This window comes from Streptomyces sp. V2I9 (assembly GCF_030817475.1).
Classification (GTDB): Bacteria; Actinomycetota; Actinomycetes; order Streptomycetales; family Streptomycetaceae; genus Streptomyces.
In genome coordinates this window covers 282,106-338,530 of sequence record NZ_JAUSZJ010000002.1, presented here as the reverse complement: position 1 = coordinate 338,530, position 56,425 = coordinate 282,106, and the positions used below count along the sequence as shown (strand labels likewise).

The 56,425-nt window shown below is 72.9% G+C and carries 50 protein-coding genes and 3 pseudogenes (2 of these 53 running past the window's edge); 26 read left to right on the top strand and 27 right to left on the bottom strand.

Features of this window, described 5'->3' with window-relative positions:
• Positions 1-40 carry the beginning of a TerD family protein gene (locus tag QFZ71_RS01535; RefSeq protein ID WP_307666432.1) on the bottom strand. Its footprint begins 536 nt before the window's first position, so the window shows 40 of its 576 coding nt (coding positions 1-40); the start codon lies at positions 38-40; its stop codon lies off the left edge, out of view.
• A gap of 273 nt (positions 41-313) precedes the next feature.
• Between QFZ71_RS01535 and QFZ71_RS01530 the strand changes: the two genes are divergently transcribed.
• Both QFZ71_RS01530 and QFZ71_RS01525 read left to right on the top strand, forming a co-directional pair.
• Positions 314-745 (top strand): BlaI/MecI/CopY family transcriptional regulator, encoded by a 432-nt coding sequence (locus QFZ71_RS01530; RefSeq protein WP_307666431.1) that lies wholly within the window; start codon positions 314-316, stop codon positions 743-745.
• A gap of 2 nt (positions 746-747) precedes the next feature.
• Positions 748-1,683, top strand: a complete 936-nt coding sequence (locus QFZ71_RS01525) for a M56 family metallopeptidase (protein WP_307666430.1) — start codon at positions 748-750, stop codon at positions 1,681-1,683.
• Positions 1,684-1,788: 105 nt separating this feature from the next.
• Here the strand turns inward: QFZ71_RS01525 and QFZ71_RS01520 are convergent.
• From QFZ71_RS01520 to QFZ71_RS01505, 4 genes and pseudogenes are all read right to left on the bottom strand, one after another.
• Positions 1,789-3,144, bottom strand: a pseudogene (locus tag QFZ71_RS01520) (geranylgeranyl reductase family protein).
• 331 nt (positions 3,145-3,475) lie between these two features.
• Positions 3,476-4,633, bottom strand: coding sequence for a serine/threonine-protein kinase (locus tag QFZ71_RS01515; protein WP_307666429.1), 1,158 nt, complete (start codon positions 4,631-4,633; stop codon positions 3,476-3,478).
• A gap of 320 nt (positions 4,634-4,953) precedes the next feature.
• Positions 4,954-5,652 carry an HAD family phosphatase gene (locus QFZ71_RS01510; protein ID WP_307666428.1) on the bottom strand — a complete coding sequence of 233 codons (699 nt, stop codon included), beginning with the start codon at positions 5,650-5,652 and terminating at the stop codon, positions 4,954-4,956.
• Positions 5,653-5,703: 51 nt separating this feature from the next.
• On the bottom strand, positions 5,704-6,186 hold the full coding sequence (locus tag QFZ71_RS01505; protein ID WP_307666427.1) for an Lrp/AsnC family transcriptional regulator: 483 nt from the start codon (positions 6,184-6,186) through the stop codon (positions 5,704-5,706).
• 263 nt (positions 6,187-6,449) lie between these two features.
• Here QFZ71_RS01505 and QFZ71_RS01500 point away from each other — a divergent pair, with 263 nt between their 5' ends.
• Positions 6,450-7,955 (top strand): FUSC family protein, encoded by a 1,506-nt coding sequence (locus QFZ71_RS01500; RefSeq protein ID WP_307666426.1) that lies wholly within the window; start codon positions 6,450-6,452, stop codon positions 7,953-7,955.
• A 279-nt stretch (positions 7,956-8,234) separates the two neighbouring features.
• Here the strand turns inward: QFZ71_RS01500 and QFZ71_RS01495 are convergent, their stop codons facing one another.
• Positions 8,235-9,080: an SMI1/KNR4 family protein gene (locus QFZ71_RS01495; RefSeq protein WP_373465177.1), complete on the bottom strand. Its 846-nt coding sequence runs from the start codon at positions 9,078-9,080 to the stop codon at positions 8,235-8,237.
• Positions 9,081-9,154: 74 nt separating this feature from the next.
• Here QFZ71_RS01495 and lepB point away from each other — a divergent pair.
• Positions 9,155-9,660: pseudogene (gene lepB, locus QFZ71_RS01490) on the top strand (signal peptidase I).
• A 783-nt stretch (positions 9,661-10,443) separates the two neighbouring features.
• On the opposite strand, the gene QFZ71_RS01485 reads toward lepB, so the two are convergent.
• The gene (locus tag QFZ71_RS01485) at positions 10,444-11,073 is read right to left on the bottom strand and encodes an RNA polymerase sigma factor (protein WP_307671311.1); all 630 of its coding nucleotides are present in this window, start codon (positions 11,071-11,073) and stop codon (positions 10,444-10,446) included.
• Positions 11,074-11,221: 148 nt separating this feature from the next.
• Positions 11,222-11,620, bottom strand: a complete 399-nt coding sequence (locus QFZ71_RS01480; protein ID WP_307666425.1) for a hypothetical protein — start codon at positions 11,618-11,620, stop codon at positions 11,222-11,224.
• Between the two features lie 259 nt (positions 11,621-11,879).
• On the opposite strand from QFZ71_RS01480, the gene QFZ71_RS01475 reads away from it, so the two are divergent.
• Positions 11,880-12,470, top strand: coding sequence for a DUF4303 domain-containing protein (locus tag QFZ71_RS01475; protein ID WP_307666424.1), 591 nt, complete (start codon positions 11,880-11,882; stop codon positions 12,468-12,470).
• A 144-nt stretch (positions 12,471-12,614) separates the two neighbouring features.
• Here QFZ71_RS01475 and QFZ71_RS01470 read toward each other — a convergent pair whose 3' ends face one another.
• Both QFZ71_RS01470 and QFZ71_RS01465 read right to left on the bottom strand, forming a co-directional pair.
• Positions 12,615-16,172: a S8 family serine peptidase gene (locus QFZ71_RS01470; protein ID WP_307666423.1), complete on the bottom strand. Its 3,558-nt coding sequence runs from the start codon at positions 16,170-16,172 to the stop codon at positions 12,615-12,617.
• A gap of 370 nt (positions 16,173-16,542) precedes the next feature.
• Entirely contained in the window at positions 16,543-17,328 is a 786-nt protein-coding gene (locus tag QFZ71_RS01465) for a peptidoglycan DD-metalloendopeptidase family protein (RefSeq protein WP_307666422.1), read from the bottom strand.
• A 478-nt stretch (positions 17,329-17,806) separates the two neighbouring features.
• On the opposite strand from QFZ71_RS01465, the gene QFZ71_RS01460 reads away from it, so the two are divergent.
• The 4 genes from QFZ71_RS01460 (at position 17,807) to QFZ71_RS01445 (ending at position 21,875) form a co-directional block, all read left to right on the top strand.
• Positions 17,807-18,928, top strand: a complete 1,122-nt coding sequence (locus QFZ71_RS01460; RefSeq protein ID WP_307666421.1) for a sensor histidine kinase — start codon at positions 17,807-17,809, stop codon at positions 18,926-18,928.
• A gap of 103 nt (positions 18,929-19,031) precedes the next feature.
• Entirely contained in the window at positions 19,032-20,099 is a 1,068-nt protein-coding gene (locus QFZ71_RS01455) for a hypothetical protein (protein ID WP_307666420.1), read from the top strand.
• Positions 20,078-20,734, top strand: coding sequence for a response regulator transcription factor (locus QFZ71_RS01450; protein ID WP_307666419.1), 657 nt, complete (start codon positions 20,078-20,080; stop codon positions 20,732-20,734). Before QFZ71_RS01455 ends, QFZ71_RS01450 begins: the two co-directional genes overlap by 22 nt.
• Before the next feature lie 361 nt (positions 20,735-21,095).
• Positions 21,096-21,875: a D-Ala-D-Ala carboxypeptidase family metallohydrolase gene (locus QFZ71_RS01445; protein WP_307666418.1), complete on the top strand. Its 780-nt coding sequence runs from the start codon at positions 21,096-21,098 to the stop codon at positions 21,873-21,875.
• A 241-nt stretch (positions 21,876-22,116) separates the two neighbouring features.
• Here the strand turns inward: QFZ71_RS01445 and QFZ71_RS01440 are convergent.
• A pseudogene (locus QFZ71_RS01440) lies at positions 22,117-22,962 on the bottom strand (cytochrome P450); the annotation flags it as partial.
• An 857-nt stretch (positions 22,963-23,819) separates the two neighbouring features.
• Here QFZ71_RS01440 and QFZ71_RS01435 point away from each other — a divergent pair.
• Positions 23,820-24,884: a lactonase family protein gene (locus QFZ71_RS01435; protein WP_307666417.1), complete on the top strand. Its 1,065-nt coding sequence runs from the start codon at positions 23,820-23,822 to the stop codon at positions 24,882-24,884.
• Between the two features lie 105 nt (positions 24,885-24,989).
• On the opposite strand, the gene QFZ71_RS01430 is transcribed toward QFZ71_RS01435, so the two are convergent.
• The 4 genes from QFZ71_RS01430 to QFZ71_RS01415 all read right to left on the bottom strand — a co-directional run bounded on the left by QFZ71_RS01430 (position 24,990) and on the right by QFZ71_RS01415 (position 29,028).
• Positions 24,990-25,913, bottom strand: coding sequence for a sirohydrochlorin chelatase (locus QFZ71_RS01430; protein WP_307666416.1), 924 nt, complete (start codon positions 25,911-25,913; stop codon positions 24,990-24,992).
• A gap of 186 nt (positions 25,914-26,099) precedes the next feature.
• Positions 26,100-27,179, bottom strand: coding sequence for an N-acetylglucosamine kinase (locus tag QFZ71_RS01425; RefSeq protein WP_307666415.1), 1,080 nt, complete (start codon positions 27,177-27,179; stop codon positions 26,100-26,102).
• Positions 27,176-27,853: a uracil-DNA glycosylase gene (locus QFZ71_RS01420; protein WP_307666414.1), complete on the bottom strand. Its 678-nt coding sequence runs from the start codon at positions 27,851-27,853 to the stop codon at positions 27,176-27,178. The genes QFZ71_RS01425 and QFZ71_RS01420 overlap by 4 nt, the downstream gene beginning before the upstream one ends.
• 89 nt (positions 27,854-27,942) lie before the next feature.
• The gene (locus tag QFZ71_RS01415; RefSeq protein ID WP_307666413.1) at positions 27,943-29,028 is read right to left on the bottom strand and encodes an exo-alpha-sialidase; all 1,086 of its coding nucleotides are present in this window, start codon (positions 29,026-29,028) and stop codon (positions 27,943-27,945) included.
• A gap of 240 nt (positions 29,029-29,268) precedes the next feature.
• On the opposite strand from QFZ71_RS01415, the gene QFZ71_RS01410 reads away from it, so the two are divergent.
• Positions 29,269-29,775, top strand: a complete 507-nt coding sequence (locus QFZ71_RS01410; RefSeq protein WP_307666412.1) for a hypothetical protein — start codon at positions 29,269-29,271, stop codon at positions 29,773-29,775.
• An 82-nt stretch (positions 29,776-29,857) separates the two neighbouring features.
• Positions 29,858-30,589, top strand: a complete 732-nt coding sequence (locus QFZ71_RS01405; protein ID WP_307666410.1) for a class I SAM-dependent methyltransferase — start codon at positions 29,858-29,860, stop codon at positions 30,587-30,589.
• 64 nt (positions 30,590-30,653) lie between these two features.
• Here QFZ71_RS01405 and QFZ71_RS01400 read toward each other — a convergent pair whose 3' ends face one another.
• Together QFZ71_RS01400 and QFZ71_RS01395 are read right to left on the bottom strand one after the other, a co-directional pair.
• Positions 30,654-32,045: an FAD-dependent oxidoreductase gene (locus QFZ71_RS01400; protein ID WP_307671310.1), complete on the bottom strand. Its 1,392-nt coding sequence runs from the start codon at positions 32,043-32,045 to the stop codon at positions 30,654-30,656.
• A gap of 149 nt (positions 32,046-32,194) precedes the next feature.
• The gene (locus QFZ71_RS01395; protein WP_307666409.1) at positions 32,195-32,881 is read right to left on the bottom strand and encodes a DUF305 domain-containing protein; all 687 of its coding nucleotides are present in this window, start codon (positions 32,879-32,881) and stop codon (positions 32,195-32,197) included.
• A gap of 160 nt (positions 32,882-33,041) precedes the next feature.
• On the opposite strand from QFZ71_RS01395, the gene QFZ71_RS01390 reads away from it, so the two are divergent.
• Positions 33,042-34,535, top strand: coding sequence for an LVIVD repeat-containing protein (locus QFZ71_RS01390; RefSeq protein ID WP_307666408.1), 1,494 nt, complete (start codon positions 33,042-33,044; stop codon positions 34,533-34,535).
• A 353-nt stretch (positions 34,536-34,888) separates the two neighbouring features.
• Here the strand turns inward: QFZ71_RS01390 and QFZ71_RS01385 are convergent, their stop codons facing one another.
• The 5 genes from QFZ71_RS01385 to QFZ71_RS01365 form a co-directional block, all read right to left on the bottom strand.
• Positions 34,889-35,065: a hypothetical protein gene (locus tag QFZ71_RS01385; protein WP_307666407.1), complete on the bottom strand. Its 177-nt coding sequence runs from the start codon at positions 35,063-35,065 to the stop codon at positions 34,889-34,891.
• Between the two features lie 58 nt (positions 35,066-35,123).
• The gene (locus QFZ71_RS01380) at positions 35,124-35,846 is read right to left on the bottom strand and encodes an HAD family hydrolase (protein WP_307666406.1); all 723 of its coding nucleotides are present in this window, start codon (positions 35,844-35,846) and stop codon (positions 35,124-35,126) included.
• The gene (locus QFZ71_RS01375) at positions 35,840-36,529 is read right to left on the bottom strand and encodes a phosphatase PAP2 family protein (RefSeq protein ID WP_307666405.1); all 690 of its coding nucleotides are present in this window, start codon (positions 36,527-36,529) and stop codon (positions 35,840-35,842) included. The genes QFZ71_RS01380 and QFZ71_RS01375 overlap by 7 nt, the downstream gene beginning before the upstream one ends.
• 205 nt (positions 36,530-36,734) lie before the next feature.
• Positions 36,735-37,670, bottom strand: coding sequence for a M56 family metallopeptidase (locus QFZ71_RS01370; RefSeq protein WP_307666404.1), 936 nt, complete (start codon positions 37,668-37,670; stop codon positions 36,735-36,737).
• 98 nt (positions 37,671-37,768) lie between these two features.
• Positions 37,769-38,398 carry a DUF5134 domain-containing protein gene (locus QFZ71_RS01365; protein WP_307666403.1) on the bottom strand — a complete coding sequence of 210 codons (630 nt, stop codon included), beginning with the start codon at positions 38,396-38,398 and terminating at the stop codon, positions 37,769-37,771.
• A gap of 249 nt (positions 38,399-38,647) precedes the next feature.
• Here QFZ71_RS01365 and QFZ71_RS01360 point away from each other — a divergent pair, with 249 nt between their 5' ends.
• Complete coding sequence (locus tag QFZ71_RS01360; RefSeq protein WP_307666402.1) at positions 38,648-39,196, top strand: GNAT family N-acetyltransferase; 549 nt, start codon at positions 38,648-38,650, stop codon at positions 39,194-39,196.
• Positions 39,197-39,297: 101 nt separating this feature from the next.
• Here the strand turns inward: QFZ71_RS01360 and QFZ71_RS01355 are convergent, their stop codons facing one another.
• Positions 39,298-39,981, bottom strand: coding sequence for a glycerophosphodiester phosphodiesterase family protein (locus tag QFZ71_RS01355; protein WP_307666401.1), 684 nt, complete (start codon positions 39,979-39,981; stop codon positions 39,298-39,300).
• Between the two features lie 293 nt (positions 39,982-40,274).
• Between QFZ71_RS01355 and QFZ71_RS01350 the strand changes: the two genes are divergently transcribed.
• The 5 genes from QFZ71_RS01350 to QFZ71_RS01330 all read left to right on the top strand — a co-directional run bounded on the left by QFZ71_RS01350 (position 40,275) and on the right by QFZ71_RS01330 (position 45,004).
• A complete protein-coding gene (locus QFZ71_RS01350; RefSeq protein ID WP_307666400.1) occupies positions 40,275-41,672 on the top strand; it encodes a DUF6421 family protein in 1,398 nt (465 codons plus the stop codon).
• A 26-nt stretch (positions 41,673-41,698) separates the two neighbouring features.
• Complete coding sequence (locus QFZ71_RS01345; RefSeq protein WP_307666399.1) at positions 41,699-42,466, top strand: SDR family NAD(P)-dependent oxidoreductase; 768 nt, start codon at positions 41,699-41,701, stop codon at positions 42,464-42,466.
• Entirely contained in the window at positions 42,463-43,524 is a 1,062-nt protein-coding gene (locus QFZ71_RS01340; RefSeq protein WP_307666398.1) for a low specificity L-threonine aldolase, read from the top strand. The genes QFZ71_RS01345 and QFZ71_RS01340 overlap by 4 nt, the downstream gene beginning before the upstream one ends.
• Before the next feature lie 76 nt (positions 43,525-43,600).
• On the top strand, positions 43,601-44,200 hold the full coding sequence (locus QFZ71_RS01335) for a transglutaminase family protein (RefSeq protein WP_307666397.1): 600 nt from the start codon (positions 43,601-43,603) through the stop codon (positions 44,198-44,200).
• A 111-nt stretch (positions 44,201-44,311) separates the two neighbouring features.
• Complete coding sequence (locus QFZ71_RS01330) at positions 44,312-45,004, top strand: B3/4 domain-containing protein (protein WP_307666395.1); 693 nt, start codon at positions 44,312-44,314, stop codon at positions 45,002-45,004.
• A 50-nt stretch (positions 45,005-45,054) separates the two neighbouring features.
• On the opposite strand, the gene QFZ71_RS01325 is transcribed toward QFZ71_RS01330, so the two are convergent.
• A complete protein-coding gene (locus QFZ71_RS01325; protein ID WP_307666394.1) occupies positions 45,055-45,777 on the bottom strand; it encodes a 1-acyl-sn-glycerol-3-phosphate acyltransferase in 723 nt (240 codons plus the stop codon).
• A gap of 230 nt (positions 45,778-46,007) precedes the next feature.
• Between QFZ71_RS01325 and QFZ71_RS01320 the strand changes: the two genes are divergently transcribed.
• From QFZ71_RS01320 to QFZ71_RS01300, 5 genes are all read left to right on the top strand, one after another.
• Positions 46,008-46,334 carry a thioredoxin family protein gene (locus QFZ71_RS01320; protein WP_307666393.1) on the top strand — a complete coding sequence of 109 codons (327 nt, stop codon included), beginning with the start codon at positions 46,008-46,010 and terminating at the stop codon, positions 46,332-46,334.
• Between the two features lie 196 nt (positions 46,335-46,530).
• Complete coding sequence (locus QFZ71_RS01315; RefSeq protein WP_307666392.1) at positions 46,531-47,040, top strand: flavin reductase family protein; 510 nt, start codon at positions 46,531-46,533, stop codon at positions 47,038-47,040.
• A gap of 196 nt (positions 47,041-47,236) precedes the next feature.
• Positions 47,237-48,022, top strand: coding sequence for an electron transfer flavoprotein subunit beta/FixA family protein (locus tag QFZ71_RS01310; RefSeq protein WP_307666391.1), 786 nt, complete (start codon positions 47,237-47,239; stop codon positions 48,020-48,022).
• An 85-nt stretch (positions 48,023-48,107) separates the two neighbouring features.
• Complete coding sequence (locus QFZ71_RS01305; RefSeq protein ID WP_307666390.1) at positions 48,108-49,070, top strand: electron transfer flavoprotein subunit alpha/FixB family protein; 963 nt, start codon at positions 48,108-48,110, stop codon at positions 49,068-49,070.
• Positions 49,071-49,234: 164 nt separating this feature from the next.
• Positions 49,235-50,533 (top strand): aldolase, encoded by a 1,299-nt coding sequence (locus QFZ71_RS01300; RefSeq protein WP_307666389.1) that lies wholly within the window; start codon positions 49,235-49,237, stop codon positions 50,531-50,533.
• A 252-nt stretch (positions 50,534-50,785) separates the two neighbouring features.
• Here QFZ71_RS01300 and QFZ71_RS01295 read toward each other — a convergent pair whose 3' ends face one another.
• The gene (locus QFZ71_RS01295) at positions 50,786-51,814 is read right to left on the bottom strand and encodes a LacI family DNA-binding transcriptional regulator (RefSeq protein WP_307666388.1); all 1,029 of its coding nucleotides are present in this window, start codon (positions 51,812-51,814) and stop codon (positions 50,786-50,788) included.
• 207 nt (positions 51,815-52,021) lie between these two features.
• Between QFZ71_RS01295 and QFZ71_RS01290 the strand changes: the two genes are divergently transcribed.
• Both QFZ71_RS01290 and QFZ71_RS01285 read left to right on the top strand, forming a co-directional pair.
• Complete coding sequence (locus QFZ71_RS01290) at positions 52,022-52,951, top strand: ROK family protein (protein ID WP_307666387.1); 930 nt, start codon at positions 52,022-52,024, stop codon at positions 52,949-52,951.
• A 101-nt stretch (positions 52,952-53,052) separates the two neighbouring features.
• The gene (locus QFZ71_RS01285) at positions 53,053-54,108 is read left to right on the top strand and encodes an NUDIX hydrolase (protein WP_307666386.1); all 1,056 of its coding nucleotides are present in this window, start codon (positions 53,053-53,055) and stop codon (positions 54,106-54,108) included.
• 194 nt (positions 54,109-54,302) lie between these two features.
• On the opposite strand, the gene QFZ71_RS01280 is transcribed toward QFZ71_RS01285, so the two are convergent.
• Both QFZ71_RS01280 and QFZ71_RS01275 read right to left on the bottom strand, forming a co-directional pair.
• On the bottom strand, positions 54,303-54,989 hold the full coding sequence (locus tag QFZ71_RS01280; RefSeq protein WP_307666385.1) for an MBL fold metallo-hydrolase: 687 nt from the start codon (positions 54,987-54,989) through the stop codon (positions 54,303-54,305).
• Between the two features lie 129 nt (positions 54,990-55,118).
• Positions 55,119-56,425 carry the 3' portion of a dipeptidase gene (locus tag QFZ71_RS01275; RefSeq protein ID WP_307666384.1) on the bottom strand. Its footprint extends 58 nt past the window's final position, so only the last 1,307 of its 1,365 coding nucleotides appear in the window; its start codon lies off the right edge, out of view — the gene reads right to left on this strand; the stop codon is at positions 55,119-55,121.

The following is a 56,425-nucleotide window of genomic DNA, read 5'->3' as shown; positions in this document are numbered from 1 at the left end:
TCAGCGAGACGTTCCCGCCCTTGGCGAGGCTCACGCCCATGATCTTCTCCCTTGTCCGGTGGCGGGTGTTCACACGACGGCGGCCATGCCGCGGGTGAGGCGCGGACGCGTCGCGGCGCCGGGGAACATCTACAGCACTGTAGATGTGCCGGAGGTGAGAGGCGGGGGAGCCATGCGACCGAGAAGAAGTTCCGGCGGCAGGGGTCTCCGCGTCGGCCGGTGGCTCCTGGCTCCCGCCGCTGGATACGATTCCCCGATACCCGGTCGGCGCGATGCCGTGGCCGGGCGGCCGAACGGAGAAAGGGGCCGAGCCGTGGACGCCGATGGAGTCGGTGGCGAGAGCGGGACGCCTGCCCGCAGGCGCGGCCAGGGCGAGCTGGAGGCCCGCGTGCTGTCGGTGCTGGGCGGGGCGAGCGAACCGGTGACCGCCGCCTGGGTGCTGGAACGGCTCGACGCCGACCTGTCGTACAGCACCGTGATCACCATCCTGACGCGCCTGCACGCCAAACAGGCGGTCTCCCGCACCGGCCGGGGCCGCCCCGTCCTCTGGGAGCCGGTGGCGAACGAGGCGGGGCTCGCCGCCCTGCGGATGCGCCGCCTCCTCGACAAGCAGAGCGACCGCGACGCGGTGCTCTCCAGTTTCGTCTCCGTCCTCTCCTCCCACGACGAGGAACTGCTGCGGTCCTTGCTCGCCGAGAGCGGACCCGGCACCCCCGGTACGCCCCCGGACCGGCCGGAGCGCTGACGATGGGCGTCTTCGTCTACCTGCCGCTCGTGCTGCCCCTGACCGCGCTGCCGATCGCACGCCTGGCGGAGCAGCATCTGCTCCCCCGCAGGGCCGCCCGGCTGCTGACCACCGTCGCCGCGATCCTCGCCGCCTGCAGCCTGGTCTGCCTCGGGCTGCTGGTGGTCGTGGGCACGGCCCAGCTGCCCGGCAACCCGCTGCCCGACGGCTGGTCCGACAAGGAGGTACGCGATGCCGTACCGCACGACGCGTTCGCGGGGAAGGCGTCCATCCTCGCGCTCGTCGCCGTCGCCGTCGCCTGCGCGTTCACGGTCCACCGCCACTACCGCTTCCGGGCGCGGGCCCACCGGGCGCTCGCGGGTCTGCGGTGCGACGACGACGTCGCCGTCCTGCCCGACGACGTCCCCTACGCCTACGCCCTCCCCGGTTCTCCGGGGCGGGTGGTGGTCTCCACGGCCATGCTCGCCTCCCTCGAACCGGCGGAGCGCCGGGCGTTGTTCGCCCACGAGCGGACCCACCTGGCGGGACGCCACCACCGGCTGCTGCTGGCCGCCCGGCTGGCCGGCTGTGTCAACCCCCTGCTGCGGCCGCTGCTCGCCGCCCTCGTGTACAGCACGGAACGGTGGGCGGACGAAGAGGCGGCCCGGATCACCGGTGACCGCCGGCTGACCGCCCGCGCGGTCGGCAAGGCGGCACTCGTCGCCCGTCCGGCGCCCGGCGGCCCGGCCTTCGCCTCCTTCGCCGCCGCCGGGCCGGTACCGCGCCGGGTGGCGGCCCTCCTGGGGCCGGTGCCGCCGGACCGGGGCTGGCCCCCGGCCCTCACCCGTGCCGGCGTGGCCGCGTTCGTCGCCGCCGCCGGGACGACCGTCTCCGCGCTGTCCGGGCTGAACGCGGCCGTCGCGCTGTTCCTCGTCCTGGAGGCGGCGACACCGTTGTAGCCCGAAGCGGAGAGGCCGCGGAGCCGCCGTTCGTGAGGCCCGGGACACCGCCGGCCGCGGTCCACGTACGCCGACAGGACGCCGTCCCACCTGCCTCTGGAGCCGTCAGCGCTTCCCCGGCCGGCTTCGGCGCAGGCCCGTCCGGGGCGACGGGACGAGGCGGAACGCCGTGTTGAGCACGTGGTCGGCCACATCGCGCGAGGGCTTGTCCGTGAGGTCGGTGAGCAGCCGGGCCAGCAGGTCGAGGAGGAACGGCGAGCCCATGACGTACCGGTTGAGCACCGGCTGGAAGCCCGCGCGGCTGACGATCAGGTCCGCGGCGGTGTTGCCCAGCCGGTAATAGCGGCCCCAGCGGCGGTTCATCTCCACCGGATAGCCGCCCAGCACCTGTTCGCGGCGCGGACCCCGCGGGTGGGCCAGCGCGAGGGCCGCGCTCTCCGCGGCGGCCTCCCCCGCCTCCATCGCCTGGGCGATGCCCTCGCCGTTCCAGGGGCTGACCATTCCGCCGGAATCACCGACCAGGAGGAGCCCGCGGGAGTACAGCGGATGCCGGTTGAAGCCGAGCGGCAGGGCCGCGCTGCGCACCGGGCCTTCCGCGTTCTCCTCGCGCAGCCCCCACTCCTCCGGGGTCCGTGCCAGCCACTGGTCCAGGGTCGCGCGCAGATCCGCCTTGCCGTGCCGCCGGTGGGGCAGCGCCCCGAGCCCGACGTTGACCCGGCCGTCGCCCATCGGGAAGATCCAGCCGTATCCGGGGAGGTACGGGCCGCCGTCAGGGAAGCGGAGGTCGGCCCACAGCTCCAGGTACTCCTCCCGCGAGCGTTCGGGGCTGCGGTAGTAGCGCCGGGCGGCGGTCGCGATCTGCCGCGCGGGGTCCCGCTCCAGACCCAGCGCCAGGGCGAGGCGGGCGGACGCCCCGTCCGCCGCGATCACGATCGGCGCGCGGAAGTCGACCGCTCCGGGGACGGCGGGGGAGTCGAAGGTCGCGGCGACCCCCGTGACCCGCCCCGCCCGGTCGGTCAGCGGCCGTTCCGCCTTCCAGCCGCTGTACAGCCGGGCCCCCGCCGCCACCGCGTGCCGGGCCAGGATGTCGTCGAAGTCGTGCCGGCTGCGGGAGAGCCCGAAGTCGGGCTAGCGGCCCAGCGCGGGCCACTCGATGTGCACCCGGTGCTTCCCGGCCACCCAGCGCATCCCGCGCGAACGCGTCCACCCCGGCGCGGAGACGTCGACCCCCATCCGGATCAACTGGTGCACCGCGCGCGGGGTGAGTCCGTCGCCGCACACCTTCTCCCGAGGGAAGCGGGCCTTCTCCAGGAGGGCGACGTCCACTCCGGCACGTGCCAGGTGGTACGCGGCCGAGGAGCCGGCCGGTCCGGCTCCCACCACGATCACGCGGGCGTCCACTCCCGTACGGGGAACCTCCCGCGCGTCCGCCGCCGTCGGGTCCGTTGGCAGTTCCCGCATGACAAGCCTTTCGTCCGACGGCTGTTGCTCCTGCGGGGCGGAGAGCCCCCGCCGACATCATCGATCAGTACGTGCCGGGGTGGTACAGGGCCTCCGGAAACCTCGAGCGAACGAGTGAACCGGCCCCACGCGGACGTCTTCGTCGCCCTCACAAGGGGCCGCCGCGAGGTCCGGGCGCCGGAGAACCGCGCTCCGGACAACTTCCTTACCTGGAACGGGCGGACCGCTTCGGGCACGGTCCGGAAGCTGTACGCCCGGTCGATCCGCCCGGAGCTCCACGGCCGCCGGTGACGACCGGCGGTGACCGCGGACGGGGAGGGGCGGGCGGTGCTCAGTCGCCTTGCGCGTCCTCGCTGTCGCCGCCGTCCCCGCCGCTCCCGCTCCCGCCGACGCCCTGCGAGGGGCCCGAGGACGGAACCTGGTCCGGCGTACCGGCGGAACTGGAGTCCGGGGAGAACAGGATCATCCCCAGATACACGGCGGCCAGGAACGTCGCCGTCCCCGCGATCGCGCTGGCCACCCGCGGCCGCCGCCGTATCGCCTCGCGGGTGCTGCGACGGCGGGCCGGGGCCGATCGGGCCGGGGCCTGCCGCCTGCGGCCCGTGGGTCCCGGAAGCCGGTACGTCGTCGGGCCGGCCGGCGCGGACGGACCGGCGGGGGCGGGCTTCGGCGCCACGGGGGCGGTGGCCCGGTGGGACGTGCGCGTCGGCATCGGCAGGGGTTCCGGACGGCCGCGCCAGGCGTCGGTGCGGAACCAGTCGGAGACCTCCTGCGCGGTGGGCCGCTCCTCGGGCCGTTTCGCCAGCAGCCCGAGGAGATACGCGTCGAAGGCGGCGGAGATGTCGACACCGCGCTGCCGCAGCGGGACCGGTGGGGTGTCGACATGCTGATACAGCGTCGCGGTCGCCGTGTCGGAGCGGAACGGCGGTTCCCCGAGCAGCAGTTGATAGATGACGCAGCCCAGCGAGTACATGTCGGACGCGGAGTCGGCGGTACGCCCCAGCGCGCGCTCCGGAGCCAGGTAGAGGCTCGTGCCGACGATGTGCCCCGCCGTCGTCAGCGCGGTGGAGGGGTCGTCGACGAACTGGGCGATCCCGAAGTCGCCGATCTTCACCGAACCGTCCGCGTCCAGCATCAGGTTGCCCGGTTTGATGTCGCGGTGGACGATGCCCTGGCGGTGCGCGGCGGCCAGCCCGGCGGCGGCCTGCCCGGCGATCAGGGCGACCTGCTCGGGGTGGACCCGCTCCTGGCCGGCCAGCAGGTCTCCGAGGCTCTGCCCCTCGACCAACTCCATCACCAGGAAGAACCGGTCCTCCCACGCCCCGAAGTCGAACACGGCCACCAGATGCGGGTGGCTCAACCGGGCGGCGGTCTGCGCCTCCAGCCGGAAGCGGGCGGTCGACGAGGCGTCCGCCTGGTCGCCCAGCAGCAGCTTCACGGCCACGGCGCGCCCCAGGACCTCGTCCGTGGCGCGCCACACCTCACCCATGCCGCCTCGACCGATGGGGGATACCAATCGGTACCGACCAGCTACCAGCACCTGTACACCTATCTCGAATGGCGGCCCGCTCCGGCTGTCGGCCTCCGGGGTCTCCTGTCTCCGGTCACGTCCTGAACCGGTGAGACGAACGACATGATCAGGATATCTGTCCGGCGGGACCCGCACGCCCCGACGGCCCTTTCCACGCGCCGGGTTGACGGGCCGGCACACCGGCCGGCCGCCCGGACCTCCGTACTCCCGCCCGGCGCGGCTGACGGGCCTTTCGGACCGTCCCGATCGCCGCGGACCCCGCCGGGTCCGGTCCGGGTTCAGCCGAACAGCCCGCGGCAGGCGGCCTCGGCCGTGAACGCCGACTGTCCGCCCGCGAACAGCAGCTCGGCGCTCCGGAACGCGGGGTCGGACGCGGTCCCCGGCACATAGGGCACGGCGAAGCACCGCATCCCCGCGGCGTGCGCGGCCTCCGCTCCCGGCGGCGCGTCCTCCAGCACCACGCACTCCGCCGGCTCCGCCCCCATCCGCCGGGCCGTCTCCAGGAACACGTCCGGCTCCGGTTTGCCGCGGGCCACCTCCTCGGCGGAGACGTACAGCGGGATGTACGCGTCGAGGCCGGTGACCGCGAGCACCGCCCCGATCGCCGTCCGGGACGAACCGGAGGCCACGGCCATCGGCACTCCGGCGGCGTGCAGGCGCTCGACGCACTCCCGCATCTGCGGGAAGACCTCCGTCGAGGCCCCGGCGAGCTCCAGGTACAGGGCGTTCTTCCCGGCGAGCAGCTCCTCGACCGGGGCGTCGATGCCGTACTCCGCGCGCAGGGCGGTCAGCGTCTCCCGCGTGCCGATGCCGATGAACCGGGTGTGCTCCTCCCAGCCGAAGTCCCGCACCCCGTACCGGGCGAGCAGCCTGCGCCCCGCCTCGTAGTAGTTGGGCTCGCTGTCCACCAGGGTTCCGTCGAGATCGAAGATCACGTGGGGGAGGGGCGCGGCCGGGGGTCCGGGGAGGGGCGTCATGGCCCCAGCATGCCGCAGCCGGTCCGGCGGGCCCGGTCAAGGCGGGCCAGGTCAGGCGGAGGGCGAGGCCGACCGCCCCACGGCCTCCACCAGCGGCAGCATCCGGTGCGCCACCCGCTCGCGCAGGGCCACGTCGGTCCGCGTCCTGACGACCCCCGGCAGCTGGATCAGCCGCTGGATCACGTCTTCCAGGTGCCCGTTGTCCCGCGCGACGACGCGGGTCAGCAGATCCCCGCCGCCCGTCGTCGAGAACGCCTCGATGATCTCGGGCACGGCGGCCAGCGCGTCGCCCACCTCGACCAGATGCCCCTGGGTGACCTCCAGGTGGACGAAGGCGAGCACAGGGTGGCCGAGGGCGGCGGGGGAGAGCGTAGGTCCGGTGCCCGTGATCACGCCGTCGCGCTCCAGCCGGTCCAGCCGGGCCTGGAGGGTGCCGCGGGCCACACCGAGGATGCGCGCGTACTCCCGGACGCTGGTGCGCGGCTGCTCGATCAGCAGGCGCAGGATGCGGGTGTCGAGAGCGTCCACCGCCATGATCCGCAGATCTCCTTCCGAACCGTCCTGTACGGCCCCGACTGTATCCGGGTGGAAGGATCGCCTCCGTATCACCGGAGCTGGTCCGTTGGCCTGCTGATGGCCGAGCCTTTCCCTTACCGGCTGGGCCATTGGGCCACCATATTCCGGTCCGTTTGATCCAAGGGTCCGGAAGATGCTGCAATGGGACGGTCGATGGCGCTGCGGACTTCCGCGGCGCCTTTTTCATGCGAGTTCTGCGGCGACGCGGAAGGGGTGGAAGCGTGCTGAAGAGGGTGTTCGTGGCGCCGGATCCGGGGCGGATACGGCTGCGCTTCGCCTCCCGCGCCGTGATCGGCATCGGTCTCGCGGTCGCAGTGTGCGGGCTCGCCGGGCATTCGCTGGAGGCGGCCATCACCGGCGGACTCGCGGCTCTGCTCGCCCTCTTCACCGTGACCGATCCGACGGTGCGCGGACAGGCGGTCACCACGGCCCTGCTCCCCGTCGCCGGGCTGCCCGTCCTCGCCCTCGCCGCCGCGCTGCACGACGCGCCGGTCGCCCGCGACCTCAGCTTCCTCGCCGTGATGGGGGCGGGCGTGTACGCCCGCCGCTGGGGGCCGCGCGGGCACGCGCTGGGCGTCTTCGCCTTCATGATGTTCTTCGCCGCCCAGTTCCTCCACACCGTGCCCGCTCAGCTGCCCGAGCTGTACGCGGCCGTGGCGCTGTCGCTGGGCGCCGCCTCCACCGTGCGCTTCGGCCTGTGGTGCTACGAGCGGCGGCTGCCCGTCCCGGCGTCGCCCGCTCCGCCGGAGACCGGCGGCCGGTTGCGCGTCACCACCCGGCAGGCGGTCCAGGCCACCCTGGGCGGGGCCTTCGCGCTGGGCCTGGGGCAGGCGCTGTCCGACCAGCGGTGGTACTGGGCGGTCGGCGCGACCTGGTGGGTCTTCGTCAACACGACCTCGCGCGGCGAGACGCTCGTGCGGGGATTCCGCCGGGTCCTGGGGACCGTGATCGGCATCGTCTCCGGTTTCGCCGTGGCCATCCCGCTCGACGGCGCGGCCGTCCCGACCGCTGTCGTCGTCACGGTCGGCGTCTTCGGCATCTTCTACACGGCGGCGGTCTCGTACAGCTGGATGATGTTCTTCGTGACGGTCATGGCCGGCATGCTCTACGGGGCGCTGGGGGTCCTCGACGAGGCGCTGCTCTGGCTGCGCGTCGCGGAGACCGCCGTCGGGGCGCTCGGCGCGGCGCTCGCCGTGCTGCTGGTCCTCCCCGTCACGACGCACGCGACGACCCATTCCTGGATCCAGCGCGCACTGAGCTGCGTCCACGCGTGCACGGCCCAGGCCGCCGCGCGGCTCGCCGGCGCTCCGGGCGCCGACCCCGAGCCCCACATCGCCGAGCTCGAACTCCTGCTGGGGCGGGTACGGCTCTCCCTCGCGCCCCTGGTCCACCCCCTCAACCCGCTCCGCGCCCGCAAGGCCCGCGCCCGCAAGGTCCTGGCTCTCCTCGACGACTGCGCCCGCGAGGTCCGCGGCCTGGCTCTCGTCGCGGCCGACCCGGACGCCTCGCACGACGACCGCCTCACGGCCGCCTGCTGGCGGGTCCGGTTCGCGGTCGAGGTCCTCACCTCCCCCCGGCCCGGCACGATCCCGGCCGCACCCGCCCACGCGCACCGCTCCACCGCGGCAGATCCGGCCCTCGCCCACCTCCACGACCTGGAACGCGCCCTCGCCGAACTCGTGAGCCCGCTCAGCCACGCCCCGTACACGGCGTCGATGAACACCTGAGGTCGGAGTCAGGGGACGAGGAGCGCCCGGTTCGATCCGGCCCGACGCCAGGCGGAGACGCACTGACATACGAGCAGGGGCAGACCGGCCGGCTGCCAGGAGGAAAATCGACGGAGAAGAGGCGAGCAGCCGTTGCCTCCGGTGCGATTGCCGGGCCTGCACATGCGACACCGCACTCCGGGCGAATGCGGCCGTCGCACGGGCGCGCACGACGTCCGGTGAGCCGGCCCCGACCGGATTACGGTCCGACGTAACGCGGACGCGGAGGCGGTGCGCCACTCAGTCCATCGGATAGAAGTCGGGCTCCGGAAACAGCCTCGCGATCGAGAACGGCTCGAAAACGGGATCGGTCAGTACTCGGCAGACGAACTCGGAGGTGGACATGTTCACTTCGTGCCAGGGGTAGGGATCTCCCTGTGTGACGATGGGCCAGCTCGCCGGATCCTCATCCTCGGACGCCAGCCAGAAGTAGCTGCACTTCATCTCACCGAACGCCCAGGGAATGAGGCCGCGCTGACCTGGCCGATACATCCGGTAGGGCTTGAAGGCGGGATCGGGGCCGCTCTCCGGGTCGCCGTCGAGAAACTTCTTCCAGATCCTGACCAGGTCGAACTGCCTCGTGGCATCGACGGTGAAAACACGCAAGAATTCCGAGAATTCGCCCTTGCCGAATGTCTCGGCAAGCTTCTTGTAATCCTCGGGCAGTGGTGTACCGAGATCTTCCTCGACGCTGTTCCAGGGAATATCGAGCCGAAGTGGCTCCCAGTGCGTGGCCTCAGCGATTCGCTCGATCCACATTCTCTTCACATTCCGATCGAAGGCTTGGCCCCAGGGGGTGTGCCAGATGTACGACACGCCCCCCGGCATCACTCTATGGGGTGTTGTAGACCGGCACCGAACCGCTGGCGCCGCTCGAACTGTTCCAGGTTGTGTCGAACCGGTCCGGCATCGATCGGTGGCACCGGGGTTGTGCACCATGACCTGGTAGAAGACGGTGCTGCCGCTGTTGATCTGCTCGGCCACCGCGTTTTCCACCCTCGCCATCGCACCCCGGCTCACGTCACCGTGGATCGGCACCAGGTTCCTGATGTCCGTACCGGAGCCGCCGAAGCGGCCGGCGATCAGGTGACTCGCTCCAGGCCCTTCCGATAGGGCGGACCACCCTTCTGCATCGCCTCGGGGATGTACAGAGGGGCGGGATGGAACCCACCTACCGCGAAGGCACGCGGATCGCGATCGAGAAGGCCGGCGGCACGGCCGTCCGGCATGGCGACGTCGTGCTCTTCGCCGTACCGGGCAGGTACGGCGGGCTGCCGGTGCTGCAGCGTGTCACCGGGCTCGGCGGGATCACATCGTTCTCGCGGACGGATCCCTGACCGTCAACGGCCGGGCGGTGAGCGAACCGCATGTGAAGTGGGCCGGTGACGGTCCGAGCGCCCCCGACATCGACGTCACGGTGCCCCCGGACCGTATGTTCCCGCTGGGGGACAACCGCGCGAACTCCAACGACTCCAGGTTCTTCCTCGACGAGGACGCGGGCACCGTCCCCACCGCCGCCGTCCTGGGCCGTGCGCTTCCGGACAGGAGCACCCTCACCTTCCTCGGACCGACCGTGGTGCTCGGCGTACTGAGCTGTGTCGGCGGAGGCGTGTGCGCGGTGGCCGGGCGTCGGAGGACCCTCCCCGCGTCCTTCCTCCGCGCGTGAGTGCGGCAACCCGACCGGGCGACCGCGGTGCCCCCACCCGGCCTGCTCAGGAACGCTTGTCTCCTCCCCGCGCGTGCTCTCCGCTCCGGCCTCGTGAGGGCGCGGCCGACTGAGGTGCCTTCGGCCGCCCCGGTACCGCGGCTTCGGCCGGCCTCCGGGGTGCCGGGGGAACCTTCGCTTTCGCTTCGGGTGATGTCGCGCAGTGGTCGTCGACCGCGCCTGCCCCTCCCGCCGGCTCCGTCAGTCGTTCGAAGGCGACACCGCGATGAGGGCGCTCGCCCCGGGTCCACGCGCGGCAGAGTGCCCCACGGTTCGCTGCCGGCGCGTCGCGCGCGTCCCCGGACACCGAGGGGCCCGGGGACGGAAGGCCCCGACCGGACGGCTCGGATGCGGGAGCGGGAGCCGTCCCACCCGGGGTACCCGGTGCCTCGACCCCCGAAGGGGGACTGGGCTGCCGGTCGAGCGTGTCGGTGGGGGCGAACGGAACCGGGAGCACACCGGCGCCGACCGCCATGGCCACGCCGCCGAGGGTCACGCCGGCGAGGGCCGCGCCGAGCCCCGCCCGCAGCGAGACACCGAGGGAGAACCGTCGCCGCCCCGGACGCCAGTCGTCGCGCCTGCGGGGACGCTGCGAGCTCAGCTGAGCGGTCGTGCCACGCGCCTCTCGAAATGCCGCCAGCGCCCGCTCCGCCCCCTCACGCCCGACCTCCCCCCGAAGGCCGTCCGCGAGCATCTCGATCTCAGGCGTGACGGACACCGCCTCCGATTCCTGTTCCTTACGTGTCACGTCTCATCCCTCGATGGGCCGGGCACCATGTCCGGTGCGCTCTTCGCCACGCTCACCGGGGTCAACTGCTCGGCCAGGCGCTTCAGCCCCCGGTGGGCGGCCGTCCGTACGGCGCCAGGACGCTTGCCGAGCACCCGCGCCGCCGTCGGCCCGTCGAGCCCGACCACCACCCGCAGCAGCACCGCCTCCGCCTGGTCCGGCGGCAGCCCGGTGACCCGCGCCAACGCCGCCCGCGTCGACATCGCCTCCAGCACGGCCTCCACCGTGTCGGCCCGTCCGGGCAGGTTCAGAACTTCCGGTTCGACCAGCAAGGTAGGAGGTCTCCGTTTCTGCCTGCGCAGGTGATCCATCGCCCGGTGCCGCGCGATGGTCGCAGTCCACCCGCGAAATCCCACGCCGTCGCCCCGGAATCTCCTCAGATCCCGGGCGATCTCCAACCAGGCATCCGAAGCGACATCCTCCGCATCCGCCCCCACCAGACCCCGCACATACCCGAGGAGACCTGGTTGGACCAGGAGGTACACCCTCTCGAATGCGTCCTCGTCTCCTTCCTGGGCAAGCGACACGGCCCTCCCGAGCTCCAGGTCACGCTCCTGCGTACGCCGTCGGTCCCCGCCCCTGATCACACACGCCTCTTCGATCGCCCAACTCTCGCCCCACACTCCTCTGCGGTCCGGCACACAGAAATGTCACAGGAAGCGGAACCCGCGCTTCACGGCTGCGCCTGAAGAAGTGCCGTCACCGCGTTGCTGTGGCCACTCACCTCGGCTCCCCTCACCGGTCAGCCGTCATCGGGACCCTCGGACGACCGTGCAGCAGGAAGTACATCTGCTGGACGGACTCCTCCGGCCCGGCGGCGAACCGATTGGTCACCTTTCCGATCGGGTTCCACGCCCGTCCGTCGGGCATCCGGACACCCACCACCTGCCCGAACAGTTCCTGCTGTCCGGGATCGAGGTCCACCCACTCGGCTCCGGCGCGCCGTACGAGCACCTCGCCCGCGTATGCCCCCAGCCAGAACAGCTCGCCCGCCACCGCGCCCTGCTCCGGCCCGGCGGCCCGGAGTCCGTCGACGATACGGTCCACCACGCGGAGGCTCGCCACGGAGTAGTCCAGCGGCAGCCGCTTCCGCGCCATCACCCGCCGCACGAACTCCGCGACCCCGACCCGCATCTCGACGGCGGAAGAAGCCGTCTGCCGTTCCCACTCGCATCCATCGCATTCCCCGGAACCCGCGCACGGCCGGGCTCCTGTGGTTGATCGACGAGCTGGTGGGCCGGGCTCAGGCCGAGGGCCTGCAGCCCGGCCACGCCCCGTGCACGGCGCCGGCGAACACCTGAGGCCCGCAGCCGTACCCGGCCCTCGTTGTGTACCGTGCGATCCTCGGACGTACGGCGGCCGGGACGAGGACGAGGACGAACGGAGGGGCACCGTGGCCGGTGATACGCCGGGGGCATGGACGACCGTGCTGCGGGAGCGGATCGTCATGTCCCTCTGCGCGACCGTGGGCCCCATGCTGAGGGGGCGGACGGCGGAGGACCTGTACGCGCTGGCGATCACCACGGACAGCGACATCGTCACGCTCCGCCTGGTGGCCCACACGGAGGAAGCCCTTCAAGCCCTCCTGCTCGAAGGCGGTGAGGGTGCCGCGGAGGACGCCGATCACTACCGATGGTGGCCCGACGAGTGGAGGATCTCGGACGACGGCGTGACGCCCGAGAACGGCTCGGAGTCGACGGTCGACCTCTGCAAGGTCATGTTCGCGGCGAGCGGTGACGTGTCCGGCCACGGCCCGGACGCACACGAGCAGTGGCGTGAACGGGCCCGCGCGATGCTGGAGAACGCCCTCGGTGACCCCCGCGTCCGGGCCCGTCTCGCCGAGGTCGAGCCCGCCTGGCGTCCCGTCCTGTTCGTCACGGACACCGACGGCGACATGCGCCCCACGGTGCGCAGTATCGATGTCCTCAACGCAGGACATCCGAACTCCGCCCTCGTCGCTTCCGCACGGGAGTACTTCGACTGAGGGAACGGGGGGCGGATCGCGTGCGGTGGCCGGGGGCGGAGGAGGCAAGCCCGTCCCGCGTCGGACGCGGGACGGGCTTGCGTGCTCGGAGCCGTGAAGAGATCACGCACGGCTCAGAAGCGGGTGGGGCTCACGAAGGGCGGCTCACGAAAGGTCGGGGCGTTCGGTGACGCGGATGGAGTTCACCAGCGTCCTGCCCCTGCCCGAGACGAAGCGGACGTTGAGCTCGCCGTCGGTGACCTCCACCGTGTAGGTCCGCTGCAGAGCCTTGTACGACCCGACCTCGCGGGCGATGTCCAGGCTCGGCTCGACCTCCGTGCGCTCCGCGATCACGTCGAAGACCCGTGCGGTCGGCCTGGTCGACGACAGCTCCGCGAAGTCCAGCTCCACGGTGTACATGCCGTTCGGGACATTGCCGAAGCGGTACTCGTACATGCCCTCGCGGGCCGTCGTGAACCGCTGGGGATCCTGGGTGCCGCTGATCTTCTGTCGGGTGGACGTCGTCTTCGACGTGCCGAGATACCCGAACGAGCCGGTGTACGGCCGGTCCGGCTGCCAGCTGTCGCCGCTCGAGTCCGTCGAGGCGGAGCCGGCGCCGCTGTCGAGCGCCTGCTGGTAACCGGGCACGACCAGCGTCACCGGAACCTTGATCTCCGGACTGCGCCCGCTGTCGGAACGCACCAGCAGTTCCGCCGAGAGGACGGTGCCGGGCGCGTGGCCCGACGTGTCGAAGCGGAGCGTCGCCTTCTGCTGGGCTCCCTCGGCGAGGTCGCCCTCGGTGGGGGAGACCATGAGCCACGGCACGTCCTGCGCCGTGCCTCCGACGGCTTCGGCGATCGTGTACGGGGTCGGGGAACCGGTGTTGGTCAGGGTCACCGACCGTTCCCGTGTCCGGTCGGCCGGGGCGACGACGGTGACCCGCTCCTGGTCGAGCGCGACCCGGCCCGTGGTCAGGGCCATGCTCGCGTCGGCCACACGGCCCGCCTCCACGGTGACGGCCTGTTTGTCACCGGTGTAACCCGTGGCCGCGAACGCCAGGGTGTGCGTGCCCGTGCCCAACTGCAGCGCGTACCTGCCGTCGGAGCCCGTCGTGGTCCTCGTCGAGCCCACGGCCACCTCGGCGCCGGACACGGGGCCGCCGTCGTTGTCGTCCTTGACCGTGCCCAGCACCACGCCGGACTTCGTCGTGCGGAAGGCGAGGCTGAGGCCGTCCGTGAGCGCCTCCGTGTTGAAGGAGTACTCGAAGGCGTCCGTGCCCGCCGCGTTCTCGACGCCGACCGTGGCGCTCCGGCCGGTGGAGTAGCTGCCGGACGCGTCGGAGAGGTCCTTGTACCGGTAGGTGACGGAGCCGTTCTCCCCGATCTCGGCGGAGAAGGAGAACGGGGCGTCCTGGTCGTACCAGCTGACGATGTCACGCCACTCGACGACGAACGTCCGGTTCGGGTACGTGCCCCGGAGCGCGGTGTAGACGCCGCCGGCGTCGGGGCGGACCAGCAGGTCGTCCCAGAACGGGTAGAGCGCCGCGTTCGGGGTGGCGGTGCGGGGCAGCGCGGTGTTGGCGTTGCTGGAGTTCGCCGCGGCGAAGTTCAGGTAGCCGTTGGTGCTGACCCAGGCCGACCGGTGGGTCTCGCCGTAGAACGGGGCCGGGAACGGCAGGTCGATCTTGACGTGGGCGGCGTCGCCGCTCACGTTCAGCTTGTCGGTGCCGGCCACCCAGGTCTCGGCTCCGGCGGCGCATGCCGTGCCGAAGGCGTCGACGCGGTCGGGCAGGCGTATGTCGGCGACCGTGTCACCGGCCACCGGCACCTCCGCGGTTCCCGGGGACACGCAGCGGGATCCGTGCGTGGCGTTCACCGTGTACGTGCCGTGCGGCAGGGTCGCCTGGTAACGGCCCCGGGCGTCGGCGGTGGCGGTCACGGGAGTGCCGGCGAACGACAACTCGGCGCCGGCCGCGGGGCCCGCCGAGGACGTCACGGTGCCGGTCACCTTCGCGGACGGAGCGACCACGAGGGAGAAGTCCCGAACGGTGTTCCGGCCCTCGGTGACGGTTTCGGTTCCGGCCGCGTCGGTGTGACCGAACTTCTTGACGGTCAGGGCGTAGTCGCCCACCGACAGCGCGGGGAAGCTGTACGAACCGTCCGCGCCGGTGACGACGGTACGGTCGATCGGCCCGTCGGCGACGACCCGGGCGCCCGCGACGGTTTCGGCGCCGGAGGTCACGGTGCCGCTCAGGGAACCGGTCGCGCCGCGCGGGGCGTCGCTCACCGCGGCGTAGGCGTCCAGCCGGCCCTCACCGAAGACGTTGTTGTCGTCCTCGGTCCCGCCGCAGGTCAGGGCGGACACGTTGATCGAGGTGTCGTCGAGGAGCGCCTCGGTGGCCGCGATGTCGCCGTGCAGGGACGCCGAAGCGGACCAGACCAGGGCGACGGCTCCCGCAGTGTGCGGGGAGGCCATCGACGTACCGCTGAGCGCGCTGTAACCGCCGCCGGTGTAGGCGGAGCGGACGTTCACCCCGGGGGCGGCCAGGTTCGGCTTGACGGTGCCGTTCTCGCCCGTGCCGCGTGAGGAGAAGCTCGCGATGGCGTTGTTGCTGTCGAAGGCGCCGCTCGCGTAACTGCTGAGGTAGGAGCCGGGGGATCCCGCAGTGTTGCAGCCGGGGCCGCTGTTGCCGTTGGAGAACGCGGGGAAGATGCCCGCGGTCCGCCACGAGGTCACGATCTCCTGGTACCAGGAATCCTGGGTGCTCGATCCCCAGGAGTTGTTCACGATGTCGGGGGCCAGGTCGGGCCGGGGGTTGGCGCCGCTCGCGTCGGTCGGCGCGACCATCCACTGCCCGGAGGCGAGCAGGGACGCGCGGGAGCAGCTGCTGCTCTCGCAGCCCTTGGCGGCGATCCAGGTGGCTCCGGGTGCGACACCGACCTGGTTGCCGTCGCCGTCGTCACCGACCATGGTGCCCATGGTGTGGGTGCCGTGGCCGTTGTTGTCGCACGGGTCGTCGCCGGCGCACACGTCGGCCGGGTCGAACCAGTTGTAGGCGTGGGAGAAGGAGCCGTCGGCGTCGCGGCCCCGGTACTGCTCGACGAGCGCCGGGTGGTCGTACTGGACGCCGCTGTCGATGTTGGCGATGACGACGCCCTCGCCGCGGACGCCGTACGTGCTCCACACCTGCGGGGCGTTGATCCGGTCGATGCCCCACTCGATGCCGTTGACGGTCGGCTCGACGTCGCCCTCGACCGGCTTGTCGAGCTGGATCGTCCGGTCGGCCTCGATGGACTCGACATCGGGTAACTCGGCGATCTTCGCAGCGAGTTCGATGTCGCCGACGACCTTGACGGAGTTGTCGATCCAGTACGGGACGGCGTCGGATCCGGCGGCCGCGGCTGCCTTGAGGACGTCCGCCTGGGTCTCCTGCGCGACCTTCTTCTTGGCCGTGAGCACGGCCCTGGCCTTGTCCGTCTTGTCCTGCGCGCGCTCGGCGGCGGACAGTTCGGCGTCCTGGCTCATGACGACCCAGAAGGTGGTCTTGCCCTTCTCGTCGAACTGCTCGATCAGCTTCTGCTCGGCCTTGAGGGTCAGAAGCTCCTGCGCCGTGGGGGCGGCCGGCTCGCCGGCCGTCGCGGTTCCGGCGCCCCAGGGCAACAGCACCAGCGCTGCCAGGGAAGCCAGAGCGATCCGGCGTGGGGATCTTCGAAACGGTGCCATGAGTCTCCTCGGTAGGCGGGGTGGTGGAGGTCCGCGAGGTCTTCGCGGGCTGCCGTACCACCGGGCGCGACACGTCACTCAGGGATGACTGGGGTGTGCGGAAAGTGACGAGGACAAAGATGCCCATGCTGCGTCGTGCATGACAAGGGGGCAGTGACCCCTTCCGTGAGACGCGATGACGGCGCGTGGCTCCGCCGGTGGACCGTGGTCGGGGCGTCGGGGCGTCGGGGCGTCGGGGAGGCGGGGAGGCGGGCGGTCCGGGTCGGTGTCCTTCCCCCGGCCGGCGGGTGGGGTGATCCGGTGTCGGCCGGGACGGGGCGGGGGCGACTCCGTCCCTCGTGGGGCGGCGGTGGAGGGGAGCCGTGACGGGTCAGCCGTTCCTGCTCACCGGTGCGGACCCGTTCGGATACCTGGTGCCCGTCTCCACACGGTCGGGGATCTCGCGGCTGAGTTGGCTGTCGCAGTTCACCACGTTCCAGTGCAGGTGCGGGCCGGTCACGTCGCCGGTGGCGCCGGATGTGCCGATCCGCTGGCCCTGGGACACCCGGTCACCGGTGTTGATGATCGTGGCGCTCAGGTGGGCGTACTGGCTGCACCGGTTGCCGCCGTGGTCGACGAGGGCCATGATGCCGCCCGCGCCGTTCCGGCCCTCGAAGCGGATGGTGCCACCTGCCGAGGCCAGGATCGGGACGCCGGCCGGTGTGCCGAAGTCGACGGCGTGCCGGTTGTCGTCGTCGTTGTGCGAATAGCCCTCGCCCGGAGTCTGGGTCACCCGGTACGCGCTGCCCGCGGGAAAGGGCAGCTTGAACGGGGCGCTCCCGCCGGAGCAGGGGCCGACCACCGGGCTGTTCGCCCCGGTTTCCAGGAAGCCGTCGGTGACCCACCCGCCGGCCGGCAGCTTGTTCCAGATCCTGGTGTTGCCGCCGATACCGGCGACGACGTCGCCGTACCCGTAGCACCTGATGGTCACCCGGCTGCGGTTGGCGAGACTGCCGATCACCGCAGCCCGTAGGTGGGGTTCGGCCCGCATCTGGAGCGGCAGACCGCTCGGCACGCTCACCGTCACCACGGCGTCGGCGTGCGCGACGGTGGCCGACGCCACAATCCCGAGACCTGAGATGAGCAGGGCCGAGCCGGCCCGGACGCCATGACGCATGGTCGCCTCCTGATGCGGTTGTGTGTGCGGGAGATGGGGGGGGACGGGGCGCTCCCGGTTCGCGCGTGGGCGTCGAGGGGCCTGTGAGCGCCGGAACGTAGCAACCGGCGGACCGGGCGGCATCGGGTGTTCGACCGACGGACGAGAGGTGGCATCTCCGCCGTGTCGCTTCCGCCCTGCCGCGCGCCGGCCACCCGGTCCCGCTGTCCGCGTCCGGCGGCGATCCCCCGCTCGGCCGGTACGGCTTCGGTATAGTCCGCGACGCCGGACTCCCGTTCCTGGCAAGCGAGTTGGTCCATTCGATCAGGAAGTTCGGTGTTCCGATGCCTCGTCCGGCGCCCCACGGTGACGCGCCGGTGGTCCGCTCGTCCTGTGCGTCCGTCCGCCCGGAGGGCGACGGCCGCCCGGCACCTCCACCGTCACCGCGGCCCCCGTGCGGGTGCACGGCCTCCTGGCCCGGCCGGTGAGAGGCGGGCCGGTGGTTCCGCCGCACGACGGTGTCGAGGCGCGCTTCGTGGTGTCCGCACGGCGGCTGGCCCCGCCGGTACGCGGGATCGCGTCGGTCGTCATCAGCGCCTTCGGTCTGCTGGCGGCGCCCGAAGCCGCCCTGCCGCTGGGGTACGCGCTGTGCGGCGCGGTGCTCGTGGGAGCGGCCGTCGACTGCTGGGTGGGACTCACCGGCTGGGGCGCGGCGCTGTCACTGGTGTTCGCCGTCCTGCGCGTGGCAGCGGTCTGCGCCACCCAGGAATGGACCGGGGGCCCGCAGAACCCGTGGGCGCTGAACATGCTGACCACCACGGCGATCACCCTGCAGTGGGAGTGGCGTCCCGCGGTCGCGCTCCCCGTCACGGCCGGGCTGTTCGTGGTCGACGCCACCGCGACGGGGAGTGACGCCCTCGGCGGCCCGCTGCCCCGCCTGGTCGTCGAATGCCTCCTGGCGCGCCTGGGGTTCGTGCTGCTCCGCCGTTCGGGCAGGCGGGTGGACGAGGCGCGGGAGCACCGGTCGGCCCTGGTACGGGCGGAGGCGCTCGCAGCGGCGCGGCACCGGCAGGAACGCGAGTACCTCGCCCTCCTGCACGACACGGCGGCGTCGACGTTCCTCCTGGTCGCGGCGCAGGCGGAGGAGATGGGGCCGGAGCGGATCGCCGAGTACGCCCGGCACGACCTCGCGGTGCTCACCGGCACCGCCACGGGGACGGCCGTGAAGGACAACGGCGTCGACCTGGCGGCCTCGCTGCGCGCCGGTGTCGGCCACGGCCGGGTGTCCGTCGAGGTCCGCTCGACGGGCGCCGCGCTGGTCCCGGCCTCGGTGGCACTCGCCTTCGTACGGGCGGTGCGCGAGGCGCTGGTGAACGTCGAACTGTACGCCGGGGTCGACACCGCGGAGCTCAGCCTGCGCCGCGAACAGGGCCCCGGCGACCGGGTGGTCGTCGAAGTGACCGACCACGGGGTGGGCTTCAACCCGGAGGAAGTGGCGTCCTCCCGTCGCGGCATCCGGGGATCGGTGGTCGAGCGGCTCGCCGGCGTCGGCGGCAGCGCCACCGTCATCTCGCGGCCGGGCGCGGGGACCACCGTGAGGCTGGTGTGGCCCGGTGCGTGAAGCGGGCCCTTCGGGCGGTGGCCCGTGCCGTACGGACCGGACTCCGGGTACCCGTACGGGCGGCGTCCCGGAGCCTCGGGGGACCCATGCTCCGGGCGACCACGTGTACGCGACGATGCGGATCATCCTGGTCTGCGCCGCCGTGGTGCTGCAGTTCGGTCTCGGTCTGCGCCCCCTGCTGACCCAGGGGCACGCCTCGCGGGGGCTCGCCGTGGCCGCCTTCGTCGTTCTCGCCGCCGTCACCGCTGTTTGCTGCGGTTGGGTGGTGCGGCGCAAGCCGCTGCCCGTCGCCCTCGTGGCGGTGGCTGCACCGGTCGTGGTCGCGGCGTCGTTCTGCGCCACCGCCGCGGTCGCCCCTGATCAGCGCTTCCAGACCCCCGATTGGTCGTTCGGCCTGGTGGGGTGGCATCTGCTGGTTCTCCTGCTGGACCGGGCCGGGGTGCTGGTCGCGGTGCTGGCCGCGCACCTCGTGGCGAGCACGGGCTTGTTCCTGGCGGCGGGTGTGCCCGAGCGGGCGGCGTTCGGGGCGGCCGGGGCCGCCGCCTTCGGTGCGCTCGCGGTCCAGTTGGCGGTCGTGGTGGTCACCCGCGTCCTGCACCGCCAGTCCCACGAGGCGGCGGCGGAGGCCGAGGAGCGGGACCGGTCGGTGACCCGCATGCTGGCTGCGCGGCAAGGGGATAGGGACCTGCACAGCCTGTTCGCCGGGCGGTTGGGGGCGACGCTGCCGTTGCTCGCGGGCCTGGCGGACGGCGCACTGGACCCGCGCGACGCCGCCACCCAGCGGCGGTGCGCGCTCGCCGCGACGCAGTTGCGGCGACTGTTCGCCGAGAACGACGACGTGCCCGACCCGCTGGTGCACGAGGTCGCCGCCTGCGTCGACGCGGCCGAACGCCGGGGCATGGACGTGTCGTTCGCGGTCAGCGGTGTGCCGGTCCCGGTTCCCCCGCAGGTGCGCCGCGAGTTGACCGGGCCGGTGATCACGGCGTTGTCGGCGGCCCGGAGCCGTGCCAGGGTGAGTGTGCTGCGCACCGCTGAGGAGGTGCGTATCGCGGTGGTCGCCGATGCCCGTGACGAGGTGGTCACCGTCCCCACCGGCCGGGTCGCCGTCGAGTGCGGCGTCCATGGTGAGTACCTGCGACTGGAGGCCAGATGGCGCACGAGGCAGGGCTGAGTGCGGTCATCGTCGACGACCACCCCGCCGTGCGCGCCGGGGTCGCCCAGTGGCTGGTCACCGGCGTCCCGCCGATCCGGGTCGTCGCGTCGGGCGACGATGTCCGGGTCGCCTGGACGGGGGACGGCGCCGGCGCCGACGTGGTCGTCCTCGACCTGCATCTGGGCGGCCCGACGCCGGCCACGGGCGAGCTGCGCAGGCTGACGGAGGCGGGACGACGGGTCGTCGTCTACTCGATGCGCGTGGACAACGCGACGGCCCTCCAGTGCCTGGAACTGGGGGCGTTGAGCTATCTGACGAAGGCCGAGGGCGCGGAGCACCTCGTCGAGGCCACCGCCGCCGCGGCCTCGGGCCGTGCGTACACGCCACCGGCGCTGGCGGGCGCGCTGGCCGGAGACCGGTCCACCGGCCGGCCGGCCCTCTCGGCACGCGAGACCGAGGTGCTGGTCGAGTGGTTCCAGTCCGAGTCGAAGGAGTTCGTGGGCCGGCGGCTCGGCATCTCCCCCCGTACGGTCAGCACCCACCTCGAACACATCCGTGTCAAGTACGCGATGAGCGGCCGCGAAGCGCCCACCAAGGCCGCGCTCCTGGCCCGTGCGATCCAGGACGGACTGGTGCGGCTCGACGACCTGTGACCCGGCCGCCCCGGCCCCGAGGAGGTGTCTCCGGGCGGCCGCCCCCGACCGGGGCGTGTTCGGCGCGTGCCTCCGCCGGCCCCTCCCGTGCCCGCCCGCCGCTCCGGGTCCGCCCGGCCCGGTGCCAGGGCTGACATGTCGTGTCCCGTCCATCGGTCGAACGTCCGATGGCGGCCGGCCGGTCTGTTGCTACGTTCGGCGCGCACAGCCCGAGAACCCGTCGCAGAGTCCGTCCACGGGAGGGGCCGGCGGCGTCCGGTCGCACCGTGACCGGACGCCGACAGGAATGCGGCCGACTCCCGGGGCCGCCTCCCGCACCGCGCCATCCGACAACGCCACCGTCCGAACAGGGGCCCCTCATATGACACCGCGTTCATCCCTGTTGCTCGCGTCCGTCCTGGCCGGCGTCAGCTTGCTGCTGACCGCGCCCACGTCCGCGTCCGCGAGCACCGCACCGTCCCGCGCGTCCGCCTCGGCATCCGCCGACGCCGCGCCCGCCGACGCCTGCTTCACCTGGAACAGGTCGCTTTCCGAAGGAGCGGCCGGTGAGGACGTACGGCAGCTCCAGATCCGGGTCGCCGGCTATCCGGGATTCGGCGGCGAACTGGCCATCGACGGCGAGTTCGGCCCGGCCACGAGGGCCGCGGTACAGCGCTTCCAGGCGGCGTACGGCCTGGAGGCCGACGGCGTCGCGGGCCCGATCACCTTCGGCAAGATAGACGAACTCCAGAAGGGCGACTGCTCCCCGGCCAACTTCGACTGGTCGGAACTCAACCAGTGCGGCACCGACTGGTCGGGGGGCCAGGTCGATGCCGCCACGGTCCAGGCCCATGTGCTGGTCACCATGTGGAAGCTGCAGGCTCTGCGGCACGCGATGGGCGACCGGCCGATCGGCATCAACGACGGCTTCCGCGATCATGCCTGCAACGACGCCGTGGGCGGCGCCCCCGACAGCCTCCATCTGTACGGCCTCGCCGCCGACCTGAGCGCCGGCTCCCAGGGCTTCTGCGCCCTGGCCCTCAGGGCCCGCGAACACGGCTTCACCCAGATCCTGGGACCGGGCTACCCGGGCCACGACGACCACGTGCACGTCGCGGGCGGCACCGGCCGGTACTGGTCGGCCCCCGGGTGCGGCCTCTGACCCGCTCGGCCGGCCGCCTCGCCCGTCCCCTCTCCGGAAGGAGAAGCGTCCGTCCGGTGTGCCTTCGGCCCTGCCGCTCGGCCACGCTCCTCGCACGACGTCGACGAACACCTGCTGTTCGCAGCCGGGAGCAGGGGGGCGCAGGGCTGCCGGACGGCCCCTCGCGCGACCGCGCCGCGGTCGCGCGAGGGGCCGTACCGCCGGCCCGAAGTCAGCCGGCCGACGGCCGCAGCCGTACCGGCAGGGTCTCCTCGACCACGCTGTTCCAGTCGGCGCGGCCGGCCCGCAGGTGGGCGAGGTGGGCGGGATCGGTCAGCAGGGCCGTGATCGCCTGGTCGATCACGTTGACCGTGGTGTCGTAGCCCGCGGAGATCATCAGGAGCAGGGTGTCGCGCAGCTCGTCGTCGGTGAAACCGCTGCCGTCGCCCTCCTCGTCGCGGGAGGCGATGAGGAGCGAGGTCATGTCGTCGCCCGGCGCGGGGCGCTTGGACGCGATCAGGGTGTCGAGGGCGTCGTACAGCCCGGCCGTGTTGGCGGTGGCCTCCTCGACGGTCAGGGTGGTGTCGAAGACGCCGTCCACCACGGTGCGGAAGCCGTCGAGCTGGCCCTCGGGCACGCCCATGAGCCGTCCGATCACGGCGATCGGCAGCGGGTAGGCCAGTTCCTGGCGCAGGTCGGCCACCTCGCCGGCTGGCCGGGTGGCGAGCTTGTCCAGGAGGCCGCTGACGAGCTCCTCGACCGTGGTGCGCAGGTCGTGGATGCGGCGGGCGCTGAACGCCGGGGCGACCATGCGGCGCAAGCGGCGGTGGTCGCCGCCGTACGCGGTGAACATGTTGTCGACCGCGACCCAGAGCGCGAGCGGCCAGGTGGCCACCGTCTCGGCGAAGGCCGGCCAGTGGGCCCTGGCGTCCTTGGAGACCCAGGAGCTGGTCAGGAGCTCCTTGAGAAGCGCGGGGTCGGTGACGGACCACGCGGTCACCCCGAGGATGTCCACCTTGGTCGCCGGGCCGCGCTCACGCAGGGCCCGGTGCTCCGCGTGGCGGTCGGAGCCGGAGGGGTCGAGGACGAGTGGCGGCTGCTCGGACACGGTGTGCTCCTTCATCGGGAGGCGGTGAGGCAAGCGGGCGGCGGTGAGGACGAGGCGGAGGGCTCGAACGCGCGAGGGAAAGGGCCCGGCCGCCGGCGCGGTTCGGCGGGGATCGCACGGTTCGTTCCGGGCCGGGCGTCCAGGAGAGGGCCGACCGGCGTCCCGGCGACGGGACGGGCGCGGCAGCGGTCCGGGCAGAGGTGCGGGCCAGGGGGCGCCCCATGGGGACCGGCGCGGGCGTCCGGCGAAGGAGACATGACGGAACCCTAAGAGGATACGGCCAAGTCACGCACGGGAAGGCCCGACTGATGGCCTGTCAACGGCGAGGAACGGTACCGGCTCCGGCGTGGTGGTCGCCGGGGTGCGGCCGCAGGGCGCCGGGGCACCGGGGTGACGCCGAGGCCGCCCCGGCGGGTGCGGCGAGCGCTCCGCCGTCGTGATCGGCGCCGCAGGGCCCTGCCGTTCCGGCGCCCGCGAGGCCGCGTTCTCCGGCAACCCGCCCCGGTGCGCCGGGCCCATCGGTCGACGCGCCCCTCTCTCGGCCGGTGTCCCGGCCCCTTCGGACGGGCGGTCCGCGCACAGCCTCCCGCTTCCCCACCGCCGCATGACCCCCGCACCCCGGACGGCCCAGGCGGACGCCCCCGTGGATTCGCCCCACCGAGGTTGCCGGACCCCCAGCCCGCAGCCCCGTCCGGGGCTGCGGGCTGGGTCGCCCGGCGTGGGCCTCCGGGCCGCCGGATCAGAGGCGCCACCCCTGCGGCCGCATTGGTCCGGACCAGATTGGGCCGCCTGCTACCGTCGGCCGTGAAGATCGCGGCGACGGTGGAAACGCGGCGACGGTGAAGAGGGGTAGCGCGATGATCGGCAACAGCGCCGGACGGGCATTCTTGGGGTCGTTCACCTCGGCGGGAGGGCTGGGAGTCACCGCCGCCGCCGTGGACCGGGACACGGGCGCGCTGACCGTGCTCGGGTCCACGGACGCCGTGGCCGACCCCTCCTTCCTCGCGGTCGGCCGCCGGGGAGGCGAAACGGTTCTGTACGCGGTCGGGGAGAGCGCTCCGGGCGTCGCCGCCGCCTTCGCCGCCGACGGGGACGTACCGACCCTGCTGGGTGCCGTGCAGGCCGTCGACGGTGATGGGCCCACCCATCTCGCGCTCGCCGCGGACCACGTGGTCACGGCCAACTACACCTCCGGCAGCTTCACCGCCCTGCCCGTCCTCGACGACGGGTCGCTGGGGCCCGCCTCCTCCGTCCTCCGGCGCGAGGGCAGCGGACCGGACCCCGACCGCCAGGAAGCCCCGCACGCCCACCAGGTGCAGGCCGACCCCTCCGGGAACTGGGTGGTCGGCGTGGACCTCGGCACCGACTCGGTAGGCGTCTGCGCCCTGGACCCCGCGACCGGCGCACTGACCCCCCACAGCGAGACGGCGCTGCGGCCGGGCACCGGCCCGCGCCATCTGGCCTTCCACCCCTCGGGCTCGCTCGCCTACGTCCTGGGCGAGCTGGAGCCGATCCTCACCGTGTGCCGCTGGGACGCGGCGGCGGGCCGCCTCGACGTACTCGGGGAGGTGCCCGTACTGCCCGAGCACGTCGAGGCGGCCGACGGCGCGGGGCGCACCTACCCGTCCGAGGTGGTCGTGGCGCACGACGGCCGCTTCCTGTGGACCGCCAACCGGGGCCACGACAGCATCTCCGTGCTCACCCTCGACGAGAGCGGTGAGAAGCCCGCCCTGGTGACCACCGTCGGCTGCGGTGGGCACTGGCCGCGCGACCTCACCCTCGACCCGGGCGGCCAGTGGCTGTACGCGGCCAACGAGCGCTCCGGGAACGTCAGCTGGTTCGCCGTGGACGCCCGGACCGGCATCCCGCGGTACGCGGGCTCCGTCGAGGTCCCCGCGGCCTCCTGCGTCGTCCTCGTCTGACGGACGCCGCCGGACGGCGCGACGGGCCCGGACCGGAGATCTCCTCCGGTCCGGGCCCGTCGTACGGTCCGGTCTCCCGAGCCGCCGCCCCGCGGCGGCGTCCGGTCAGTGGGCCGGGGCGCCCTGCGGCGTCGCCGGGGTGATGCCCAGCGTCGTGGCGTACAGGGACAGCACGAGCTTGCCGATCGCCGGGTACGCGCCCAGCGGCTCGGCCGTCGCGCAGCCCGCCTCCTTCGCGGCGGCGTCCAGCAGGCCGGGGTCGATCTCCGGACCCACCAGGTACGGCGCCAGCGCCAGCTGCGCGGAGCCGGAGCCCTGCAGCTGCTCCGCGATCGCGGCGACCGAACCCTCCACGTCCAGCGCGGCGGCCATCACCGGGACCGCGAGCCGGGCGGCCAGCAGCATGCCGGTGATCCCGGCGGCCTGTACGGCCTCCTCGCCGCCCACGGTGACCAGCACGATGCCGTCGGCGGCGGTGGCCACGGTGAACAGGCGGGCGCGGTCGGCACGCGCCAGCCCGGCCTCCGAGAGCCGTACGTGCAGGGCCTCGGCGAGCAGCGGGTGCGGGCCGAGCACATCGGTGAGCTCGGCCTGCGTACCGCTCTCCATCACCGCTTGCCGTATCCGCCGCAGGAGCGCGCTGTCGGGGCCCGCGAGGAGCGGGACCACGACGGCGGGCGGGCCGGCGGGTTCGGCGACCTCACGCCCGGCGGCGAGGGCCTGCTCGTAGCGCGCGACGCGCTCGGCGGCGGTGTGGGTGAGAACGGTGGTGAGGGTCGGGTACTCGGCGTCGTCGCCGTCCACGTAGCCGATCCGGGCGTTGAGGCCGGGCAGCTCGGAACGGGCGATGCTGATCACCTCTTCGGCCAGGCTGCGCGTGGCCGAGGAGGGGGTACCGGGAACGGCGAGGACGAGCGCCGCTGCGCCCTCGGGTGCGACCACGGGCTCCGGGCGGCGGTGCCGTCCGGACTGGCGAGGTCGCGGCATTCGTACAGGCAGGCCGGAAGCGGGCCCAGTGGGGGTGCTCATGGCGCCGCATGCTACTGGTTTTGCCTGCCCCTCTGTTCGGGGAGGGTCCGGTCGGGCGTTAACTATCCGCTTATGTCCGATGAGTGACACAAGGTCGAAGTGTCCCTTTCTGGCGGCCTGTTGTGCCCTGTCCCGCGCCCCGTCCCTCCTCCGTCCCCCACCCCGGTCAGTCGTCCCCCACCCCGGTCAGTCGGCGGCGTCCGCCCGGCCGTCCTGCCCGGCCTCGTGCTCGCGGGGCACGAACAGCATCGTCGGGTGGCGTGGCAGGCGCAGCTCGCCGGTGGCGAGGGCCCGCGCGATCCGGAGCGCGCCGGTCAGCGGATCGCCCGCCGCCGACGTCAGCCGGGCCCCCGGCAGCAGCCGCGCCACTTCCTCGCGCACAGGGGTGATCAGAGGCTCGCCCATCCGGAACAGGCCGCCTGTCAGGGCCACTTCGCCGGCCTCGTCGATCCCGCCGTCCGGCCCTGCGGTCGTCGGGCACACAGCGGCCGCCGCCTCGGCGATATGCCCGGCGGCCTGCCGCAGAATGCCGGCGGCGATCGGGTCCGCTCCGGCGCACGCCGCCACCTCCGGGGCGAACGAGGCCAGCACGGCCGGCCGGTCCGAGCGCGGGTAGAGCAGTCCCGGCAGCTCCTCCGCCGGTCCGAACGCGGCCCGCAGCCGCTCCAGGAGCGCGGGGGAACCGCCACGACGTCCGTCGTGGGCCCGCATCGCCGCGTCCAGCCCGGCGCGGCCGATCCACGCGCCTCCACCGCTGTCACCCAGAAGGTGACCCCACCCGTCGGCCCTGCGCCACTCCTTGAGGTCCGTACCGAGGGCGATCATGCCCGTACCGCCCGCCACGACCGCTCCGGGGCGCTGCCCCACCGCGCCCGCGTAGGCCGTCACCGCGTCGGCCGCCAGCGCCAGCCGGCGCACCCCCAGCGCCTTGTCGAGCGCGCCGGGCAGTTCCGTCCGCAACCGCTCGCCCAGCGTGGCCATTCCTGCGGCCCCGATCGCCAGCGCCGCGATGCCGCCCCTACCGGCGTGGTCGCCGGCCGCCGAGGCAGCCGCCTGCTCCAGCAACCCACGGACGGCCGGCAGCACCTGCTCCAGCAGATGCCCGGCGTCGATGCCGCCGGGCCCCGTCCGCACCGGTTCCGCGCAGACCGTCGTCGACAACGGCCCCGGCCGACCCACCCGGCCCAGCGCCACCCGCAGCCCGGAACCCCCGGAATCCACCCCGACGACATACGCGCCGGGGCCGGACGACGAGGTGTGCGTCACGGAAGCCGCCAGTCCACCGGTTGCGCCCCCTGGCGCTCCAGGAGTTCGTTGACGCGGCTGAAGGGCCGTGAGCCGAAGAAGCCCCGGTCCGCGGACATCGGAGAGGGGTGCGCGGACTCGATCGCGGGGAAGTCACCCAGCAGCGGGCGCAGATTGCGGGCGTCGCGCCCCCACAGGACCGACACCAGCGGAGTGCCCCGTGCCACCAGCGCCTTGATGGCCTGCTCGGTGACCTCTTCCCAGCCCTTGCCCCGGTGGGCGGCGGGCCGCCGGGGCGCGGTGGTCAGCGCCCTGTTGAGCAGCAGCACCCCCTGCCGGGTCCAGGGTGTGAGATCGCCGTTGGACGGCCGGGGCAGCCCGAGGTCCCCGTGCAGCTCCCTGAAGATGTTCTCCAGGCTCCCCGGCAGCGGCCGGACCTCGGGGGCCACCGCGAAGCTCAGGCCGATCGCGTGTCCCGGAGTGGGATACGGATCCTGGCCGACGACCAGCACCCTCACCTCCTCGAACGGCTGCTGGAACGCCCGCAGCACATGAGCCCCGGAGGGCAGGTAGGTGCGTCCCGCGGCGATCTCCGCGCGGAGGAAGTCGCCCATAGCGGCGATGCGTTCGGCGACGGGTTCGAGGGCGTCGGCCCACCCCGGCTCGATGATCTCTTTCAACGGTCGTGCTGCCACGGCCCGCACTCTACTGCTGATACGACCACTTCGATCAACTGCCGTCCGGGCCAGGACGGCCGGGACGGCCAGGACGGCCGGGGCCGCCGTCAGCCGAGCGCCACCGCCCGGACGCACAGGACGTCCGGCAGATGGGAGGCGAGCTGCCGCCAGCTGTCCCCGTCGTCCGTGCTGGCGTACAACTCGCCGTTGCGGTTGCCGAAGTAGACCCCGGCGGGGTCCGCGTCGTCGGTGCACAGCGCGTCCCGCAGCACCGTGCCGTAGTGGTCCCCCTCCGGCAGGCCGCGGGAGAGGGGCTCCCAGGTGCGTCCGGCGTCGGTCGTACGGAACACCCGGCAGCGGTGACCGGCCGGGACCCGGTCGGCGTCGGCGTTGATCGGGAAGACGTACACCGTGTCGCCGCGGTGGGGGTGTGCGACGGCGGCGAACCCGAAGTCGGAGGGCAGGCCCGCGCCGATGTCGCTCCAGTGGTCGCCGGAGTCGTCGCTGCGGAAGACGCCCCAGTGGTTCTGGAGGTACAGCCTGTCCGGATCGGCCGCGTCCCGCGTGACCTTGTGGACGCACTGGCCGAACTCCGGGTCCGGATCGGGGAGGAAGACCGCCGAGACGCCTTTGTTCGACGGCGCCCAGCTCGCCCCGCCGTCCTTGGTGCGGAAGACACCCGCCGTCGACACGGCGACGGTCACGGCCTCGGCGTCCCGTCGATCGGTCAGCACCGTGTGCAGCCCCTCGCCGCCCCCGCCCGGCACCCACCGCGAGCGGGTCGGGTGCTCCCAGAGCGGCCGCACCAGCTCGAACGACTCGCCCCGGTCCTCGGAGCGGAACAGCGCGGCGGGCTCCGTGCCCGCGTAGACCACGTCGGGGGCCTCCGGTCCCGCCGGATGCAGCTGCCATACGCGCTCCAGCGAAGCCCCGGTCTCCTTCGGGAACTTCACCGCCGGCCGACGCGGCTCGACCCAGGACTCGCCGAGGTCGTCGGAGTGGAAGACGGACGGCCCCCAGTGTGCGCTGTCCCCGCCGACCAGGATCCTCGGACGGTCACCACGGGTGTCCACGGCCACCGAGTAGATCGCCTGCGCGTTGAAATGGGGGCCGGTGATCTCCCAGCTCCCGCCGCGTCTGCGGCCGATGAAGAGTCCCTTGCGGGTGCCGACGGTGAGCAGTACGTCAGTCATGGTCCACGTCCTCCCGGAAACGCCGTTGTGCCGGAACAGTGCCAGTCTGCACCCCGCCACCGACAGTGGCTCGCGCACACGCCCGAGGCCCGGTCGCGCACACGCCCGGCCCGAAGAAGTACCGGACCGGAGCCCGCTCCGCCGCGCGGTGTCTCCCCGGCGGGGCCCGCCCCCGGCCGTGGCCGCCCGATGCTGACATGCTGGCGGAGACCGGCCGCCGAGGACACCGAGGAGACGACGATGGGCAGCGGGATCACGGACGCCGACGGCCGCCCGGTGGCGGTCGCCGTCACGGCGGGGGAAGCGGGCCCGGCCACGGCCGCGCCGGGGGAGAGCGCGGCATCCACGGCGGGCATGGACGGGCCCGGCCCCGTCACGGCGGAGGATGCCGCCCCGGCCGCCGGTCCCGGCCCGGCCCTCCGCGTCGGCATCCGGTTCACGGTCCCGGCCGGTGAGTCGGTCTGGTCCTGCACCCCCGAAGCGGCGCGGGAGCTGGCCGCCGTACTCCTGCGGGCGGCCGAGGAGACCGAGAACGCGCCCGCGGAGCGCCCGGTCACGGTCGAGGCGGCCGGACTGCGGCGCGGCGACGTACGCGACGGCGACCGGGCCATGACGGTGGAGAGCGCTCGCGCCGACGGGGCCACGGTCCACGTCACGTGGCGGTCCGGGGCGGGCCGGAGCTGGACCCAGGCCTACGCGGCCGACGCCGCCATCGAACTCAAGCGGCGCGGTCCCGAGGGGCGTTGAGGCGGGGGGCTCTGCTGTCCGGGCCGGCAGCCCCGGCGGAGCGCGTCCGCACGGGGCACGCGGCGTCGGTAGAGTGAGCGCGATGTTCACCGAACAGGGTCCCACCGTGCGCGAACTGGCCGTCCAGGCGCTCTCCTCGACGGAGCGCGGGTACGACCTTCTCGCCCCGAAGTTCGACCGTACGCCCTACCGCACCCCGGACCGCGTGCTCGACTCCGTCGCCCGGGCGGTGCGCGGGCTCGGCCCCTTCGACACCGGTCTCGACGTCTGCTGCGGCACGGGGGCGGGAGTGGGCGTGCTCCGGGAACTGTGCCGGGAGCGGGTGACCGGGGTCGACTTCAGCGCGGGCATGCTCGCCGAGGCGCGCGCCGCCTTTCCGCCCGGTGACGAGGGGCCGGCGGTGCACTGGGTACGGGCCGACGCCCGTGCGCTGCCGTTCGCGCCCGCCTTCGATCTCGCCCTGAGCTTCGGCGCGTTCGGCCATTTCCTGCCCGCCGAACGCCTCGGTCTCTTCGCCGAGGTGTACGGATCGCTGCGGGCGGGCGGGCAGTTCGTCTTTCCGATCGGCGCACCACCCCCGGTGGGATCGCGCGCCTACTGGACGCTGCTCGGCTTCGACGCGGCCATGCGGGTGCGCAATGCCCTGTGGCGTCCGCCGTTCGTCATGTACTACCGCACGTTCCGGCTCGGCGACGTGCTGGAGGACCTGACCCGGGCCGGCTTCGTGGTGCGGTCGCAGCCGCTGACCGACCTGGGCACCCGCCCCGACGGCAGTCCCCGCGCCCGGCTGGTGGTGGCGACGCGGGAACACTGAGGGACGCGGCGGACAGGGTGGCCGAGCCGCTCCCCGTGCCGGTTCCCCGTACCGGCCCCTCCGCTCAGCGGTCCTCGTCGCGGGCCGCCGCCAGCAGGCCCGGCCAGTCGGGGATCTTCACCGGGCCGCGCCCCAGCGAACTCCCCAGTTCTGCCTCGGCACGCTCGATCGACAGCCAGCCGTCCCACTCCACCGGCCGCAGCCCCGACCTCCGCAGCGCCGCCAGCGGATCGTCCGCCGCCCTCCGCCGGGTCAGCGCGGGGGCGTCCGCCAGGAGCGAGGCCACCGTCTCCTTCGCGCAGGAGCGGTTCGAGCCGATCACCCCGGTCGGCCCCCGCTTGATCCACCCGGCCACGTACTCGCCCGGTGACGGTGATCCGTCCCGCAGCACCCGGCCCGCCGCGTGCGGCACGGTCCCGCGCACCGGGTCGAAGGGCAGCCCCGGCAGCTCCACCCCGCGGTAGCCAACCGCCCGCAGGACCAGTCCCGCCTCGATGTCCTCGTACGCCCCGGTGTCCTGGACCCCGCCCGTGCCGTCCGGGGCCGTCCGCGCGAACCGCACACCCGCGACCCTCCCGGCGCGCTCCAGCAGCTCCACCGGCCGCAGGAAGAACCGCAGCCGGACGCGGCGCACGGCCGCGCCGGACGCGTCTCCCGCCGCCGCCCCGCCCGCCGACCAGCCGCGCAGGACCTCCAGGTTCCGCCGCACCACGGCGGGCAGCGTGCCCGGCGCCTCCTCCGGCGCGGCGTACGCCGGGTCGAGCGCGAGCTCCGCGGGGTCCACGGTGACCCGCGCGCCGGGCAGCGCCCCCAGCTCCCGCAGCTCCTTGGTGGTGAACCGGGCACGGGACGGGCCCCGGCGGCCCACGATGTGGACGTCGCGCACCCGACTGCGCTCCAGAGCGCCGAGTGCGGCGCGGGGCACATCGGTGCGGCGCAGCTCGCCCGCGCCGCGCGCCAGGATCCGGGCCACGTCGACCGCCACGTTGCCCACACCGATCACGACGGCCGAGCGCGCCTCCAGGGCGTCACGGGCGAACGGGTCGGCGCCGATGTCCGGGTGGGCGCTGTACCAGGAGACGAAGCGGGTGGCGGAGTAGCTGCCCGGCAGCCCCTCGCCCGGCACCGACAGCGCGCGGTCCGCCGACGCCCCGACGCAGTAGACGACCGCGTGGTACAGCTCCGCGAGCCGGGCGGGGGAGACCCCGTCCGGCCCGCCGACGCCGACGTTGCCCACGAACGTGACCCGGTCGTCCTCCAGCACCGCCCGCAGGCTGTTCTGCAGCGACTTGATCTTCTCGTGGTCGGGGGCGACCCCGTACCGCACGAGTCCGTACGGGGTGGGCAGCCGGTCCAGGACGTGGATCCGCACGTCGGGCACGAGCGACTGCTGGAGGAGGGCCTGAGCGGTGTAGACCCCGCTGGGACCGGAACCGACGACGGCGACGGAGAGCACGGCGCACCTCTTCCCGGAGTTCCCGGAGGTTGCTTCCAGCATCGCACCGGACGGTGCGGATCCGCACCGTCCCGCGAGCCGTCCGGGTGCCCGAGCCGCCCGGACGGCCGCGAGTCGGGTCTCGCCGGGCGGCGGGGCGTCCGGGCCGCTCAGTCCATCAGTCCGCGCATGCGGTCGATCTCCACGGTCTGCTGGGCGACCACGTCGGTCGCCATCTCCTCGACGGTGACGTCGTTCCCCTCGGTGAGCGCCTCCGTGGCCATGGTGATCGCCCCCTGATGGTGGGTGATCATCAATTCCAGGAAGAGCCGGTCGAACGTCGTGCCCTCGGCGGCCCGCAACTTCTTCAGCTGGGCGTCGGTCGCCATGCCCGGCATCCCGGCGTGGTCGTGGTGCTGCTCGCGCCGCTCGCCTCCGTTCCTCTTCAACCAGCCTTCCATCGCGCCGATCTCGGGCTTCTGGCCTGCCGATATGCGTTCCGCGAGGCGCTTGACGCTGTCGGAGGAGGCGCGGTCCGGGACGAGTTCGGTCATCACGAGGGCCTGCGCGTGGTGCTGGATCATCATCTGCGCATAGCGGAAGTCCGCGGAGTTGGCGGTGTCCCTGCCCGCCTCCTCGGCGGCCTCCCCGGCGGAGAGCGTCCGCGCGGGCTCGCCGGGTCTGCCGGGCGCCACCACCCCCGGCCCGCTGTCCTTCGCCCGGTCCGACGCTCCGCCACCGTCATCCGCGTCACACGCCCCCAGGGCGAGGACGGCGGCAACGACCGACGCCGCGAGGGCGGTTGCGCGCAGAGCTGCGGTCCGACGATGGATCAACACGGCGACCTCCGGTGCCACGGGGTTTGTTGCAGACCGTCCTAACACGCTTCCACCGTGCGAAGATCAAAAACTTTTATTACGTCTGCGTTGCATCTGTTGATGTGTACATGGGAGGGACGATACTGCCGGGGATTCATCAACCCGTTCGGCCCCCGAACGGGAGACAAGGGAGGACGCAGTGACCTCGTTGCACACCCTTCGCGTGCGGCGCAGACGTCTGGGCGCGGTGGCAGCCGCGGCCGGACTTCTCGCCACGCTGCTGACCGCCACCACGGCGGCCGCGACCCCCGACCCCGGCGACGCTCCGGCCGAGCGGGGTTCCGTCACCAGGAGCGAGCAGGCAGAGGCGAGGGCCGCGATAGCCGGCGGTGACATACCTGGCGTGGACGAGATCGTCCACAGCTCCAACATCAAGCACCTGACGAACGTGCCCAAGAGCGCCCTCCAGGGCAACAACACGGACCTCGCCTTCCAGGGGAAGTACGCGTTCGTCGGCAACTACGACGGCTTCGTCATCTACGACATCAGCAAGCCGGAGAAGCCCAGGACGGTGTCCCAGGTCCTCTGCCCCGGCTCGCAGAACGACATCTCCGTCTCCGGGAACCTGCTGTTCCTCTCGACGGACTCCTCGCGCAGCGACGACTCCTGCTCCAGCACCTCCCAGCCCGCCACGGAGAAGTCCTCCTGGGAGGGTATGAAGATCTTCGACATCAGCGACAAGCGGCGGCCCGAGTACGTCGCCGCCGTGGAGACCGCCTGCGGTTCCCACACCCACACGCTGGTGCCGGACGGCAAGAAGAACGTGTACGTGTACGTCTCCTCGTACTCGCCGAACGAGGCGTTCCCCGACTGCCGTCCGCCGCACGACGGGATCTCCGTCATCAAGGTGCCGGTCAAGGCGCCGCAGAAGGCCCGGATCGTCAACTTCCCGGTGCTCTTCCCGGACGGCGGCAATCCGGGAGCGCCGCAGAACCCGGGCGTCTCCAAGACGACGGGCTGCCACGACATCACGGTGCTGCCGTCCAAGGACCTGGCCGCCGGTGCCTGCATGGGCGACGGTCTGCTGTTCTCCATCGAGGACCCGGAGCACCCGAAGATCATCGACCGGGTCCAGGACAACGTGAACTTCGCGTTCTGGCACTCGGCGACCTTCAACCAGGGGGCGAACAAGGTCGTCTTCACCGATGAGCTCGGCGGCGGCGGCGCGGCCACCTGCAACGAGGCCATCGGTCCCGAGCGCGGTGCCGACGGCATCTACGACATCGTGGGCAAGGGGGACGCGCGCAAGCTGGTCTTCCGCAGCTACTTCAAGATCGACCGCCACCAGGCCGACGCCGAGGTGTGCGTGGCGCACAACGGCTCGATCATCCCGGTGAAGGGCCGCGACCTGATGGTCCAGGCGTGGTACCAGGGCGGCATCTCCGTGTGGGACTTCACCGACTCGGCGAAGCCCGAGGAGATCGCCTTCTTCGAGCGCGGCCCGGTCACCCTCGACCGGGTCACCACGGCCGGCCCGTGGTCGGCGTACTACTACAACGGTCACATCTACTCCAGCGACATCGCCAAGGGCTTCGACGTGCTGAAGCTGGACGACCGGCGCACCGACCCGGCGAAGCGGGTCCGGATGGACGAGCTCAACGTGCAGACGCAGCCGGACTACTTCGACCGCTGACCGGTCGGCGGCCCACGCGTTCCGCATCGCATTCCGGGGCCGGTGTCTCCGGGCGGTCATCCGCCCGGAGACACCGGCCCCGGTGCGTGCGCCGCCGGAAATTCATTGACCGATGAGCCGGGTGGGGAGATGCTGGAGCCCTGCGACGGAGGGCTCGGCGACACCGGTCCCCGACGCGGTCCACGGCCGTGTCCCACGAGATGCGCCGAGGGTGTGCCCGGATCCGGCGACGCGGGGGATCGTCGGATCCGGTGCGGGCCTTTCCCGGCTCGTGGGCCGGGAGCCTGCCGGGTTCCGGGGGACGCGAGCGGTCCGCGCGGTGGTCCCGCTCCCGGCAGCGGTGGGTACGCCGGTCAGGCGGCGGTGCGGGCGCTCCCGCCGGTGGCGGCGGCCCACTCCACCAGCAGCCGCTGGTACTCGGCCTCGTCCTGCGGCGTCAGACAACCGCCCGAACGCTGCCACAGATCGCGGATCTCCGCGTTGACCTCGGCTGCGGGGCGGGCGGACACGGACGACGACATCGGGGACATGCCCTCCAGGCTACGGCCACGAGCGACCACTGATGCCCCGTTCAGGGCGGGATATGCCTCACATCCCGGCCCGTGGCCCCGGGCCCGGCCCGGGAACCAGCCCCAGGGAGCGCAGGCCGTCGGGCCGTTCCTGCACCGGCAGATGGTCCACGAACCGGACCTCGCAGCCCACGGCCGCCGCACCGCCGTCCGCGCGCCGGTCGTCACCGACCATCACCACGTCCGCCGGATCGCGGCCGATGAGCGAGCACGCGATACGGAACAGACCCGCCGCGGGCTTCTGGAGCCCGTGCTCGAAGGACAGGACGTAGGCGTCGACCAGGGCGTCGAGCCCGTGGGCGCGGAAGACCGGGCGCAGGTCCCACCCGATGTTGCTGACCACGGCCACCGCGATCCCCGCCTCCCGCAGGCCCGCCAGCACCTCCCCGGCGTCCGGGTAGGGCTGCCAGGCGTCCGGCCGCATGTGGCGGGCGTAGAGCGCGTCGTACAGCCCCGGATCGGGCAGCGCGACGCTCCGGGCCAGACCGGTGTACGCCTCGCGGTGCAGGGCGGCGCTCAGATCCCGCCGCGCCATCGCGTCCGCCAGCCGGTCCGGTACCCGGAGCGGGGACGGGCCGCCCGGCAGGGCGCCGGCCTCCGTGAGCCCGGTCACGTACCGCTCGAAATCGTCCGGCGGAACGCCGATACCCTCCTCGCGCAGTACGGCCGCGAGCCAGTCCCGGACCGGCTCGATGCGGAACAGGGTCCCGGAGAAATCGAACAGAACGCCTCTGATCACCACGGTGTGCTCCTCTCCACGGACGGTGCGTACCGGGCGTGGCCGACGGCGCAGCACGCGACGACGGCCACCCCCAGCAGGGCCCCGCCCACGACGTCGGTCAGCCAGTGCACCCCCAGATGGACACGGGTCGCGGCCACCCCGACCGCCGAGACCACCGCGATGGCCAGCGCCGCCCGCCGGACGCCGGGGCGGGCGCCGTACAGCCGCAGCAGCCAGACGAGCAGCCCGCAGCTCACGACCGCCGTCATGGCGTGCCCGGAGGGGTACGCGGCGTAGTGGGCGGAGTCCACCGGGTCGGGCCACACCGGGCGCTCCCGGCCCACCGCGGCCTTCAGCCCCTGCTGGAGGAGCGTGCCGAGGAGGCTCGTCGCGGCCACCCAGAGCGCGAGCACGCGTGCGCCCCGCCACCACAGGGCCACCACCGCCACCGCGATCAGGGCGCGCATGGTCCAGGGGTCCCACACCCAGTCCGTCAGCACCCGACTCACCTGGACCAGGCCGGGATCGGCCACGGCGTGCCGGTGCAGGGCCTCGGCGACCGCCCGGTCCAGGGACATCAGCGGCGACCAGCGCGCCGCCACCAGGACGAGCAGGACCAAGGAGGCCGCGCCGCCGACGGCCGCGGTCCACGGAGCGGGCGCGGCGCCAGGGGCGCGGGCCGGTGAGAGGCGGTGGGGGGACATGGACCGATCCTCGCCGAGGACCCCGCCGCAGATCCACCCCCGCGGAGCCGGACGCCCCGGTGTGTCCGGGAACCCGACGTGTCCTGGCCCGGTGCGGCCCCCGGTATGTCCCCAGTCCGGCGTGATGTCCCGAGTCCGGCGTGCGGGCGCCGGGACTCCCGGAGCGCCGGGAAGCCGTCTCCGGGTGAGTGCGAACCGCGGCGCCTCAGCCCAGGGCGCGAAGACCCGGTACGAATGCCACGATCACGGGGACGACCGGCACCAGCGCCGCGGCGGCCGTCAGCCGGAGCCTGCGTCCCGCCGTCAGTCGCTCCACCGGGGCGAGCAACCGGCTGACCCGGTGGGGCACTTGGGCCTGCGGAGTGGGGCAGGGGCCGAACACCCCGCGGTCCTCGTTGAGCCCGACCAGGGCGAGCGCGGTGGTGAGGCGGCCGAAGCGGCGGGAGGCCACGTCGTCGGCGGCCAGTTCGACCAGGCGGTGCATCTCGTCACGGAAGGCGGCGAAGACCGGCACCTGCGGGAAGCCGTTGGCCAGCGCCGACGAGCAGTGCAGCAGCCAGTCGTGCCGGGCCCGGGCGTGTCCCTGCTCATGGGCGAGCACGGCGTCGAGCTGACGGCCCTTCAGGCGGCCCAGCGCGGCCGTGGTGATGACCAGTTGCGGGGCGGTACCGGGCAGCCACCAGGCATCGGGGCGTTCACCCTCCAGCACCACGAGACGGTCCGCGCCGGGCTCCTCGCCGGGCATCAGCGGGGCGCGCACCAGCAGTTCCGCCCGGCGCTGCTTGCGCCGCCGCCGTGCCCGCCGGACCTCCCGCAGCAGCATTGCGCCGCTCCACAGTCCGCCGAGCGCCAGCAGCACCGCGATGACCGCCGACCACGGGCCGTACGCCGCCAGTGCGTACGCCTCGACCACGGCGTGCGGGGCGGGGGCGAAGACATGGCCGCGCACCGCCTGCCAGGCGGCCGCCGCACTGAATGTCATGGACAGGGTGAACGAGACGAGGACCCCGGCCACCACGCACTGCCACACCCACAGGGTCACGACCGGCTCGCGTTCCGGCCACTTCGCGCGCGCCATCACGCGCGGGGTCGCCAGGGCGGTCAGTGCACCGAGCAGGAGCAGTGCGAGGGAGACCAGCATGGCCTCACCCTATGAGCGGCGGGTCGGACGGGGGTACGGCCTCGACCGGCAAGTGACGCAGACCACTGTCGAACAGGGGTTCTGTCCCACGTCCTGTCTCACAGGGTGAGCAGCATGGCGAACATGCCGATCCCCATCGTCAGCCGGCAGGCGGTCGCCATCTCCGGCCCTCCGTCCGTCCCGCCCCCGGCGCCACCCGCCCCGGGCCCCCCGGAGCCGGTCCTCCGGCCCGTGGGTGCCGTACCGCCCGCCGGGACCGAGGCGGCCGCGGGCAGCAGGCGGCCGGCCGTGCCCAGCACGTACGCGGCGTAGTAGGCGAGCAGCGTCCCGGTGAGCAGGGGGACGCCCCCGGCCCCCGCCGCCGCCCCGTGCCCGGCATGCCCGGCACCGCCGCTCCCCATCACCGCGGGGGCCATCGTCACGGCCATGTAGACCATGGCCAGCGAGCCGACGAGATGGTGCAGATGGTGCCCGCCGCACAGAGCGGGCCGCAGTGCTCGCACCGCGGCGGCGCCGAACAGCACCGCGTACACCGACCACGCCCAGTCCGGCGGCGACAGCACCGCCGCCGGAACGGCCATCGCCGCCATGCCGAAGCCCATGAGCGCCTCCGAGCGCGCGGTGCGGCGCTCCTGCGGCGTCCCCGTGCGGGCGCGCAGCAGGCAGTACGCTCCACTCACCGCGCACAACGCCATCAGCAGCCAGCCGGCCTGGGTCCCTCCGTGCACGCCGCGCCCCCATCCGACGTCCGGCACTGTTGCGGGTCGACCGGATCGATGCCCTGCGGCCCGCCGGTGAACCAGGCGCACAGGGGTGTGAAGGGGGTGCGCCCGGTGCGCACCGGGGGCGCTCCGGGGCGCGTTACGCTCGTCCGCACGTGCGGCGGCCATGGCCGCGACCTTGCGTCCGGCAGCGCGAGAGGCCGTACGGCGGCAGAGAAGCAGCGCAGTACCACCAGAGAGACGGAGCGCCCCACCATGGACACCACCACGCCCCGCGCCGAGGCCCGGCTGACCTTCCGCGACGCGACCGGGGACGACGCCCCGGCGCTGGTGGACCTGGTCGAGTCCGCCTACCGGGGCGACTCGAGCCGCGCCGGGTGGACCACCGAGGCGGACATCCTCCAGGGGCAGCGGACCGACGAGCAGGGGGTGCGCGACGTCATCGACGCCCCGGCGAGCAGGCTGCTGGCCGTGGAGCGCGACGGCGAGCTGATCGCCTGCTGCCAGCTCGAACACCGGGGCGCCGCCGCCTACTTCGGCATGTTCGCGGTCCGGCCCGGCCTCCAGGGCGGCGGGCTCGGCAAGCTGATCATCGCCGAGGCGGAGCGCGCCGCGAAGGAGAGCTGGGACGTCACCGAGATGCACATGACGGTCATCTCGGTGCGCGACGACCTGATCGCCTGGTACGAGCGGCGCGGCTACCGCCGTACGGGACAGCTCACGCCCTTCCCGTACGGCGACGAGCGCTTCGGCATCCCCCAGCGCGACGACCTGGCCTTCGAGCTGCTCGTCAAGAGCATCTGAGGACGTCAAGAGCATCTGAGGGCACAGCCACCCGGCGGCGGGACCGGCGCGGCGGGTCGGCGGGAGCCCGCGGCGCGGTGAGCCGCCCCGGCCCGCTCCTGTCAGGCGGTGAAGCGTCCGGCGCGGCGGATCTCGGGGAAGTCCGTCGTCGCGCCGTCCAGCCCCAGGGCCCGCGCGAGACGCAGGTGGTCCTGGGTGTTCACCACCCAGCCGATCACCTTCACGCTCTCCGCGTGCGCCTGCTCCACCACCTCCAGGGTGAGGCGGCGGATGTTCAGCGCGAGCGTCGCCGCGCCCGCCGCCTTCGCCCGGTCCACCACGTCCGCGCCCCAGCGGCTGGCGATCAGGACCGTCCTCACGCCGGGCACCAGCCGCGCGATCTCCACCACGGCCTCGTCGTGGAACGAGGACACCTCCACCCGCCCGACGAGACCGCGTTCCCGGATCACGTCCGCCAGCGCGCGGGCCGCCGCCACGTCCTTGATCTCCGCCTGGAGCGGGGAGGAGACGGCGTCCAGCACCTCCTCGAAGACGGGGACCCGCTCGCCCCGCCCGGCGTCCAGCTCGCGCAGCTCCGCCAGGGTCTTGCCCGCGATCGGTCCGGTCCCGTCCGTGGTGCGGTCCACGTCCGCGTCGTGCATGACGGCGAGCGCGCCGTCCTTGCTGAGGTGGAGATCCAGCTCGATGGCGTCCATCCCGGACGCCTCCGCGCGGATGAAGGAGCGCAGCGTGTTCTCGGGCTCGACGCCCATCACTCCGCGATGACCCAGGGTGAGAAAGGACAAGGCGACCTCGTTTCCGTCGGCGGCTTCCCGTCAACTGCTCCCGCCCGCGCTGAAGTACGGCGATACGGCACCGGGAAGGGTAGTGGCAGCGGGCGGCGATGTCCCCCGCCGCGCGCGCCTGGTCGCCCGGCCTCGGGCGGTCCTGCTGGAACTATGCGCCTACCCGTGAAGGGGCAGGAAAAACAGCGGTGAGCAGGGGGGTACGCAGGATGATTTGCAGGGCTGCACTTGTCGGGGAGAGCTCCGCGAGGCTACGGTGAATCCACGCGAGGTTCTCCCGTGGAGGAAGTGTTATGACGGAAATTCTTGTGCACCACGCCGCCGACGGCGCGATAGCTACGGCCCAGCGGGTCGTCGAGCACCCGGCCTGGCCCGTGCTCAAGGATGCGGTCGAGGAGATCCGCCCCTGGCAGGCCGAGGACGGTTCCATCGACTTCGAGGCCGAGGGCGCCCCGTCCCCGGCCACCGTCGAGAAGGTCCTCGACCGGGTGATCGGCGCGGTCGAGGAGCTGTCCCCGCTCCTCCCGCACGACGCCGCCTACCACCGCGCGCTCGTCACCGACCTGCGCCGCTGGGCCGCCGACGGCTTCCGCGTCCCGGACTTCCTGGACTCGCTGCTCGCGTTCCAGCCGGCGCGGAACCGGGTCGACGGCCTCCAGCACCTCGTCGTCTTCGCGATGTACACGCAGAACGGCAACCCCGACCGCAACCTCGAAGCGGTCGTCCTCACGATGGTCTGGCCCGAATGGCTCGCCGAGCTGGAGGCCACCCGCTACGACAACCCGCTCTTCTGCGGCATCGCCTTCGAGGACTTCACCTCCGGCTACGACACCCACTCCGCCGTGCTCTTCCCGGAGACCATCGCCGTGCGTGAGGCCCCCGAGCGGTTCAGCTGGGGCGGCATCTTCTGCGACCGCGAGGCCGCCCGCTTCCGCCGCGTCACCGAGGCGGCCGTCGACCTGCTCGGCCTGGAGCTGCCCGACGACATCCGCGCGATGGTCGGCGACCAGCAGCGCTGCGAGCAGGCGTTCGTCCTGTGGGACATGGTCCACGACCGCACCCACAGCCACGGCGACCTGCCGTTCGACCCGTTCATGATCAAGCAGCGCCAGCCGTTCTGGATGTACGGCCTGGAGGAGCTGCGCTGCGACCTCACCGCCTTCAAGGAGGCCGTGAAGCTGGAGTCCGAGGGCAACGCCCACGGCCGTGACGTGCAGTACGCGGTGCTCTTCGACCGGATGTTCCGCTTCCCCGTCTCCGGTGAGCGCGTCCGCAACTACGACGGCCTCGGCGGCCAGCTGCTCTTCGCGTACCTCCACAAGCACGACGTCGTCCGCTGGACCGACAACACCCTGAAGATCGACTGGGACCGGGCCCCGGAGGTCACCAACCAGCTCTGCGGCGAGATCGAGCAGCTCTACCGCGACGGCATCGACCGCCCCAAGCTGGTCCACTGGTTCGCCGCCTACGACCTCGTCTCCACCTACCTCGCTCCGCATCCGGGATCGCGCTGGGCCAAGGGCCCCGACGCCCTCGACCTCACACTTCCTCCTCGCAAGCTCGTCGACGACGTGCTTCCGGACGAGTTTCCCCTGAGCATGTTCTATGAGGCGCTCGCCAAGAAGCTGAAGCACGTGATTGCCTCTGCCAAGGGGATCACCGCGGCGAACGATGAGCGGGCAGCCGCGTGAACCATTCTCCCGAGGAGGCGGTGGCCATGAACGGAATCGGTACGGGCGAGGGGAACGGGGCGCTCGAAGGAGCCGTCGTCGCGGTCGCCGGAGCGGCCGGCCCTGCCGGACGCGCGACGCTGCTGCGACTCGCCGAGGCGGGCGCGACGGTCGTCGGCTGCGACGCGCACCCCGAACGTCTCGCCGAGGCGGTGGACGCCGCCCGGTACGCCCACGGGGGTGCGACCGTCACCGGTGAGACCGTCGACCTGCTCGATCTCGACGCCACCCGCGACTGGGCCAAGCGCACCGAGGCGGAGTTCGGCCGCGTCGACGGCCTGGTCCACCTCGTGGGCGGCTGGCGCGGCAGCCCGTCGTTCCAGGAAACGGCGCTCTCCGACTGGGACGCCCTGGAGAAGCTGCTCATCCGCACCGTCCAGTCCACCTCACTGGCCTTCCAGGAGCCCCTGGAACGCAGCGACCGCGGCCGCTACCTCCTGATCAGCGCCGCCGGGGCCAGCAAGCCCACCGCGGGCAACGCCGCCTACTCCGCCGCCAAGGCCGCGGCCGAGGCGTGGACCCTCGCGCTGGGCGACGCCTTCCGCAAGGCGGGAGGCGAGGACGGGCCGTGCACCGCTGCTGCGATCCTGGTGGTCAAGGCACTGGTGCACGACGCCATGCGCGCCGAGCGCCCGAATGCGAAGTTCGCCGGTTTCACCGACGTCACGGAACTGGCCGAGGCCATCGCCGGCGTCTGGGACCGGCCCGCCCCCGAAGTGAACGGAAAGCGCCTGTGGCTGACCCCGCAACCGTGAGGACCGACGCACGCCGTCACCACGATCCGCAGGTCCGCGGCTTCGCCAGTGACAACTACGCGGGCGCGCACCCGGAGGTTCTCGCGGCCATCGCCCTCGCCAACGGCGGCCACCAGGTCGCCTACGGCGAGGACGACTACACCGGCCACCTCCAGCGGGTCATGCACAGCCACTTCGGCCCCACCGCCGAGGCGTTCCCCGTCTTCAACGGCACCGGGGCCAACGTGGTGGCCCTCCAGGCGCTCACCGACCGCTGGGGCGCCGTCATCTGCGCCGAGACCGCGCACATCAACGTGGACGAGGGCGGTGCGCCCGAGCGGATGGGCGGGCTCAAGCTGCTCACCGTGCCCACCCCGGACGGCAAGCTCACCCCCGAGCTGATCGACCGGCAGGCGTACGGCTGGGACGACGAGCACCGGGCCATGCCCCAGGTCGTCTCGATCGCCCAGAACACCGAGCTGGGCACCGTCTACACCCCCGACGAGATCCGCGCCATCTGCGACCACGCCCACGAGCGCGGCATGAAGGTGCACCTCGACGGGGCCCGGATAGCCAACGCGGCCGCCTCCCTGGACGTGCCGATGCGGACGTTCACCAACACGGTCGGCGTGGACGTGCTGACCTTCGGCGGGACGAAGAACGGCGCGCTGTTCGGCGAGGTGGTCGTCGTGCTGAACCCGGACGCGGTCCGGGCGATGAAGCACCTGCGCAAGCTCTCCATGCAGCTCGCCTCCAAGATGCGGTTCGTCTCCGTCCAGATGGAGGCGCTGCTCGCCAAGGACCTGTGGCTGCGCAACGCCCGGCACGCCAATGCCATGGCCCAGCGGCTCGCCGAAGGCGTCCGGGCGATCGACGGGGTGGAGATCCTGTACCCGGTGCAGGCCAACGCCGTGTTCGCACGGCTGCCGCACGCGGTCAGCGAGCGGCTCCAGCAGCGCTTCCGCTTCTACTTCTGGGACGAGGCCGCCGGGGACGTCCGCTGGATGTGCGCCTTCGACACCCGCGAGGACGACGTCGACGCGTTCCTCCAGGCGCTCAAGGAAGAGATGGCGCGGTAGCGCTCAGCTAGCATGATTATGCGGCCGACCGGAAATCGATAGACGCCCGGTCGGCCGCTTCGTACGCTCTGCGGTCATGGAGCTGACCCAGCAATCCCCGGACGTCGGCGCGTACCTGGCCGCCGACGAGGCCATCGACCACGATCATCCGCGCGTCGAGGCCGCGGCGGCCCGCCTTGCGCTCGCGGTGGAGGGCGCATACGCCTACGCGCGGGCCGCCTTCGAGTTCGTCCGTGACACCATCCCGCACTCCGCCGACTCCGGGGACGAACGCGTGACCTGGCGCGCCTCCGACGTGCTCGCCGCCCGTACCGGCATCTGCCACGCGAAATCCATCGCCCTCACGGCGCTGCTGCGCGCCCGCGGCATCCCGGCCGGTCTCTGCTTCCAGCGGCTGACGGACGACGACGGAGCGAACCCGGTGCTCCACGGCCTGGTGGCGCTGAGGCTTCCCGAGGTCGGGTGCTGGGCCCGCGTGGACCCGCGCGGGAACAAGCCGGGCGTCGACGCGCGGTTCTCGCCGCCGGTAGAGCGGCTGGCGTGGAAGGTGCGCGAGGAGTTCAATGAAATCGACTATCCGGTAGTCTATGCTGCACCACCCGAGGTGCTCCTCCACGCGCTGAGGAGCGCGCGGGACCGCTCGGAGCTCTGGCGGACCCTGCCCGCGGGCCTCTGAATCCGCAGGCCGGCCACCCCTCGCATCTCCGGGCCCCGCAGACCTCCCCGTACCACCGCACGGAGCCACCGCACCGGCACGGCCCCACGCGGCAACGCAGTAAGGCAGACGATGACCCTCACCCTCACCGTGTCCGACGAGGTGCGCACCCTCGCTCCGGGCTTCACCCACCTCGCCGTCGAGGCGCACGGTCTCAGCAACGGCCCCAGCGACGCACGCAGCTCCGCCCTGCTGGACGACGCCGCCCGCCGGCTCGCCGAGCGCCTGGGCGGCCGGGCCCCGCACGAGGACCCGCACATGGCGGCCTGGCGCGAGATCTACACGGCCTTCGGTGCCAAGCCCTCCCGCACCCGCAACTCGGCCGAGGCGCTCGCCCGCCGCGCCCTCGCCGACGGCGGACTGCCCCGCATCAACCGGCTCGTCGACGCCTACAACGCGATCAGCGTCGCCCACCTCGTCCCGGTCGGCGGCGAGGACACCGACCACATCAAGGGCGGGATGCGGCTGATCCGCGCGACGGGCGAGGAGCCATTCCCCACGGTCGCCGGCGGCGAGGAGACGGTGGAGCACCCCGAGTCCGGCGAAGTCGTCTGGTGCGACGACGAGGGCGTCACCTGCCGCCGCTGGAACTGGCGCCAGGGCGTCCGCACCCGGCTCACCGAGGAGTCCGTCAGCGCCCTCTTCCTGCTGGAGGGGCTCGCGCCCATGACGAACGGCGAGCTCGAGGCCGCGGGCGCCGAACTCGCCGTACACCTGGAACAGCTGAGCCCCGGGGCGCGGATCACCGTCCACGCCCCGCGCTGAGACGGGCCGCCGCCCCGCCACGGGGCGACGGTCGGGTGCCCCGGCCGCGGTCAGCCCAGCTCGCGCACCTCGGCGGGGGTCGGGGCCGTACCGCCGAGGTGGGCCGGCACCCACCAGGTGTCGCTCGCGTCCTTCGGGCGCACCGGATAGGCCCGCTGCGCCGCTTCCAGCAACTCCTGCACCCGCTCCCGCAGCCGCCGGGTGATGGCGCCCGCGTACTGGTCGGCGGGCGCCTCGACGGGCTCGCCGACACGGATCGTGATCGGGATGTGGCTGCGCCCGAAGTTGCGCGGACGACCCTTCGTCCAGATCCGCTGCGTACCCCAGAGCGCCATCGGGATCAGCGGGACCCCGGCCTCCTGGGCCAGGCGCGCGGCACCCGACTTGAAGCTCTTCAGCGTGAAGGACTGCGAGATGGTGGCTTCCGGGAAGACCCCGACGATCTCGCCGGAGCGCAGCGACTGAAGCGCGTGCGCGTACGCGTCCTCACCCTGCTTGCGATCCACGGGGATGTGCTTCATTCCCCGCATCAGCGGACCGGAGATCTTGTGCCGGAAGACCGACTCCTTCGCCATGAAGCGGACGAGCCGCTTCTGCGGAAGGGCGCCGAGCCCGGTGAAGATGAAGTCGAGATAGCTGATGTGGTTGCTGACCAGTACCGCACCACCGGTCTTCGGGATGTGCTCCGAACCCTGAGTGTCGATCTTCAGGTCGAGCGCCTTGAACATGGTGCGAGCGGCGCCGATGACCGGTCGATAGACGAGTTCTGCCATCTGGGGAAGACCCTTCTTCAGTGCCTGGGGAGGGTTCTCCCGGCGGAAGTTACGCAGCCGTAGGTTTTCGGCATTGTGGCGATGGTGCCCCATGCGCGAGCCGCTGGCCAGTCCCGGCGGACGTGGGACGCGAGATTCTCGTCACGTGCGTATCCGCCGGGAACTGCGGGAATGCCGGGGCGGCCGACGGTGCTGACCCGTGGTGAAGAGCTCTGATCAGGAGGCGCCAGGTGGACGGCCGGACACACAGGCAGCGGCTCGACGCCGCCCAACTCGGCGCGGAACTCGGGGAACGGGCGACACTCGTCCAGTTCTCCAGCGCCTTCTGCCAGCCCTGCCGGGCCACGCGCCGCACGCTCGAGGAGGTGGCCGGGATGGTCGACGGCGTCGCCCATGTCGAGATCGACGCCGAGTCCAGCCTCGCCCTGGTGCGTCAGCTCGGCATCACGAGCACCCCGACCGTCCTGGTGCTCGACGCCGGGGGAGAGGTGGTCCGCCGGGCGTCCGGTCAGCCCCGTACCGTCGACGTCGTGGCGGCGCTGGGGCACGCCATATGACGGACCGTGACACATCTCCCACATTCCCGGACACTCTTGACGGGGCCCGCCACGCATCGTCAGTCTGACGTTATGCCGCCAGAACTCCTTCTCCACAGCCGGGTCCACGTGGACCTCGCACGCGACGCGAGTGCGCGCTGTCCGGGTGCCTGAGCATCCGCGGACCCGTACGCCACTCTCGCAGAAGGACACCTCCATGACGGCAACCCCGGATCTCGCCACCGCCCTGACGGCCGCGACCCCCGAACTCCTCCGCTCCGTCTTCCGCCGCCACGCCGCCGGCGTGGCCGTGATCACCGCCGCGGGGGACCGCCCGGTCGGCTTCACCGCCACCTCGCTGACCTCCGTCGCCGCCGAGCCTCCGCTGATCTCCTTCGGCGTCGGCACCTCGTCCTCCAGCTGGCCCGTGCTGTCACGGGCCGAACACGTCGGCGTCCACATACTCGGCGAGCACCAGCGGGAACTGGCCGCGACCTTCGCCCGCAGCGGGGCCGACCGCTTCGGCCCGTCGACCGACTGGAGCAGCGGCCCCGAAGGCGTTCCGCTGCTCGCCGACGTCTCCGCCTGGCTGGTCTGCCGCGTGGTGACCCGTGTTCCCGCAGGGGACCACCGCATCGTCATCGCCGAGGCCGTGGCGGGCTCGCACACCGGACCGGGCCGCCCGCTCGTCTACCACCAGGGACGCTTCACGGCTCTGCGAGACTGAGGTCACGCACGCACAGGTCCGCCGCGTTGGCAAGGTCACAGTGCGCACCGCTTGCCCGCGGGCGGGACACTGGGTGTACTGGCGAGTAATATCGGGCGCGGAGCCTCGGTCGTCCTGACCGGATCCGGCCCGACAAGGCGCCTATGCTGCGTGCAACAAGGCAGCCCGGAAAAGACGATGCAGTAGGAGAGCCGGCGTGAGCTTGAGGATCGTTGTCTGTGTGAAGTACGTGCCCGACGCGACCGGTGACCGGCGTTTCGCCGATGACCTGACGCTGGACCGTGATGATGTCGACGGTCTGCTCTCGGAGCTGGACGAGTACGCGGTCGAGCAGGCGTTGCAGATCGCGGACGGGGCGGACGATGCGGAGATCACCGTGGTGACGGTGGGTCCGGAGGATGCCAAGGACGCGTTGCGCAAGGCGTTGTCGATGGGTGCGGACAGGGCGGTTCATGTCGAGGACGACGGTCTGCACGGTACGGACGTGATGGGGACGTCGCTGGTGCTGGCGAAGGCGGTCGAGAGGACCGGTTACGACCTGGTGATCTGCGGGATGGCCTCGACGGACGGGGTGATGGGGGTGCTTCCGGCGCTGCTGGCGGAGCGGCTGGGGGTGCCGCAGGTGACGCTGCTGTCGGAGGTGTCGGTGGACGGTGGTGTGGTGGTCGGGCGGCGTGACGGTGACACGGCGTCCGAGCGGCTGGAGGCGTCGCTGCCGGCGGTGGTGTCGGTGACCGACCAGTCGGGTGAGGCCAGGTATCCGTCGTTCAAGGGGATCATGGCGGCGAAGAAGAAGCCGGTGGAGTCGCTGGATCTGGATGATCTGGGTCTGGAGGCGGACGAGGTGGGTCTGGCGGGTGCGTGGACGGCGGTCGAGTCGGCGACCGAGCGTCCGGCGCGGACGGCGGGCACGATCGTGAAGGACGAGGGTGAGGGCGGCAGGGAGCTGGCCGGGTTCCTCGCGGGCCGGAAGTTCATCTAGCTCTCCGGTTTTCTCCTGGTGGGGGCGTGTGGGTCTCTGCCTGTTCTGTCCGTCTCGTCTGTCTCGTCTGTCTGGAGTGCGTGTCATGGCTGATGTTCTGGTTCTGGTCGATCATGTGGATGGTGCGGTCCGCAAGCCGACGCTGGAGTTGCTGGCGCTGGCGCGGCGGCTGGGTGATCCGGTCGCGGTGGCGTTGGGTGCGGGTGCGGGGGCGACCGCGGGGGTGCTGGGTGAGCACGGTGCGGTGAGGGTGCTGGTCTCGGAGGCTTCCGAGTTCGGTGATTATCTGGTGGTGCCGAAGGTGGACGCGCTGGTGGCGGCGTTCGGGGCGGTGTCGCCGGTGGCGGTGCTGGTGGTGTCCTCGGCGGAGGGCAAGGAGGTCGCGGCGCGTGTGGCGCTGCGGATCGGTTCGGGGATCATCACCGATGCCACCGATGTGGAGGCGGGGGACGGGGGGCCGGTGGCGACGCAGGCGGTGTTCGCGGCGTCGTACACGACGAGGTCGCGTGTGTCGCGGGGTGTTCCGGTGATCACGGTGAAGCCGAACTCGGCTGCGGTCGAGCCGTCCGCCGCGGCGGGTGCGGTGGAGGATCTGGCGGTGTCGTTCGGTGACGCGGCGTCGGGGACGAGGGTGACCTCGCGGACGCCGCGTGAGTCGACGGGGCGTCCGGAGCTGACGGAGGCGGCGATCGTGGTCTCGGGTGGGCGTGGGGTCAACGGTGCGGAGAACTTCCCGCTGATCGAGGCTCTCGCGGACTCGCTGGGGGCGGCGGTGGGCGCTTCGCGTGCCGCGGTGGACGCGGGCTGGTACCCGCACACCTCGCAGGTCGGGCAGACCGGCAAGTCCGTCTCGCCGCAGCTGTACATCGCCTCGGGGATCTCCGGCGCGATCCAGCACCGGGCGGGGATGCAGACCTCGAAGACGATCGTCGCGATCAACAAGGACCCCGAGGCCCCGATCTTCGAGCTCGTCGACTACGGCGTCGTCGGTGACCTCTTCACCGTCGTCCCCCAGCTCACCGAGGAGATCACCGCCCGCAAGGGCTGACCCTCCCCGGCACGAACCCCGCTCCGGGCCGCACGGTGAACCCCACCGCGCGGCCCGGAGCCGTTCCGGGCGACCATTGACGCAGGTCGAGTGGGCTTATAACTTCACTATACGGATTGTTGGTTCCGGGAAGCGGAAACGGCGAGAGCGTGGAGGGTGCGGTCATGGGTCAGCAGGAGAAGGTGGCGACGAGCCTCGCCGGCGCGGTCTGCGAGGAGATCGGCGCCTCCCTCGCGGCGGTCGACGCGGAGCTGGCCCGCCGCTATCCGGGCGACCCCGGTACCCGTCAACCCGTGCACACCGTCTACGTGCCCGGTGACGCCTTCGAGCCCGGCACGCTGCGTTCCTGGGGGGACCAGGCGCTCGCCGCCCTCGACGAACACGCCCCCGACGCCTCCTCGTTCGCGGCCGTCCTCGGCATCCCCGAGGAGCTGGCGGTGCCGGTCCACGACCGGGTGCGCGCCAAGCTGGAGCGCGAACCCGTCGAGGACCTGCGGATCGACTTCGAGGACGGCTACGGCCCCCGCCCGGACGCCGAGGAGGACCAGGCCGCCGCCCATGCCGCCCGGCTGGTCTCCGATGCGTACGCGAACGGAACGGCCGCTCCGTACACGGGTATCCGGATGAAGTGCATGGAGGCCGGTGTGCGCGACCGGGGCATCCGCACCACGGACGTCTTCCTCAGCGGGCTGATGGAGGCCGGCGGGCTCCCCGAAGGGCTGGTGCTGACGCTGCCGAAGGTCACGTACCCCGAGCAGGTCACCGCCTTCGTCCGCCTCCTGGAAGCCTTCGAGGAGGCGCACGGCCTGGACGCCGGGCGCATCGGCTTCGAGATCCAGATCGAGACCAGCCAGTCGATCATCGCGGCCGACGGCACCGCCGCGGTCGCCCGCATGATCGACGCCGCTCGGGGCCGGGCGACCGGACTCCACTACGGCACCTTCGACTACAGCGCCTGCGTCGGGGTCAGCGCCGCCTACCAGGCCGGCGACCACCCGGCCGCCGACCACGCCAAGGCCGTCATGCAGGTCGCCGCGGCGGGCACGGGCGTACGTGTCTCCGACGGTTCGACCAACGTCCTGCCCGTCGGCCCGACCGACCAGGTCCACGAGGCGTGGCGGCTCCACTACGGCCTCACCCGCCGCGCCCTGGCCCGCGCCTACTACCAGGGCTGGGACATGCACCCCGGCCATCTGCCGACGCGCTACGCCGCCGTCTACGCCTTCTACCGGGAGGGCCTGGAGCCGGCCGCTGCCCGGCTCGCCGCGTACGTGGCCAAGGCCGGTGGCGACGTCATGGACGAGCCCGCCACCGCCAAGGCGCTCAGTGGCTACCTGCTGCGCGGCATCGACTGCGGGGCGCTGGACACCGGCGAGGTCGCCCGGCTGACCGGCCTGACCCGTGCCGATCTGGACGCCTTCGCCTCGCCGCGCCGGGGCGATCTGACGGTCACGGCTCCGTAGCCGCCCGCACGCCGTGGCGTCACGCGGCCCCGCCGTGGCCCCCGGGCGCCCGGTCCGGGCCGAACACCGCTCCGGACCGGGCTCTTGCGCGCCTTCCGGCGGTCCGCGCGCCGTCGCGGGCGCGCGTCCCGCGCCGTGCGTGCCTACGGCTCGTCCGGTCGGTACGGGTGCCCCACGCCCGCGCCGCGCACGTCAGGGCGCGGGTCCCGTCCGGACGGGCGCCATGGCCGTCCGCCCCCGGCCCGTGGCGGGTCAGGCGGGCGGCAGTTCGCCCGAGCCGCGGGGGATCAGCGTCGTCGGCAGTTCCACCCGTGCCGTGGGGTGGGCCGCTCCGTCGAGGCGGCGGAACAGGCGCTCGGCGGCGGTCCTGCCGACCGCCGCCGCGTCCTGCGAGATCACGGTGATGCCGAGCAGGTCGGCCAGTTCGATGTCGTCGAAGCCCACCAGCGCCACCGGACGCTCCCGCTCCGCGAGCACCCGCACCGCCGTCACCGTCACCCGGTTGTTGCCCGCGAACAGAGCGGTGACCGGTGCGGGGCCGCTCAGCATCGCCTCGGCCGCGGCCCGGACCCGCTCCGGCTCGGTGGAGCCGAGGGAGACCCAGCCGTCCTCGACGGTGATGCCGGCGTCCGTCATGGCGGCGTGGTAGCCGCGCAGGCGCTCGGTGGCCGTGTGGATACGCGGCCGGTCGCCGATGAACCCGATCCTGCGGTGGCCGTGGGCGATGAGGTGCGCCACGCCCTCCCTGGCCCCGCCGAAGCTGTCCGAGAGCACCATGTCGACGTCCACATGGCCCGCCGGGCGGTCCACGAAGACCGTGGCGATGCCCGCCTTGATCTCCGGCTCCAGATAGCGGTGGTCGTCGCCCGCCGGGATCACGATCAGGCCGTCCACGCGGCGGGCGCACAGCGCCAGCACCAACTCCTGCTCCCGCTCCGGGTCCTCGGCGCTGGAACCGTTGATCAGCAGCGCCCCGTGCGCACGGGCGACCTCCTCCACCGCACGGCTCAGCGGACCGTAGAACGGGTCCGCCAGATCCTCCAGGACCAGTCCGATGGACGCCGTACGGCCCTTGCGCAGCACGCGGGCGCTGTCGTTGCGGCGGAAGCCGAGCGCGTCGATCGCCTCCTGCACGCGGCGCTCGGTGTCCGGCGTGACGCCGGGCTCGCTGTTCACCACCCGCGAGACCGTCTTGAGGCCGACTCCGGCGCGGGCCGCCACGTCCTTCATCGTCGGCCGGTTGCCGTAGCGGGTCTCGGAATGGCGGGCGGTCCGGTCCACGTGCGCTGTCCTGTCGTCGGATACGGGCGGGCTGGCGGTGCTCCGGCCGGGCGTCCGGGCCGGCCGAGCGGGGCGCCGCGGGGGTGATCGGAGGCTGTGGCGTCGAGCATAGGCCCTGGACAACGTTGTCAACAGAATGGAGACTGTGCAAACTAGGGACGGAATCCGCAGGTCCCGCCCCTTCAGCGATCCGGAGAGCCCTCACCGATGCATACCGACCTCGTCGCCGCGCTCGACATCGGCGGCACCAAGATCGCCGGCGCGCTGGTGGGCGGCGACGGTTCCCTCCGCGTACGGGCGCAGCGGCCGACGCCCGCCAGGGAGGGTGCTGAGGCGGTCATGGGGGCCGTGGACGCGGTGCTGGGCGAACTGATGGCCTCGCGGCTGTGGAGCAGGGCCGGTTCCGTCGGCATCGGCAGCGCCGGTCCGGTGGACGCCGCCGCGGGCACGGTCAGCCCGGTCAACGTACCCGGCTGGCGGGACTTCCCCCTGGTGGAGCGGGTGCACAAGACGACGGGCGAGCTGCCCGTCGCGCTGGTCGGCGACGGGGTGGCGATGACGGCCGCCGAGCACTGGCTCGGCGCCGCCCGCGGCCACGACAACGCGCTGTGCCTCGTCGTCTCGACGGGCGTCGGCGGCGGGCTCGTCCTCGACGGCACCCCGCGCCCCGGACCCTCGGGCAACGCCGGGCACATCGGCCACATCAGCGTCGACCTGGACGGCGACCCGTGCCCCTGCGGCGCGCGTGGCTGCGTCGAAGGCATCGCCAGTGGGCCCAACATCGCCCGCCGCGCGCTGGAGAACGGCTGGCGGCCCGGACCGGACGGGGACGCGACGGCCGCCGCGGTGGCCGTCGCCGCCCGCGCCGGGGACCCGGTCGCCATCGCCTCCTACGAGCGCGCGGCCCGCGCCCTCGCCGCGGGCATCGCCGCCACGGCCGCTCTGGCGGACCTCGACATCGCGGTGGTCGGCGGGGGAGTGGCCGGGGCCGGGGACGTGCTCTTCGTCCCGTTGCGCCGCAGCCTGCGCGACTACGCCACGCTCTCCTACCTGCGCCGGCTCACCGTCGCGCCCGCCGTGATGGGCGCCGACGCGGGCCTGGTCGGGGCCGCGGCGGCGGCCATCGCTCTGCGCTGAGAGCCGGAACGGCCCCGTCCGGTCAACGCCGTCGCCGTCACGGGGTTTCCGCGGCAGGGTGTTGCGGGCAAGCCACAGGGGGCTACGGAAGAGGGGGAACCGTGATCGTCTGGATCAACGGTGCGTTCGGTGCGGGCAAGACCAGTGCCGCGGGCGAGCTGGTCGATCTGATCCCGAACAGCACGCTGTACGACCCGGAGGTCACCGGCGCGGGACTGCGCGCCCTGCTGCCGCAGAAGCGGCTCGCCGAGGTCACCGACTTCCAGGACCTGCCGATCTGGCGGCGGCTCGTGGTGGACACGGCGGCGGCGCTGCTCGCCGAGGTGCCGGGGGCACTGGTGGTGCCGATGACACTGCTGAGACAGGAGTACCGCGACGAGATCTTCGGTGGTCTGGCCTCCCGGCGCATCGCCGTCCGCCATGTGGCGCTCTCACCGGAGGAAACGATCCTGCGCGGCCGGATCGCGGGCCGTGAGGAGTTCCCCGGCGACGCCGAGCAGAGCGAGCGGGTGCGCCGGTGGGCGTACGAGCACATCGGCGCGTACCGCGACGCGCTCGGGTGGATCGCCCGGGACGCGTACCTGGTCGACAACAGCGCTCTCACCCCGCGCGAGACCGCCGAGCGGATCGCGGACGCCGTGAGCACCGGCACCGCCATGCCGTGCCCGATCGTGCAGAGTCCCGAACCGACCGCCGAGACGGTGGCCGCCGGGGTGCTGCTCTTCGACGAGCGGGACCGGGTGCTGCTCGTCGACCCCACCTACAAGCCGGGGTGGGAGTTTCCCGGCGGGGTCGTGGAGGCGGGCGAGGCCCCCGCGCAGGCCGGTGTCCGCGAAGTCGCGGAGGAGATAGGGCTCCGACTCGACCGGATCCCGTCGCTGCTGCTCGTCGACTGGGAGTCGCCCCGCCCACCCGGCTACGGCGGGCTGCGCTTCCTCTTCGACGGCGGCCTGCTCCGCTCCGAGGACGCCGACCGGCTGCTGCTGCCCGGCTCCGAGCTGCGCGGCTGGCGTTTCGTCACCGAGGCGGAGGCGGCGGGGATGCTGCCACCGCTCCGGTACGAGCGGCTGCGCTGGGCGCTGCGGGCGCGCGAGCGGTCGACGGTGCTCAACCTGGAGGCGGGCGTTCCGGTGGGCCGGGCGGGGCTCGACGACTGAGGAGCGGCGGCTGATCACCGTTGTCCGTACCGGAGTTCCGCGGCGGGACGTGCCCGGCCGGCGCGGGCCGTGGGGCCGGGTCCGCGGCGTGTTCCCCGGTGACACGAGGCGACCGTCCTCGTCGCGGTCATCGAGGACCGGCTGTGGCCGGCGTCCGTCGCAGGCGCACCGCAGGACCGCCGCCGCCCGGCACCTCAAGCGCTGTGCGCCGCGGCCTCCATCACCGCGGCCGCGTTCTCGGTGAGCGGGTCGCCGTGACCGAAGCAGACGGTCCGGGGAGCGAGCGCGGCCAGCCGCCGGAACGTGGACCGCGCCTCGGCACGGTCCACGTTGAACACGCCGAGCATCACCCGCTCCGCGAAGGCGACGGTGTCCCCGGTGAACAGCACGCCGTGGCGCGGCAGATGGAGCGCGATGGAGCCCGGAGTGTGACCGGGGGCGTGGACCACCCGCGCCCCACCGCCGAACGGCAGCACCTCGCCGCCGCCCACCTCGCGGTCGACACGGGTCGGCGGGGCGTCGGGGCACGTCAGCCCGTGCTCCCACAGGGGCCGTTCCCAGTCCAGCAGGTCCGGCTCCGGTACGGGGCGCTCGCCCCGGATCACCGGGGCGTCCAACGTGTGGGCCACGATCTCCGCGCCGTGCCGGTCCGCCAGCTCCCGGGCCGCGCCCACGTGGTCGCGGTGGCCGTGCGTGAGGACGATGCGGCGGATTCCGGCCGGATCGTGGCCGAGCGCGCGGATCGCGTCCTCGATCGCGGCGGCCGATGTGACGTCGCCCGCGTCGATCAGGGTCAGGTCCGTTCCGTCGCGCCAGAGATACGCCTGGCCGATCCGGAAGCGGAACATGTGCACCTGGGGGAGTACCTCGACGAGATCCATGCGGCGAACGTATGCGGCGCCGGACGCGCGCCGCACGGATCTACGCTCCCGGCGACTTCGCCGACGGCGTACGGGGGCCAGGAGCCGCCCGTGACGCCGGCGATGTGGCGGCGGGACCCCGCAGCGCACTCAGACCTGCTTCGACTCCGCGTAGTTCCGCAGGAACAGTGCCTCGGCGACCGACATCCGCTCCAACTCCTCGGGCGACACGCTCTCGTTCACCGCGTGGATCTGCGCCTCGGGCTCGCTCAGCCCGATCAGCAGGATCTCCGCCTCGGGGTAGAGGCCCGCCAGCGTGTTGCAGAGCGGGATGGAGCCCCCCATGCCGGAGGACTGCATCTCCTGGCCGGGGTAGGCGTCCCGCATCGCGTCGGCCATCGCCGTGTAGGCCGGGCTGGTCATGTCGGCCCGGAACGGCTGGCCCTGTCCCACCTGCTCCACCCGCACCCGAGCCCCCCAGGGGGCGTGGGACTCCAGGTGGGCCGTGAGCAGCTTCGTCGCCTCGGCGGCGTCGTGGCCCGGCGGCACCCGCAGGCTGATCTGCGCCCGCGCGCTCGCCTGCACGGACGGCGTCGCGCCGACCACCGGCGGGCAGTCGATGCCGATGACGGTGACGGCGGGGCGCGCCCAGATCCGGTCCGCGACCGTACCCGTGCCGATCAGCTCCACCCCGTCCAGCACCTTGGCGTCCTGCCGGAACTCCGCCTCCGGGTACTGGATGCCGTCCCAGTCGGCGTCGCCGGTCAGACCGTCGACGGTGGTCGTCCCGTCCTCGGCGCGCAGCGAGGCCAGCAACTGGATCATCGCGGCCAGCGCGTCCGGGGCCGCGCCGCCGAACTGCCCCGAGTGCAGGTTGCCTTCGAGGGTGTCGAGCTGGACCCGCAGCATCGTCATCCCGCGCAGCGTCGCCGTGACCGTCGGCAGCCCGACCCGGAAGTTGCCGGTGTCGCCGATGACGATCGTGTCCGCGCGGAGCAGCTCCGGGTGCGCCTCGGCGTACCGCTCCAGGCCACCCGTGCCCTGCTCCTCGGAGCCCTCGGCGATCACCTTCACCGAGACCGGGACGCCACCGTCCGCCTTCAGGGCGCGCAGCGCGAGCAGGTGCATGATGAACCCGCCCTTGCAGTCGGCCGCGCCCCGCCCGTACCAGCGGCCGTCGCGCTCGGTCAGCTCGAACGGCGGGGAGATCCAGGCCGACTCGTCCAGCGGCGGCTGCACGTCGTAGTGGGCGTAGAGCAGCACGGTCGGCGCCCCGGCCGGTCCGGGCAGGTACCCGTAGACGGACTGCGTCCCGTCGGGGGTGTCCAGGAGGGCGACGTCCGTGAACCCCTCGGCGCGCAGCGCGTCGGCGACCCAGTTCGCCGCACCCTCGCACTCGCTCCTCGGGAACACCGCCGGGTCCGCCACCGACTGGAACGCCACCAGCTCGGCCAGCT

Excerpts from the sequence above, each read along its gene's own strand:
- QFZ71_RS01525 (WP_307666430.1), top strand. The coding sequence starts at position 748 with ATGGGCGTCTTCGTCTACCTGCCGCTCGTGCTGCCCCTGACCGCGCTG.
- QFZ71_RS01375 (WP_307666405.1), bottom strand. The coding sequence starts at position 36,529 with ATGTCCCCCCACCGCCTCTCACCGGCCCGCGCCCCTGGCGCCGCGCCC.
- QFZ71_RS01305 (WP_307666390.1), top strand. The coding sequence starts at position 48,108 with ATGGCTGATGTTCTGGTTCTGGTCGATCATGTGGATGGTGCGGTCCGC.
- QFZ71_RS01350 (WP_307666400.1), top strand. The coding sequence starts at position 40,275 with ATGACGGAAATTCTTGTGCACCACGCCGCCGACGGCGCGATAGCTACG.
- QFZ71_RS01385 (WP_307666407.1), bottom strand. The coding sequence starts at position 35,065 with ATGTCCCCGATGTCGTCGTCCGTGTCCGCCCGCCCCGCAGCCGAGGTC.
- QFZ71_RS01325 (WP_307666394.1), bottom strand. The coding sequence starts at position 45,777 with ATGGCAGAACTCGTCTATCGACCGGTCATCGGCGCCGCTCGCACCATG.
- QFZ71_RS01335 (WP_307666397.1), top strand. The coding sequence starts at position 43,601 with ATGGAGCTGACCCAGCAATCCCCGGACGTCGGCGCGTACCTGGCCGCC.
- QFZ71_RS01515 (WP_307666429.1), bottom strand. The coding sequence starts at position 4,633 with ATGGGTGAGGTGTGGCGCGCCACGGACGAGGTCCTGGGGCGCGCCGTG.
- QFZ71_RS01290 (WP_307666387.1), top strand. The coding sequence starts at position 52,022 with ATGCATACCGACCTCGTCGCCGCGCTCGACATCGGCGGCACCAAGATC.
- QFZ71_RS01505 (WP_307666427.1), bottom strand. The coding sequence starts at position 6,186 with ATGGCGGTGGACGCTCTCGACACCCGCATCCTGCGCCTGCTGATCGAG.
- QFZ71_RS01370 (WP_307666404.1), bottom strand. The coding sequence starts at position 37,670 with ATGCTGGTCTCCCTCGCACTGCTCCTGCTCGGTGCACTGACCGCCCTG.
- QFZ71_RS01470 (WP_307666423.1), bottom strand. The coding sequence starts at position 16,172 with ATGGCACCGTTTCGAAGATCCCCACGCCGGATCGCTCTGGCTTCCCTG.
- QFZ71_RS01315 (WP_307666392.1), top strand. The coding sequence starts at position 46,531 with ATGACGGCAACCCCGGATCTCGCCACCGCCCTGACGGCCGCGACCCCC.
- QFZ71_RS01405 (WP_307666410.1), top strand. The coding sequence starts at position 29,858 with ATGTTCACCGAACAGGGTCCCACCGTGCGCGAACTGGCCGTCCAGGCG.
- QFZ71_RS01450 (WP_307666419.1), top strand. The coding sequence starts at position 20,078 with ATGGCGCACGAGGCAGGGCTGAGTGCGGTCATCGTCGACGACCACCCC.
- QFZ71_RS01480 (WP_307666425.1), bottom strand. The coding sequence starts at position 11,620 with ATGCGGGTCGGGGTCGCGGAGTTCGTGCGGCGGGTGATGGCGCGGAAG.
- QFZ71_RS01435 (WP_307666417.1), top strand. The coding sequence starts at position 23,820 with ATGATCGGCAACAGCGCCGGACGGGCATTCTTGGGGTCGTTCACCTCG.
- QFZ71_RS01280 (WP_307666385.1), bottom strand. The coding sequence starts at position 54,989 with ATGGATCTCGTCGAGGTACTCCCCCAGGTGCACATGTTCCGCTTCCGG.
- QFZ71_RS01430 (WP_307666416.1), bottom strand. The coding sequence starts at position 25,913 with ATGAGCACCCCCACTGGGCCCGCTTCCGGCCTGCCTGTACGAATGCCG.
- QFZ71_RS01510 (WP_307666428.1), bottom strand. The coding sequence starts at position 5,652 with ATGACGCCCCTCCCCGGACCCCCGGCCGCGCCCCTCCCCCACGTGATC.
- QFZ71_RS01445 (WP_307666418.1), top strand. The coding sequence starts at position 21,096 with ATGACACCGCGTTCATCCCTGTTGCTCGCGTCCGTCCTGGCCGGCGTC.
- QFZ71_RS01330 (WP_307666395.1), top strand. The coding sequence starts at position 44,312 with ATGACCCTCACCCTCACCGTGTCCGACGAGGTGCGCACCCTCGCTCCG.
- QFZ71_RS01360 (WP_307666402.1), top strand. The coding sequence starts at position 38,648 with ATGGACACCACCACGCCCCGCGCCGAGGCCCGGCTGACCTTCCGCGAC.
- QFZ71_RS01415 (WP_307666413.1), bottom strand. The coding sequence starts at position 29,028 with ATGACTGACGTACTGCTCACCGTCGGCACCCGCAAGGGACTCTTCATC.
- QFZ71_RS01465 (WP_307666422.1), bottom strand. The coding sequence starts at position 17,328 with ATGCGTCATGGCGTCCGGGCCGGCTCGGCCCTGCTCATCTCAGGTCTC.
- QFZ71_RS01410 (WP_307666412.1), top strand. The coding sequence starts at position 29,269 with ATGGGCAGCGGGATCACGGACGCCGACGGCCGCCCGGTGGCGGTCGCC.
- QFZ71_RS01300 (WP_307666389.1), top strand. The coding sequence starts at position 49,235 with ATGGGTCAGCAGGAGAAGGTGGCGACGAGCCTCGCCGGCGCGGTCTGC.
- QFZ71_RS01345 (WP_307666399.1), top strand. The coding sequence starts at position 41,699 with ATGAACGGAATCGGTACGGGCGAGGGGAACGGGGCGCTCGAAGGAGCC.